We start from the raw sequence: 57,671 nt of genomic DNA on the forward strand, positions 1-57,671 counted from the left end.
TGGCTGGGCAAATTCAGAAAGCTTGAAATCCGCTACGACTATCGCTGGCAGAATTGGGAGGCCTTCTGGCAATTGGGCTGCGCCATGCTCTGCCTTCAGAAAGTTACCGTATGAGTTCTACCTAACCCTGGATGTTCGTCATTATAGAGGGGATATTCACGCGCCGTCTATAACTACCTTTATTATTAATATTTAAGGGGAAATTAACTTGGGTCCTTGCTTTTCCCGGTTTTTTCATTCCTTCTGTCGAGGTTTTTTTGTTATTTTCTAGCCAACTGGAGAGGCCCGGTTGGGCAATGGTTTGGCCTTGTGTTTGTCAGCTTGCCTAGCCAGAAATGATTACGGCGTAATGCTTTTTATTCTCCGATTCGGTTAATGGGGTGAATTACAGATGGGTTTGGGGTAAGGGGAACCCTGAAAATTATTTTTATTGCTGAGTTTTGGACGATTGCTCTAATTGGTAACATCGTTTAATATTTTTACAGGGAAACGATGGAAAAGTGAGCTATACAGAGTGAGCTATAGGGAGACCCCTACATGTATCCAAAACTGCTGCCTTTGCTGAAAAGGTTCATCTTTGTGCGTCAGGGCGCCTTTAATCGCTACTATGAGGGAAAGCTGGTATCCGTGGACGCTGACGCCCTGCAAATCCAGTCCTACAGGAAGGATGGAAGCCCGGAAGAACTATGGACCATTGCCCTGGATACCATTACCGAATTTTCGGTCGGCGGAAGGCATCTGGCCGAGCTGGCCTTGAAGGTTTCTTTTATATCCTCGGATGAGATGACCATGAATTACGATGGGGAAGTGTTGATGCTGGAGGGGAGCGCGACCGATACCGTGGTGCAACCGGCTGCCGATGAGGTGTCCGAATAGGCGCTTCCAACTGAACTTGCGGCTGCCGTGCTTACAGGCGTTTACAATTGTGTATTCTGAAATTTAAGAAGGGCTTCGGCCCTTTTTAAATGCCAAAAACGGAAAGTCCCGCACATCAGACCCAACTTTTGTCCGGGTCGATTTTCTGCTAGAGTTGACGGACTATGATTAAACAAAAACTTCTCAATCACCTGTCTTCAGCGCTTCAACAAGCGGCTCCCCAACTCAACGGCCTGATGGTGGATGACGCCATGACCGCCGCCTTTCGCCTGGAGCGCCCCCGCAATCCCGAGCATGGCGATTACGCCGTCAACGTTTCCTTTTTGGCCCGTCATACCAAAATGGCCCCCCCTAAAATTGCCGAAGTGCTGCAAGGGGTACTGTCCGATGAACGGATGACGGTGACCGTGGTGGGTGGGTACCTCAACTTTCAACTCTCCACGGCGTTTTTGGCCGAAGCGCTGGTGGGAATTATTCATTCTCCTGCCCCCGGACGGAATCAGGAGCTGGCGGGCGAACGGGTCTTGCTGGAATACGTTTCCGCCAACCCCACCGGGCCTTTACATATTGGGCATGGCCGCTGGGCCGCGTTGGGCGATGCCATCATTCGCCTGATGCGCCACTGTGGCGCCGAGGTGACCGCCGAATTTTACATCAACGACGCCGGGGTGCAGATGGGCAATATCACCACCTCGGTGTACTGGCGCTGCGTGGAACTTCTGAAGGCCGAAGGGCTGCTTTCGGTGCCGGTTGAACTACCCGAAACCCTGCCCTATCCCGGCGAGTACGTGCTGGACGTGGCCCGGGCTTATCTGGCTGATTCTCAGCGTCAAGGGCAATTGCTCAGCGCCATTAGCGCTTCTCCCGGTGAGCCTGAGGCCGAAGCCCGGCAAGGCATTCAGGATTTTTCCCGTGAGTTTTTACTGAGCGATCAGCGGGCCCTGCTGGATCGCATGCGTGTGCCTTTTGAAAGCTGGATTTCCGAAAAGGCGTACCTGTACGATCGGGGCGTCATCCCGGAAACGCTGACTGCTTTAACTGCCAAGGGCTTTACCTACGAGGCCGAAGATGCCCTGTGGTTCAAGTCCACCGAGTTTGGCGACGAGAAAGATCGGGTGCTGCGCAAGTCCGATGGCAGCTTCACCTACTTAATGCCCGATATCGCCTATCACCACGATAAGTTCAGCCGTCAGGACGCCCGGGGGCAAGTCCGCTACAACCGGATTATGAACATCTGGGGGGCCGATCACCATGGTTACATTCCCCGCATGCGAGGGGCCATTCAGGCATTGGGCCACTCTCCAGAGCAGTTTGAAGTGCTGCTGGGTCAGTTGGTCAACCTGATTGTGGATGGTGAGCGTACCCGCATGGGCAAGCGCCGCAAGATGCTGACCCTGCAGGACGTGGTGGACGAAGTGGGCGTGGATGCCACCCGCTTCTGGATGGTGTCCAAGTCCGCCGATACCTCGCTGGATTTTGATGTGGATCTGGCCGCTTCCGCCACCAGTGAAAACCCGGTGTTTTATGTGCAATACGCCCACGCCCGGTGTTGCAGTATTTTGCGTAATGCCGTGGAAGCTCCGGTTAATGTCGATTCCGGCGCAGTGGCCCAGCCCTTTGTCACGGAAAAAGATTTGCGGGCTTTTGAGCATGCCTTGAACGTACAGACGCTGGCCCCCTTGTTTGACAGTCTGCCTGACCCCAAGGAACAGCAGGTGTTAAAGACCTTGTTGCTGTTGTTGGACGGGTTTGAGGACGTGGTTCGGGATGCCGCCCGATTCCGTTCCCCGCATTTTGTGACCCAGTACGCTCAGGATGTCTCGGCTCAGTTCCACTCCTTTTACGGGGTCTGCCGGATTCTCACCCCGGAGCCCTCTCTGACGCAGGCCCGCCTGATGCTGATTCGGGCCATTCAGAAGACGCTGGCCCAGGCCCTGGACTTGCTGGGTGTGTCCGCCCCGGAGCGCATGTAGAAGTTCTTCGGCTGTGAAACGTTCGCGGCGGATTGCCAAACGCTGATTTTGAGCGGCTTTGGCCTGCTTTGTAAAAAAAACTTCATAAACTGGCATCAATCGTACTTCACTCGCTTTTCTCTCTCAGAACAAGTATGAACTGGGCCGTGCTGGCTGGCAGTTCAAGTGGGTACCAATCGAAACGCTTGTGCGTTTGCGATGCGACAAACAGTTGAAGAGATGAGAAAAGCATTGAAAGCCATATCCCGGCTGGTATTTGGAGTTGCATTGCCGATTGCTGGCAGTGGATTTCCTGTACCCGTGGCCCGGCCACAACCCCGACGACGTCCAGTGTTTGAGGACTGCTCGGTGAATCGGCCTGGGTTCGATTTTGGGGCAAGTTTCGGGATCAGCCGGTGGCTTTGGGATGAGACGGGATTATTGGGTGTGAGATTGGGAGTGAAGAGAGGGGATAAGGACACATTTCGTGAAGGGGGAAAAGAAAGTGCCTGGCAACAGGTACTGTGTCATACCGAGTAAGTGCCGCCTTGCTCTTTAGCCGGAGTGAGAGAGCCTTACAACCAACCACCGGGAGAGCCATATCTCCCGGTTTTATTTTTTTGCGGAGTCTAAAAAAGCGACCCGGTTTTCCATAAAGGATCACCGGGCCGGGTGTTCAAGGTTGTACTGGTTTACGGCAATGCGATGCGTGAAATGACATTGGCCGGGTCCTGCTCGGAGACAAACACGGCGTTGTTCACGGTGTCCATAAACAGGTTGTAGGGCTTGTTCAATCCGCCAATGAGGACGCTGGTCTTGCCGTTGGCGTTAATACGGGCCACGTTGTTCAGCAGGTAGTTGGCCACGTACAATTCATTGGTTTTGGGGTTGTAGGTCAGGCCGATGGGGCCTTTAATGCCTTCGCCGGAGCTGAACACGGTCTTTTCGCCGCTGGCCCCCACCCGGTAGATGATGTTTTTGGAGTAGTTGGCCACGTACATAAAGCCGCCCGGGCCGATGGTAATCCCGGTGGGGCCTTCATACCCCTTGGAAAACACCTTGACCGTGGCTTTGGCCGCTGCCGCTGGTTTGGTAGCGCTGGGCGGGGCGGCGGCTGGCTTGTTCACGGTCGGTGTGGTCGTGGTGGGCTTATTGGCCGTGGCCGGAGCGCTGGCAGGCTTAGTGGCCGTGGCTGGCGCGTTTTGCGGCTTCAACTCCGGGCGCAGTTCATTCAGTTTGACCCGGGCCTGGGTGTACTTGGCATCGCTGGCCGGAATTTGAGAGAGGATGTTGATGGCCTCTTCATTGCGATTCAGCCTTTCCAGACACAGGGCCAGGTTGTATTTGGCGTTGCCATCCGCCGGGGCCAGGTTCACGGATTTCTGGAACATGTCGGCGGCATCGGGGAAGCGCTTGAGCTGGTAATAGATGGAGCCCATGTTGTAGTAGGCATCGCCATAGGCCGGATCGATCTGGGTGGCCCGGGTAAATTTGCCCAGGGCGTCATTCACCCGGCCCTGATTGTAGGCTTCAATGCCCTGATTGTAATTCTGGATGGCCTCCAGATTGTTGGAGGTCTGAGCCATTCCGGCAGGGGGGAGCCACAGGCTGCCCGCCATGAGGCTACTGAGCAGGGCTAACCGTAAATGACGGGAATGAAACCGATTGCGCATGGATTTACTACCTCTTACTTTAAAACCGTTTAATGCTGGCTTGGGGCCAATAAGCCGCCTGACTGACTGGTTGCCAGCTTGTCTCTTCGTTGAACCTGAACACTGTTTTCATTAAAAATGTGATTCTTTGCCGATTCAAAAAGTTCTCTCTATCCCTCTTGTTTGTGGCCTGGTGTGGCTGTGGTGATTTCTGGGCGGGCCATTCTTGCTGCTCGCTTGCTAGCAAGCTCGACCCAACTTGGCGTGGGCCTGACTCAGGGTGTAATCAAGCCAGGCGTCTGTTAACGGATGACGTAATAATCGCACACTGGTTCAGTTCTTGAAAAGGGGCCGTCTACAAAACCGATGGCGCTCCCAGCCTCTGGGGGGATTGGAAGGGTCTGTACTATAATACGAAGGAGCTTGTTCCGGCTGGAACCCACTATCTGACAAGCCCACAAGAATCCGGCAGAGAAGATCCCGGTTGCGGCTGAACCCGTTTTGAGAGAGGCCACGCCTTTGTTATCCCTGGAAGAAGTGCAGTTAAAACTGAAGGACTTGCGGCAGGCGGTGTCCATCGAGAAGGATCACCGTTACATTGACGTGCAGGGACGTAAAAAAACGTTTTCCCGCTTTGTGTTCGACACCCTGAAAGAAATGCCCCCGCTGACGCTGGACGATGGCAGTGGCGCGGACAACCCGGTGGATACCCTGCGCCGCAAGTTCGAGAATTACCCCTTCATGGATTTGGGGGGGCGCATGCGCACGCTGGAGAGCATGGAGCAGTTTTTAATCGCCCTGTCCCGGCAAGGCGCGGCCCAGCGCAAGGCTCCTAAACTGTCCACGGAGCCCCCCAAGGCCGGTGGAAAATCCATCCACGAACTGGAGGTGAAGTACCTGAAAGGGGTGGGCCCCAAGTTGGCCCAATTGCTGGGGCTGGTGGGCATTCAGACCGTGGAGAATCTCCTCTACTACTTCCCCCGGCGTTATCTGGATTACAACAACCGGGTCAAAATTCTGGATCTCAATCAGGGCGATGAGGTTACCGTGATTGGAAGCATCCGCTCGGTGAACGCCTACAAAACCAAGAACGGGCTGGCCATTCTCAGCCTGGTGATTACCGATGATACCGGCATGATGGCCGCCAACTGGTTTCTGGGCAAGCTCAGTCAGGCCTCGCTGGAAGCGCAGAAGGACCGCTACCCCAAGGGGGCCGATGTCATGCTCTCTGGCAAGGTGAAGTGGGATACCTATAAAAAAATCCCGGCCATGGATCGCCCCCAACTGGAGATTTTGAGCTATCAGGACGCCACCGGCGTTCAAGAGAACGACTCCTTGCATGCGGGCCGATTGGTGCCCATTTATGCCCTGACCGAAGGGCTGAACCTGCGCTTTTTGCGTAAGGCCATCCATCAGGCCTTGCAGGATTACCTGGACAGCATCATCGATCCTGTGCCTCAGTCGGTACTGCAGCAGTACGGCCTGATGCCCTTAAAACAGGCCCTGCGGCAGATTCACTTCCCGGAAACCCGGGAGCTGGCCACCGCCGCCCGGGAGCGTCTGGTGTTTGACGAGCTGTTTTACGTGCAGTTGCGCTTGTCCCTGATTCGTCAGCAGTACAAGCGAACCGTGAAGGGGCTGAATCTGGTCTATCATCCCGATGGCTATGCCGAGCAGCTCAAGCAGGCCTTGCCTTTTGCCTTGACCGGGGCTCAGCAGCGGGTGTTAAATGAGATCTCGCAAGATATCGCTTCCGATGAGCCCATGTACCGCATGTTGCAAGGGGACGTGGGTAGCGGGAAAACCGTGGTAGCCATTCTGACCCTGTTAGCCGCCGTGGAAAACGGGTATCAGGGGGCCTTGATGGCTCCCACCGAAATTCTGGCCGAGCAGCATTACCGCAAATGCGTGGAGTGGCTGACCCCGCTGGGCTTGCGGGCGGGCCTGTTCGTGGGGAAATCCGGGGCACGGGAGCGCCGGGAATTGCGCCAAGCCTTGCTGAACGGACAAATTCACGTGGCCGTGGGCACCCATGCACTGATTCAGGACGATGTAGAGTTTGCCAAGCTGGGCATCGTGGTGGTGGATGAGCAGCATCGTTTCGGGGTGCGTCAGCGGACTTTGCTCAAAAGCAAGGGGCAACACCCGGAGATGCTGACCATGACCGCTACCCCCATTCCTCGCTCTCTGGCTATGACCTTGCACGGCGATTTGGACGTGTCCATTCTGGATGAATTGCCCCCGGGGCGGACTCCCATTAAAACCACGCTGCTCACGCATTCTCAATTAGGGCAGGGCTACCAGCTCATTCGGCAGGAAATTTTGAAGGGGCGGCAAGCCTACATTGTGTTTCCCCTGATTGAGGAGTCGGAGACTTTGTCGGCCAAGGCGGCCACCTCCGAGGCGGAGCGCTTGCAGCAGGAGGTGTTTCAGGATTTACGCATTGGCCTGCTGCACGGTAAAATGCGCCCCGATGAGAAAGACGCCGTGATGAGTCGCTTTGCGGCGGGTGATTTGCACATTCTGGTCAGTACCACGGTGGTGGAAGTGGGCGTGGATGTGCCCAACGCCACGGTCATGATCATTGAGAACGCCGATCGCTTTGGCCTGTCCCAGTTGCACCAGTTGCGGGGCCGGGTGGGACGTTCCAGCCATCAATCCTACTGTGTGCTGGTGTCCGATAACAAAACGGAAACCACCTTGACCCGCCTGAGCATTTTGACCGAAAGCGAGGATGGCTTTTATATCTCTGAGCGGGATTTGGAGCTGCGGGGGCCGGGTGAGTTTTTGGGTACCCGCCAGAGCGGTTTGCCGGATTTTGTGCTGGCCGATTTGATTGAGGACAAGGACACCCTGGAAAAGGCTCGAAAGGCGGCCTTTGCCATTGCCGCCGATGGGGAGTATCTCAACCAGCATCCCCAGTTGCGGGATATGGTTTATCAAAAAACGGATGACACCTTTAGCACCCTGGGTTCGGGTTAGCGATACTGATTTGCCGGTTTCAGCGTGCGGAAGAGCTTGTCCGCAAGATTTTTTGCCGGGCATCTTCTTTGTGTCTGCGTTGCTAAGGCCTTGGCGTTACACCGGACTAAAAACTTCCCGGATACTCTCCAAGTCTTGTCATTCCCGGATCGGTGTGTGGTTTTGCGTGATTGGGTAGAGCAAGCCGGTTAACTACAGCAATTTGCCAAAGTCATAGCGTTGCGTCAGGGGCTGCCAGTCTGAGATGGTTCGTGCTAATATTCCCCCGTCAGGATTTCCCCAACCCACCGAATATGGACAAAATGCGAAAACCCGGACTGGAAACATTATGCGCTTAATTTTTTCCGCCCGGGATGCCGCTGCCGCCCTGTATGTGGCGCCACTGGCGGAACTGGCCGCACACGATCCCCGGAACAAGGTCATGGTCTTGGCCCAGGCTCCAGCCTTTGGCATTTTATCCCAGGCAGGTATTAATCCTGTTTTTATCGAGGCCCCTGCGGTCAATCATCCTGATGATCCGGCGGCAGCGGTGTTGCTGAAAGAGGCGGCCCACTGGGTCAGTGATCATCAGCCTGATGCAGTGATTGCCGGGCTTTCCTCGCCGGGACAGGGGGGCATTGATGAAGCCCTGTTGAAGGTGGCCGCTTGTCCCACGTTTTTGCTTCAGGATTTTTGGGGCGAATGGAATCCCTTTTTTAATGCTGTTCCCTCGGTATTTTTGGTGCTGGATGCCGCCGCCCGTGAATTAAACCGGCAGCGTCACGGCGCTGATAGCTTTATCATGGGCTCGCCGCGGCATGCCTGCTATAGCAGGTTGGATATTCCGGCCATTCGGCGAACCAGTCGAGCAAAACTGAACGTGGAGACAACCCAGGTGATTGGCTGGTTTGGGCAGTCCTTGCATCATGTTCCTGGTTATACGGCGGTGATTGAGCATTGGGTGGCTGCCGTTGAAAGCCTTGGTGAAAAGCCCACTGTTATTTACAAGCCGCACCCGCGCGAGAGTGAGGCGCAACGGCAGCAAACACTGGCTTTACTGACGGCGAACGAGGCGGTTCCGGTTCGCTTTCTGGAAAACTGGCCGGTTGAGGAGGCCTTGATTGCTTGCGATTGCGTGTGCAGCATTATGTCCAATTGTCTTTATGATGCGGCCTACCTGAACTTTTATTCGCAAATGCCCCTTTCAAGCCCCGTGTCGGTGCTGACCTCCCAAGCGCTGCTGGATACCCTGAGCCCTCAAATCGCTTTTGAGGCCTTGCCCTATACCCGCTTAAATCTGGCGGATACGATTTTACCCACCGATTCACTGGCAGAAAAACTGGCTCTTGCTTTGAGTTCAGCAGGGCTTGAAAAGGCCTGGCTGAATGCCGGACAGCATTTGGTTTCGCCCACCGCCGCCGCTGCCGAAACGTTGATATTTATCCAGAATTTTACAGAACAAAACGTCAGGCGAAAACAGTCAGTTTGTTTGATGGAGCAGAATTGACCACCTCTGTTTTCGTTGTTTTACCGAATCCGTCTCCTCAATAAACACTGTCCTGGATGGACAACCGCAAAACCGCTTCAGTATAATTTTTCTTTTTGGGAATGATACGCATGATCAGTGCTGACTACAAACGAACCAGCGTCTACAGTGGGACTGAAAAAACAGAGCCAAAGTTTATGTTTGTATGGCTCTGTGATCAGCTGGAAGCCTTGGGTGTGCTTCCTACACGCCTGCTGGATGTGGGGTGTGCCTCTGGGGATTTTCTTCAGTACGCCCAGCAACGGTATCCGGCGGCCCACTGTGAAGGCCTTGAGTATGACGTGGAACTGGTGCAATTGGCTCGGCAACGGACGGCGAATCTGGCTGTCCATCAGGGGGACGCCAACCACATGACCAGTGTGCCGGATAACACCTTTGACGCAGTATTTTTAACCGGGGTACACAGCATTTTTGATGATTTTCGCCCTTCATTCAGTGAGTGTGTGCGGGTGGCCAAAAGTGGCGGGGTGGTGCTAATAACGGGCTTGTTTAATGACTACCCGCTGGATGCCCGGATTCAATGGCGCTATGCTGAACACTTTGAAGCCCCCTGGCATCCCGGCTATAATTTATTTTCCAAGCAAAGCGTGGGCGCATTTTTGCAAGGAGTGCAAGGCGTCAAACACTTTTCATTTGAAAAATTTGCGCTGCCTTTCGATTTGCCGCCCCAGACGGATCCGGTGCGTTCCTGGACGGAGCCGGGAGCGGATGGCCAACGGACGCTACGAAACGGAATTATGCCCCTGCCACTGGAACTGTTGATGATTCAGGTAGCGAAGAAAGAGGATGCGCACGGTGAGTAACAAGCCTGCCAGTCTGATTGGCAAAAAGCGTATTGGTCAGGGGGAAGCGCCTCTTTTTCTGCCGGATATCGATGTTTATTTCAAGCACGACATTCAGGGTGCCTACCGGTTGGTGAACGCGCTGATTAGCGCCGGCATTACAACCCTCAAGGGGGCGTTGTTGCACAACCCGGATATGTGCTTGCCCGAAGGCGAAGTTGGTTATTTTGTCCCCGGTACGGGCATGCGTCGGGAGCGTTACAGGGATGTGATTGAGCGCCATGTGGTGCCTTTGGATACCTTGCGCAGAATTTACAGTGACGCCAGAGATCAGGGGCTGGAACTGGTTTTAAGCGTTTACGATGAAGAGGGCTTGCAACTGGCCCTGGAATTGGAAGCAGTGGCCCTGAAAATTCCCAGCAGCAATATCGTGCATGCTCCCCTGATTCGTAGTGTGGCCGCCACGGGGCGGGTACTCATGCTGGATACGGGGCGATCAACCATGGATGAAATTGATCGGGCGGTGGAATGGGCCAAAGCCAGCGGGGCGCAGACCCTGATCGTGCAACATAGCCCACCGGGGCCGCCAGCGCCGCCCACTGATTTTAACCTGAATATGATGATTGATATGGGCCGAAAATATCAGTGCCACGACAGTTTGTCCGATCATTTCCGGGGCATTGAGATGCTGTTGGCTGCCACCGCCTTGGGGGTGGATGTGCTTGAGAAAGGGGTGTGTCTGGATGAGTCCAAACCCGATATTGATATCGCCCACGCCTTGCCCATTTCCCAAATCGGGGAAACGCTGGAAAAAATAGCGCTGATTGACCAAGCGATGGGCAGTACCACCCGAACCTTGCCCGTGGACAGGCCTGTTCCACCGGATAGAATGTGTCTGGTGGCCAAAAGTGATCTGGAGCCCGGGGCCAGAATTTCTCCCGAGACCATCCGGTTTGCGTTTCCCCAGCAGGGAATTCCGGTGGAGCGTTGGGATGACTTTGTGGGGAAACCCTTGGCCCACGCCGTGAAAGCGGGAGCGCCCATTACAGAGCAGGATGTCTAGTTCCGCTTTTGTGCCCCCGGCCCATGGCAATTTGCTGCCGGGGCACATGCGTTTTGTGCAGGATGTTACCCCCTTGTGGCGTGACTTGATGCCGGAGTTGAGGATTGAGCAGGTCCATCGGGCGGAACGAAATGAGCAAAGCGGGTTGTGTGGTTACTATCAAATTCAAACCAGTGGCGGAGAGCGGCTCTTTGCCAAGATCAAACCACCCCGGCGAGCCACACGGGAAGGACGGGCCGCTGAGATTTCAACCTGGCTCTCTCAGCAGGGAGCATCCACCTTGCCTTTGCGGTATCCGCCCCAACAAGGACCCGCAGGAGAGTGGATTTTTTTGTACCCATGGCTGGAGAGTCGGTTTTTTGATGAAAGCCCAACGCAGGTTCAAAATCTGGGACGTGCTTTGGCCCTGCTGCACAACCAGTTGGCTGCTTTCCCCTTGGAAGAGAAGGACTGGACGCTCCTTGTTGATAGTTGGAAAGCACAGTTGAAGTCGGTGCCTTCGGCGACATTTGCTTTGGAGTACCAAGCCAGCCTGAGTGTTGTGGAACCCCTTTTCCGTGGCCGGGGTACGTGTTTGGCCCATAATGATCTGCACCGGGCCAATGTGTTGTTTGGCATCCAAAATGACCTGCCCACTTTTTTGGATTTTGAAGATATGGTGGGGGTTCGCTCCTCCGTCCTGGTGGATGTGGCGGCGGTGATCGAGCGGTTCTGCTTTTGGCCCGAAGTTGATGTGCCCAAGGCCCGTTTATTTTTGACCCACTATTTGGCTTGCATAGAAAATTCTGTGGTATTCAACCCCGTCGAGCTGGTGCAAGTCGGTTTGTGTCGTTGTTTTCATTCCTTGGCCATTTTGCATGCGGTGGCTGAGCCTGAGAATCCGGGGTGGTGTTTGGAGGTGGCCAAGTTTGAAAATCTGATTCAATGCTGGAAGCGCTGGGAAGGGGCTTTGGGTAGGGCGTTGGCGACTGTTGAAAAGAGGTAATTATCTTCTTTGAAAGGGGGCCCGCCCCCTTTACATCCCCCGCTGGGGGTGCCTGCACCCCCAGACCCCGCAGAATTTCTGTGAAAAATTTTTGCATGGTTTAAAAAAAGAATGTTTTCTTATTTGTTTCGATTTCGAATGGGGCAGGCCCCATTCGGAGACCGCACCTTTAGTCTGTTACAGCTTACAGTTACGAATTTACACAGTTACGAGCTACTTGCAGTTTCTCTCTGGAGGGGGCTGGGGGCGCAGGCGACCCCAGCGGGGGATGTAAAGGGGACGGAGTCCCCTTAGGGAAAGGGGAGCTTGAGAAAAAGAGATAGTAAAGAAAGCATCTTTCACAAAAAAACACCTCTGCAAGACAATCTCCAGCAGGGGATGTAAAGGGGACGGCGTCCCCTTTGGAGAGAAAAAAGTGTTTAGGAAGAATGTTTGTCAAAAAGAAAGCCACTATTTTTTAAAAAGTCACTATCCAAACCGTCAAAAAAGGAAACCAAAACCCTTTGGGGCAAGTTTACACTAAATGGTTTTTGTCAAATAAACACCAAGAAATAATTAAGTTTTGTAAACTAGCGCATCTCAACACCCTGACCGAGCTTTCGGTGAGACTCTTTAGTTTGTTTTTATTTTTATTTCTCTAAATGAGGAAACTCAGATAGAATAATTTCATCGATTGGAAACACACTTCTCCAAACGGATTCAGTGAAAGATTTAGCAGAGGGATGGGACCCGCGCCATGATGGACGCTATGAATCAGCTTAAGCTGCCGAAATATCAGGCATTGAAAAATCAAACGCTGGCGAAATCTGCCGCCCAGCCAGCGTCCACCCCCATCGCCTTTGGGCAGAAAACACAGCCCATCCACCGGCAAAACGGCCACCAGGGCGATGTGTTCATCAAATCCACACCTGCGGTCAGTAACGCCAGCAAACCCGCCTCCCTGCCGCCCAGACAAGGAAATCCGGTGGTTGGCGCCTTGCAAACCTTTGTCAAGCAGGCAGTCACGGGAAATAATCCCTGGCTGAACGCCCTGCAGAAGTTGAGTCCCTTGATGGAAGCCATTCCTTCGGCGAGCAAAATGCCCAACCCGCAAGCGTTGGGGCCCGCCAATTCTCCGGTGAATACCCGGAACAAAGCAACCTTGTTCGCTGGTGCCGCCTTGACGGGTGCCGGTCTGGGCGCACTCAGCGGACTGGTTCTGGGGCCTGCCGCCCTGGCCGCCAACCCGGCCCTGCTGAACAAAGCGGTGGCCCTGTTGCCGACCCAGCTGCCCTGAGCCATGCTCTGAAATTTCTCTCTCCTTCAATGTAACGTGACTGATAACTAACTGCGACTGATAAGGTGATAATTGCCTGCCCTAACCCGGAAGCCTCTGGTTTCTGGGTTTTACCCTGTCTAGGGCGTTTATTTAGCCGAAAAACCACCCAAATGAGCATTTGAGCGGTTCTTGGCGCTAAATTGACTGAAACTCAGGCGCTAGACGGACAGTAGTTGGGCGCTGATGGGCTGCTGGGACACGGGATCCACCTGCAGTTGCCGCAGTTTGGCAGGACCGCTAACAAAGCCCGACAACTGGAAGTGCTGGCTGCCGTGCATGATCAATTGGCTCAACTCGTGGGTTTTGGCCTGAATTTGCACGGATTCCCGGTTCTTTCCGTACAAGGTGACCGGGATAAATCCGGCGGCTCTGAGCTGACGGGGATTCAGAGTATTGTCTCGCTCGGTCACCTTCAAATCGCTTTGCTTTGCCTGATTCTGCTTGGCCATGGTCGCTCTCCCTCTCTTTAAATACTTGTTTAATTGCGAATACTTGTTTAATTGCGGTCCATGGGCCATGACAAACCCGATGGTCTTTTCACCATAGGGGATGACACTATGGAGGGTCAAGTAACAATAGAGCCGTGGTAGAGGCGATGCTCACCTGAAGCGTCCAAAATGAAGCGGGCACAAGCAGAGTGGGGTGGACGCCACACGTTACGGACTCTCAACATTTGCGCCTGGCCCGTGTTCCGGCCACAATCAGTGGTACCGTCTATTTTTTCGCAGAGCGTTTTTTATTTATGTCTCATTCAGAAACCATTTATATCCTGTGCGCCCCGGAAACCTTCCGACAAGCCAACCTTCAGGGCCAGTTCACCACCGACAGTCTGGCCACGGAGGGCTTTATTCACGCCTCCCCGGGCCATCAGCTGAACCGGGTGGCCAACGCCTACTTCCCCGAACAGTCGGAATTACTGCTGCTGAGCGTGGCCGTGGAGGCCCTACAGGCGGAGCTGCGCTGGGAGCCCTCCACACACGGGGAGCTTTACCCGCACCTGTACGGGCCACTCAATCTGGAGGCCATCGTCCAGACGGATTTATTTAGACGGCAAGCCCACGGCGGGTTTGAGATAAGGATTCCCTGACTATACCTGTTTTGGGGCAAACAAACCGGCCGAAAACGGACTTCGATATCAGGGCGAAGGTCGGCCTCAGGGTGCAGGTCGGAAGGGGCCTTCCAGCAAGGCTTCCTCGTACGGGGCGCTCAGGCGGGCCCCGTCAAACAGCACCACGCCGCCCAGTCCAGCCTGCCTGACCGTGTCGATCTCTTCTACCAGACTGAGGGGGCCCGTGCGGTTGTACAGGGAGAAAATGCCCACGTATACCGGGATTTTTCCTTGCACCTGCTCCCTGAGTTGATCGCACTGCAAGCGCATGCGGCCCAAATCGGTAGAGAGCCCAATGGGGGTGAGGGCCTGAATGTCCCCCTCCTTGGCCCAACGGGGATAATCCTGTAATTTTAGGGCATAGGTGGGATCATGGCTGGGAAACACCACGGCCGATACCAGTAAATTGGGCTTCAGGGCACGAGCCTGTTGGGAAATGCTTTTCACAAAGCTGGAAACCTGCTCCTTGCGCCAGCTGACCCACCGGTTCCACAGGGGGTTGCTCGGTGTTAAGCCAATGGGGTCCGCCGATGACAGGGCGGGATTCACCGTGCTTTTGGGAACGGGCTTGCCCGCCTGTTTCAGGGCGTCCACCCGCTGAGCCTCGCTGGCGGTGCGCTCGGCCTCAATCATGGCCTGAAAACGCTGGCGGGCCACTGTCGTATATCCCCAGGTGGTGCCCAGATAGTTGGGCTTATTGACCGCCGCGCTGGCCGGGTAGCGGATGTAATCCAGATTCAGCCCGTCGGCGTCATATTCGCTGACCATCTCCATCAGCAGCTTGTTCAAAAACTGGCGTACGTCCGGGTTGGCCGGGTCCAGAAAGTAGTGTCCGGGCTCGATATTGGAAATAACCGGCGTGGGCGTCTGCCAGTGGGGGCGCTGGATGTTGCGCCACTCCGGGTAGCGGCTCAGGATGGGGCCGAACTGCTCGCTGTTTTCCTTTTGGTTCCCTGCGAAAAAGACCTGGGCCCACACATGCACCTTCAGCCCCTGTTGGTGGGCTTCCTCAATCCATAACTTCAGCGGATCACCTCCCCGGTAGCGAGGGTGCTGCTCGGCCAGCCCGTAAGCGGCCATGACCTTGCTGGGGTAAATGGTTTTGCCCTGATAATAAGTTTCCACAAACACCTGCTGGATGTTGGCCCGCTTCAGGGCGGCCACGGCCTGCCGGATTTGCTGGGGATCGTTTCCCTCCGGGCGAATCCAGGTGCCCCGGAAAGCGTTGGGCTCGGCGGGAATGGTGTTGTAATAGGCCAGGTTGGCCGCATGCACGCAGCGCTGGGCCGTATCGGCCATGGCTTCCGAAACGGGGCTGCTTTGCAGGGCCAGCAGTTCCGCCCGGCAGCGTTGGGCCTCGGTCAGATGCTCCGGGTAATCGGCGGAGGCTCCCGGTTTGGCCGTGGCCGCTTTTAAAGCGGCGTCCACTTCGTTTAAATAGGTGGCCGGGGTGAATTGCAGGGTGAGTTTTCCAGTCTCAATACTCCAGCCAGCCAGAGAGCCCACCTTGCCAAAGCGGGTCAACCATTGGGCCGCCGAACCGTGCCCGCTGATCACAAAGCCGTTGGCCGGAATGGCACTATTCCCGGCGTTGAGCCGAACAATGACCCCATTTTCCACCACCGCTTCCCATCCGGCCTGATTGGTGCCAGTTTGGGCCCCGAAGGCCGGGGTGTAAATCATCAGCTGATTTTCGCCCCGAAAGCCGGGAATATCTTTGTTCGTAGGCTGCTTGAGGGGGTCGGGATCGACGGCGGTATAGGGAAAACGGTATGTATACTGTGTTTTGGGGCGGGCCGGGTTGAGAAAACTGGGCGCTTCCGACTGGGCCATGGCCTGACTGGAGACGCCCTGCATCAGGAGGGGGAGCCCAGTGAGGTTGAACAGGCTGATCAGGAACAGGGTCAGGGCCAAAGGGCCTGTCCGGCGGGTGATGATGGGCATGGGCAAAGCGTTTTCCTGAACCTCTCTATCGGTAACCGTATCTAGCGACAGACTTCTATTGTAACCAAAGGATTCCAATCCGCCAAAGCGTGGAATAATAACAATAGAAGTGTTTAAGCAAGTCCAGCCTTTTAAACCCTGCCTGTTAAACAAGGAGTGAGTTCGGTCGTGTCTCCCAGTGCCTTTTCCCATGATCCTGCGGGCCTCTTTGTGCCGGAGTTTCAGTCTTTTTTGGCACAGGCGCTGCCTCAATGCCGGTACAGCAAGGATCTGGAGAGCCTGCTATCCCCGGACAGCGATTTTTCCATAAGCTGGAACGATCAGGAAGTGCGTCTGGAGAATTACTACCAGCCCCCCCACCCCGAACGGCCCTACACCGGCGTGTGCTACGAGTTGACCTATCAGTTGGGCACTGCCTTGCAACGGCAGTTTGGGCAAACCTATCTGTTGATGGCCGCCGATGGCCACTGTGAGCCCTTTTATCAGGCGGATACGACCAATCACACCTTTATTCTGGCCACCCCATGGGGATACCTGAACGCAGTGATTCAGCATTTTCAGGCGGGAAACACTTCCATTCCCCCCACGGCCTGCCTGATCGATCCCTCCTTCCAGCGGTGGGGCCTGCCCGAAGGCGCTTTGGCCAGTCCGGCTCTGGCCAGTTACCAGATTAAGACCGTGTACGACTTTGAAGCCATCAGCCCACAGGGAGATCGCTGTGAGATACTGCCGTTCCAGTGCTTTGAGGATGGCTTGGTGTCCACCCATACTCTACCCCTGGGCTTGCTGTCTTTTGTGGCCCCCGACTTAATGCCGTTTGCGGGAAAGGACGCCCTGGATCCCTTGGTTGTGTTTGGCTTTCAATGGCCCCCCGAACAGGCGGATCGGCCCGTGGTGTTTTTGGGGAGTCGGGACCCTGCCGAGCTTTACCCGGTGATTCGGCGGGATTGGGAAGCACGCTTGGAGCCTTCCCATCCGTTGCGCCGGTTTTTGCAACGGCTCAGACAGGATTTGGGCGCTTGATTTCCTAGTCAATTGGCTCAGGGCTATGCTGGATGACCACTGCGAATGGGGTGGGCCCTATGGCTCAGGGGTTCGGTAAAAATTGAGCCCGTCAGGCAATGGAATGACCATAGCCCAGGGTTTATACTACTCCCTGTGAATGGCCACCAACGTGGACTTCACAGCCCCTCTTCGGATCAATCCGGGAGGGGCACTCATTTGGGGGCTTTTTTGAGCGTGGGTTTACGCCGGATGGTGGGCGCTCCACTGGCTGGCTGGTATAGTCTTGAGTTGCAGGGCGTGCAAGTGCCGCTCCCGGGCCTCCTGAAGCACGGCATGCACCAGGCGGTGCTGATCCATGATGCCCAGGCCCTCAAATTGGGGGGATACCACCACCATGTTCAGGTGGGTGGCTTCCACACCGGGGGTGGCCCCTGCGTGACCGGCGTGTTTCCAGCTCTCGTCCTCAATCGCCACGTGGATGGCCTCTAATTCACGAATCAGCTTGGCTTTTAAGTCATCAATGACGGACATGGGCGGTTTCTCCTTGATATTGGGCAAATGGTTCGGGATAATTTTTTTTGAGTGCTTTGAGGGCAATGCGTGAGCGGCTGATGGTCTGCTTAATAGCACTACAACAGGCTCTGGGCGTCAATGTCCAGAATAAAGTTCAGGTCTTCCGGCAGGCGATTTTCCGTGGCCCGACGGTAAAACTCGGTAATCAACCGATGCCCGGCCGCTCCAGCGAAGTTTTTAATCAGTAAGTGCAGCCGGAATTTGTTCTGGATGCGGGGCAGAACGCACGGGGCCGGGCCCATCAGGGTCATGTGCTTGCCCAGTTCACCATCGGCGGCCTGAATTTGCTCCCGCAGGTGCAGGGTGGCCGCCTGAATGAACTGCTGGGCCTTTTTTTCGTTCTCGCAACTGACGATAAAGCGAAAAATCTGGGAGTAGGGCGGAAAGCCGCACAGCTCCCGCTGCACAATCTCTTCCGTGTAAAAGTTGGGGTAATCCTGATTTTTGGCGTGGGTCAGTACCATATGCTGGGTTTGCACCGACTGAATGATCACCCGGCCCGGCTTCTGGCCCCGCCCGGCCCGGCCCGCTACCTGAGTCAGCAACTGAAAGCCCCGCTCGGCGGATTTGTAATCCGGCAGGCAAAAGGCGGAATCGGCGCTGACCACGCCCACCAGCGTCACGTTGGCCACGTCCAGCCCCTTGGCCACAATCTGGGTGCCAATCAAAATGTCGGCTTCTCCGGCGGCAAAGGTCTCAAAAATTTCTACATAAGCGTTCTTGCGCTGCAACACATCGCTGTCCAGCCGCAGCACCCGGGCCTCCGGGAATTTTTGGATGACTTCATCCTCGATGCGCTGGGTGCCCACTCCGCTGTGGCTGAGTTCCATACTGGCGCACACCGGACAATAGGCGGGCCGTTCGCTTTCATAGCCGCAGTAGTGGCAGCACACCTGATTGCGGGTACGATGAAAGGTCACCGCCACATCGCAATTGGGGCACTGAAAGACGTGATCGCAGACGGTGCATTGAATGGTGGTGTAAAAGCCCCGCCGGTTCAGCAGGATAATGGACTGCTCGCCCGCTTCCAGATTGACTTTTAACTCCTCAATAAGCGATCGGGACAACTGCCCCTGATGGCCCTGCCCCCGCTCCTGCTTCATGTCCACCACCCGCACCTCGGCCAACTGGCTGTTGCCAAAGCGTTCCGGCAAATGCAGAATACGCCCGTCTCGCTGGGCTTGATAAAAGGTGCTGATCTCCGGGGTGGCGCTGCCCAGAACCACTTTGGCCCCGGTGCGGCGGGCCAGTTCCAGGGCCAGGGTTTTGGCGTTGTAGCGGGGGGCCGGGGAATCCTGCTTGAAGCTGCCCTCATGCTCCTCGTCGATCAGAATCAGTTCCAGATCCTTGATGGGCGCCCAAATGGCCGAGCGGGCCCCAATCAGGATCTTGAGTTCCCCGGTGCGCAACTTGTGCCAGGTATCGGCCTTTTCCCCATCGGAGAGGTTACTGTGCCACAGGGCAATGTTTTCCGAGCCAAAGTGGTTGATAAAGCGCCGGGCAATCTGGGAGGTCAGGGCGATTTCCGGCACCATCATTAGCACGGCCTTGCCCCGTTCCAGGGCGTGGCGGGTCATGCTCATATACACTTCTGTTTTGCCGGAGCCGGTAATGCCATACAGCAGGTAGGGCTGCTCACTGTCCCCGTTGACCACCGTATCCATGGCCTGCTGCTGATACCGTGACAGGGTAAAGTGGGTGCGGGCGGCCAGCTTTTGAAACAGGGCCAATGGGTCCCGATGCTCAGCCACCTCGGTGATGGTAATCACCCCAGCCGCCTCCAGCTTTTTGACCGTGGGCGGGGTGGTGCCCAGCACGTCTAGCAGTTCCTTCAGGGGCAAGCCTTCCGGGCGATCCTTAAGTTGGGTCACAATCTCCTGCTGACGGGTGGACAGGGCGGCGTTTTCCAGCTTGTCGGCATTCAGCGTCACCCGCTTGACGGTTTTAGCCCGGGTCTTGGCGCTGAGTTCGGTTTCCACCACCACGATGTCCAGCTTGCGCAGGCGGGCCAGCAGCTGATTCATGGCTTTCACGGGCATGCGCAAGTGCCCGGCCAGGTACTTGGGCGAGTAACCCTTGGCGTTCTTGCCGCCGCACAGTTCTTCGTAAGTGGCGGCGTTCTTGTAGAGAAAATCAATGAGCTGCAACGCCTTGCGGGCCACCTCGTTGGGAATGCGGGCTATCATCAGGGGTTCTTTAAAATTGGGCCCCTGATACACCAGCTTTTTGGGGCGCTGTACCAGATTGGCGGGCAGGGCGCAGGCCAGCACCTGCGGTAGCGGGGTGGCGTAGTAATCGGCCACCCACTGGATAAAGTCATAGTACTCAGCGTCGAAGAGGGGTGTCTCATCCAGAATGTCGGAGAGTTCCTTGAGCTTGTAGTGCCCCGTGTAATCGGCGCTTAGGCCCACGATAAAGCCGGTCAAATCCTGCTGAGCCCCGAAGGAGACCAACACCGGCTGACCCACCCTGGCCACCTCCCGGAATTCCTCGGGCACCTGATAGGTGAACACCTGACTTTGCAAGCCCTTGGCGGTCATGTTAACCAACACTTCGGCGTAGCGAGGCAAAGTCTCCGGGGGGGCGTCCGGGGTTTCTGGTTGTAAAATGGTTTCCCAAAGCGGCAGATTCATGATTTTATTATGCGCAAGCCCCGCCCCGTTTGTCACTCTTCTGATAGCGCCACGTAACGGGCTTCTTCTTCCGCAGTGCTGCCTCAGGGATTCCATACGGTTGCCGTTGCCAAAGTTCCCTGGAACAGGCCGGTTCCGCCATCCGCTGCTTTTTTGATGTAAGAACTGACTTGCAAATTGGATTAAAATGACTTATTTTTTTAAACCAGTTTATATTGCCATGACTGTAAAAGTTTCAAACTTTTCAAAGATTTCAGATTTCAGTACACCAGTGGGTATCTTTGGGGGAGGCGTTCAGGCCGAGATCGGCACTGAGCTTGCAAGGACAGTCAGCAAGGACATCCGACTGATCAGGAAAGTCAGAGGGAGTGAATGGTTGTAATGACGAGAATTTCAGACGGTTTTGCCCGTGGCGCTGTGGGGAACCCGTTTGGCCCGGGGACAAAGTCCACATCGCCGGCAGGGCTTTTGGGCAACGGACAACCCGCAAAAGGCGCTGTTCCCGCCGGGCCTCAGCCCTTGAAGGATCAGTTTGAATGGAGTCGCTTTGAACGGGATCGGGTTGAATTTCGGGGGCTCCGCTTTGGCATGCAGTCTGCCAAGCGCATGACCCGGGTGCTATCGACCATTCAGGAAGTAGACTCAGATGAGGAGAGGGGCAGAGAGCAGGAAAATTCTGTTGTCTCGGATAGTTCCGCGCAAGCATTGGCCCGGCAGGTGGATGCCGTGCATTCACCGGAGGCTTTTCGGGCCTGGCAGATCATCGCGGATAATTCCAATGCCTTGCACGAAGCCCTCAAGCGGGCCGGGCCGGGCAAACCCGACCGTCATCTGTTCAATTTTCTCAGCGCCAGTATGCTGAAGGCGGGCGCCAGCCCGGCCCGGCAGGACGAATCCGGCCTGTCCCCCATCGCTCAGGCCGCCAACACCGGCAATCTGGTTGGGCTGGAACTCCTGGAACGGCAGGGCGCTACCCTGAATGAAACCGAGGCCCGCCAGGCGCTGTTTGAAGCCGCCCGACAGGGACATTCCGGGATGTTGCGGCAATTGCTCTCCAGAATTCCCACTGGGCTGATCCCCCGGGATCCGGTGACCTTGCGCACGCCCTTGCACGCGGCGGCGGAGGCTTGCCAAAACCGGGCCATCGATATTTTGACCCGTCGACCCGACCTGCACATTGGGGCCTGGGATCGGCAGATGCGTCAAGCCCTGGGTTTGGCCGTGGAGTACGGGAACGCGGACACCGTAAAACTGCTCTTGCGACACCCGGAGTCCAATGTGGGGGCTCAAAACTGGCTGGGAGAAGGGTTGTTACACGTGGCTGCCCGCTGTGGAAACGCGGACACGGCGCTTGCCTTGCTCCAACATTCCCTGCTTTCGGTGAACCATCCTAATATACTGGGCATCACCCCGTTGATGATGGCCGCCCTTAAAGGACATCAATCCTTCGTGGACGCGCTGGTTCAGCTGCCCGACCTGGATTTGAACAGTCAGGACATTACGGGCTGCACGGCTCTCTCTCTGGCCTTGGAAAATAACCGGCAAGGCGTGGTGGATACCTTGTTGCGTCACCCCTCCACCGATGTGAATCTGGCCAATTACGCCAAAGAGACGCCCCTGTACCGACTCATCCGGCGCTCTTCGGATGAAAGTCTGATTCAGCGCTTGCTGGCACACCCGGCTGTTGATGTGAATCGGTCGGACTATACGCAGGCGACGCCCCTGATGCAGGCCGTAAGCCGGAACAAGGCATCAATTGCCCGCCTGCTGCTGGCGCATCCTCGTATCAACGTCAACCAGCGGGATGAGGACGGGGACACGGCCCTGCATTATGCCACCTTCATTGGGGCGCTGGACGCCTTGAAAGTCTTGCTGGCGGCACCGGATCTGGAGGTCAATGCCGAGAATTTGCATCAGCAAACGCCCCTGATTCTGGCGGCCAAAAAGAAAAATCTTCCCGTTCTACAGGCTTTGCTGGAACACCCGGCGATTGCTGTCAACCGATACGATTTGGGTGGGGATACCGCCTTGCACGAGGCGGTGGGAGTGGACAACCCGGCTGCGGTGAAGCGGTTGTTGAGCCATCCGGATATTGATGTAAACGTTCGCAATGTGATGGGCGCTACACCATTGTCGCTGGCCACCCTGGTGGGTTCTCGGGAAATGGTGCAAGCCCTGTTGGGCCATCCCCGCATCCAGCCTAACATTGCCGATATGTGGGGGCAAACCCCTCTGTTTTACGCCACGGAAACCGGGAATCAGGCGATTGCTCAGGCCATTCGCAGCCATCTGGGCAAGCGGCGTCTAGATTGAGCGATACCGCTTCCAGAGGGCGTAGACCGGCCAACCCAGAGCGGTCAGGGCCAAGCCTGCCAGGCTGGTGAAAAACTTGGTGTGCCACAAATCGGTCTGGAAACGACTCCGGTAATCCGGGGTGAAAAAATCACCAAATAGCAGGAAAAACGCCATAAACGAGGCACCGGCGATATAAGCCACCGGTAAGGCGAAATCCCGCTTGCGGGTCATCCTCACCTCGTCTGGCAACCGACGGGCCAGACGCAGCAGGCCCAGCATTGTCACGATGTAGAAAATCAGGGCGGAGAAAACAATATAATCCAGCAACTGGCCGTAGGTGCCCGATAAGGCCAGGCCGGAGGCCCAGGCAAACTGCACCCACAGGCAAAAGTTGGGAGAATGGGTTTTGGGATGCACCTGCCCGAATTGCGCAAACAGCAAGCCGTCTTTGGCCATGGCGTAAAACACCCGGGCCCCGGCCAGCAGCATGCCATTCAGGCAGCCAAAGGTGGAAATCAGGATGATCACGGCCATCAGCAGGACGCCCGCGCCCGGAAACACCACGTTCATGGCTGCGGTGGCCACCCGATCCTCGGAGGCGCTCTGGATTAGGGAGAGGGGCAGCAGGTTGAGATACGCCAGATTGGCCAGCAGGTAGAGGACAACCACGGTTACCGTACCCAAAATCAGGGCTTTGGGCAGGGTCTTGGAGGGTTCTTTGACCTCGCCGCCAATGAAGGTGACGTAATTCCAGGCATCGGCGGAAAAGAGCGCTCCCACCGAGGCAAAGGCAAACAGGGTCAGCCAGTGGCCCTGCGTCGATTGGGCGGCGGGCAGGGTTAGCGACCAGTCGACCTGGGTCAGGTTTTTACCGAAGGCCAGCCCCACAGCAATCAGCAGGATGAGGGCCAACACTTTCAGGCTGGTGAACACGTTTTGCAGGATGGCGCCGTTGCGAATGCCCGTGCTGTTGAAGGCGGTCAGTAAAAACAGCACCAGCACGGCCAGCAGGCTTTGGGCGCTAAAGGGCAGGCCGGGCAATACGGGCACGGAGGACACCGCGGGAATCAGCACCCCCAGAAACTTGGTGAAGGCCACGGCCACGGCGGCCAAAAAGCCGGTTTGAATGACCGTCAGCAACACCCAGCCGTATAAAAAGGCGGGTAATTCACCCCAGGCTTCTTTCAGAAAGACGTATTGCCCACCGGCTTTTGGCATATAGGCGGCCAGCTTCCCGTAAGAGGCCGCCCCCAGAAGGGTCAGGATACCAGCGAACAGCCAAACGGCCATCAGCCAACCGCCGGTGCCCAGCGTTCGGGCGATATCGGCGGAGACAATGAAAATACCGGAGCCCACCATGGAACCTGCCACGATACAGGCTGCCGAGAACCAGCCCAGGGTTGGAATCAGTGTCGATGACTGCCGCTCCGGGGTTTCCTGGCTCACCGATCAGGATTCCTGCCCGGTGCGCTTGGCCTGTGCGAGTTCCTGCTGGGCCAATTTCCGCTGATCCTGGCGGATGTGTTTGACGTGCTTCCAGATGTACAGGACGCCCAGCACCACCAGCAGGCCGATGATGGCGTAATCGAACTTGTGCCAGATGGCCCGGAAGGCCTCCAGGTTCTCCCCGAAGTAGACGCCCACGTAAACCAGACCGTAGCACCAGATCAGGGAGCCGATAAAGGTATAGAGGACAAACGGGTAAAAGTGGGCCTGCAAAATCCCGGCGGGGAGGGAGATAAAGGTGCGCACCACCGGCAGCATCCGGCAGATGAAAAAGGCCAGATCCCCGTATTTGTCCACCCAACGCTCCGCTTCATCCAGATCATGTTCGCTGAGCAGCAGCCACTTGCCGTATTTCAGCAAGAAGGAGCGTCCCCCGAACAGGCCAATAAAGTAGGAGGGAATGGAACCAATGACACAGCCCACCGCGCCAGCAAGAGCCGCCAGGTGAAAGTTCAGCTTACCCTGCTGCACCAGAAACCCGGCGTAGGGCATGATGAATTCGCTGGGCAGGGGCACGTTGGCCGATTCGATGGCCATCAGCAAGGCCACGCCCACATAGCCCAGGGAGGCGATGACGTTGTGAATGAAAGCCATTACCAGCTCGATCAGGGTATGAAAAAACTCCATGTGCCACTCCTCATTGAATCTTCTGGTGTGCTATCGCCCAAAGGTCTGCAGCCAGTTGATTCCGATCATTAGGGCCCCGGAAAACAGGAACGTCAGGGGAATCGTAAGAATCCAGGCCCATAAAATATTACCGACGATGCCCCATTTTACCGCAGAAAGTCGTTTGGTGGCACCCACGCCCATAATGGATGAGGTGATGACATGGGTGGTGCTGAGTGGGACTCCAAAGTGGCTGGCGGCCAGAATGATGCTGGAAGCGGTGGTTTCGGCGGCAAACCCGTGGATGGGTTGCAGCTTCAGCATTTTGTTGCCAAGGGTGTGGATGATCTTCCAGCCGCCGCTGAGGGTGCCCAGAGCAATCATGCTGGCGCAGGACACGATGACCCACAGGGGCACATGAAAATCCGAGCCTGACTCAAAAAACCAGTCGGGGAAATGCACGCCGGGCATTTTACTATACGTTAGCAGGGCCAGAGCGATGATGCCCATGGACTTCTGAGCATCGTTGTTGCCGTGAGAGAGGGCCATAAACATGGCCGAAACCACCTGCAACTTGCCAAAGGTCCAGTTAATGCGGTGCAGGTGGACCCGAAAGACCAGCCAGGTCAGCCCAGCCATAATCAGTAAGCCCAGAACAAAGCCCGCCAGCGGGGAGGTGAACATGGGCAGAACGATTTTTTGCAGCACGGTTTCCCAGGAAATGTGTTCATACCCGTGACGGCTGCCGAAAAAGGTGGCTCCCAGCAAGGAGCCAATCAGGGCGTGAGAAGAACTGCTGGGCAAGCCCCACCACCAGGTCAGCAGATTCCATGTAATGCCGCCGATGAGGGCGCACAGCACAATGGGCATGGTGATGGATGGGGCGTCCACAATGCCTTTGCCGATGGTTGCCGCCACTTCCGTACTCATCAGGGCGCCTGCAAAGTTAAAGATGGCTCCAAACATCACGGCCACCCGAGGGGTCATGACCTTGGTGGCTACCAGCGTAGCGATGGCGTTGGCCGCGTCGTGAAAGCCGTTGATATAGTCGAAAATCAGGGCCAGCCCAATAATGGCCACCAGCATCAGCAGTTCGGGTCCGAAATCCATCGCTTACAAGAACTCCTTGCCCGTTCTAGGTGTGCTTCAGAATGATTTGCATGGCCACGTTGGCCGCGTCCCGGTACTGATCGGTGACGTCTTCCAGCATTTCGTAAATATCCTTGCGCAAAATCAGCTCGCGGACGTCTTCAATATCGTGAAAGGAGCTGGCAATCAGTTGACCCAGAACCACATCGCCCTGATCTTCCAGTTCATGCAGAATGGCAGCCTTGGCGTTGACCGTGCGGGAGTTCAGTTTGCCGGACAGTTCCCGGATCAGGGCGGACATGGCCTCGGCCTGCCGGTCAATCAGCTCCACAAACTTGTTGAAGTCCCCGTTGTAGGGGTACATGTGGTGGGTGTTCAGGCGGTCGGTGATTTTGGTGACCAGCTTGGGAATGTTGTACAGGGCCACGGCGAATTCCTGAAGATCTTCCCGATCGAAGGGCGTGATCAGGGTGCGGCAGATTTCCTGGGTGAGGGTTTCCTGTATCTTCTTGGCTTCCCGCTTGTGCCGGTAAATTTCTTCGGCGGCTTCCTTGACGATGGCCTCATCATCACGGTGTTCCACCAGCTTTTTCAACAATCTGGAACAACGGTTGGAGGCCATTTCCAGATCCTGAAGCATTTTAAGAAATTTATCTTCCCGGGGAAGCAGATTAAACATTGAAAATCGCGCTCTTGATCATCGGGGGGACACAGTTTAGAGAAATTTTACGGGGAGCAATTTTACTCAGGGAATTTTTCACTGGGACATGGGGAAGTGTGCGTGTTGCCGCATTTTATGATCAAATCCCTGCCGGAAAGCAAGCCAAAATTCCGAAAGCCTTTCAAAAACCAGTTTCTCAAGATTTGTACTCGGGCTCCACGGATTCCAGTTGGCGTTCCTGTTGGGGCATGAGCTGCTTCAGGATCATGTGGCCCAGGTAAAGCAGGGGGGTAATGCCCACGGCGATGATGAACTTCCAGGTGTAATTGCCCATGGCCAGCCGCAGCATGTCATTCAGCGACATCTGGCCCCAAAAGGCGATGGTGGTCACAATCAGCGAGTCAAACATCTGGGAAATGACCGTGGAGCCGGTGGCCCGCAGCCAGATGAAGCGGTGCTTGGTAATGGCCCGAATGGTGTGAAACACCTGAATGTCCAGCATTTGTCCAATGAGATAAGCGAGCAGTGAGGCCACAAACATGCCCGTGTACTGCTTGTAAATGGTTAAATACACCGGCTTGGGAATGAAGGTACCGGCATCCACCGGCAGCCAGCTGCCCACCGTCAGGTAAGCGTAGGCCAGCAGGCACATGCCAAAGCCCACCCAGGTCACAAAGCGGGCTCCCTGCTTGCCGTAGAACTCGTTCAGCAAATCGGTGAGGATGAAGGTGACCGGAAAGGGAATAATCCCGGCGGAGAGCAGCACCGGGTCCTTTAAAAACGGCAGGCGGAAGGAAAACAACATGGCCCCCACCTCATCGGCGATAAAGAGCGAAATGACAAAAATGGCGGTCAGCCACACAAATATTTTTTGCGAACGGTCGAAACGATTCCAGGTGGTCACGGTAAATCCTTTGGGGCTGTTGCACTATCCGGATGTGCGCTATCCGGGAGAAAAAATAGGATCAGGGCAGCAGGTCAGACTTGATTATCTCACAAGCCAGACAGTAAGCTATCAGGGAAAGCGTTGAGCGCAAGGATTTTTTGATGGTGTGTCGCATTGCCCTCACCGGGGGGATCGCCAGTGGCAAGTCCCTGGCCGGGGAGTATCTGAAAAGCCAGGGGATTCCGGTGATTGACGCCGATGATGTGGTGCATGCCCTGCTGCGAGAGGATGCGGAACTGAATGCCCGTATTCGGGAAGCCTTTGGCCCGGCGGTTTTTGACGAGAGCGGCGCGGTGAATCGTCCGGCTCTGGGGGGGCAGGTCTTTCAGCACCCGGAGCGGCGCAAGCTGCTGGAAAGCTGGATTCATCCCAAAACCCGACAAAGGATTGAAGCGTTCTTTGCGGAGAACGCGGATCGACCCGCTGCGGTGGCCATTATCCCCCTGCTGTTTGAATCCGGTCTGGCCGAGCGCTACGATCAGGTGTGGCTGCTGGATACCGAGCCTGCCGTGCAACTGGCCCGCCTGATTCAGAAGCGAAGGATGAGCGAAGCGGACGCCCTGGCCCGCATTCGCAGTCAGCTTGGCCGGGAGGAGAAGCAGGCTTTGACCCGGCAACACCCGGGCGGGGTGATTTTACCCAATACCGGCTCACCGGAGGCCCTGCAGGAGGGGTTGGCCCACTTGCTATCGGCACTGGCTTCCCCCTGAAACCGGTGGAACGGATGTGGCATTCTGGCTCCCTTTGGGCCGGGTGGGTAGGCAATTGTCGCCAATCAGTTGTTTTTATTTTAATGAAATCACCTTCGGGGTGAGCGATTTGTCTGAAGTGTTTGTAAAGCGCAAGTGAATTCTGGTTCAGTATCGGCCTCTTTCCATCCAAAGAGCTTGCCGGACCGTGTTTGAACGTACAATTTGTCGGATTTGGATCGGGTAGGTCCCTGGCTTGCCTGAAGGAGAGTTTGCCCCATGAGTTTTAAGCCGCCTGGAAAAACACAGGGTCCCCATTGGGTGTGGACTTGCCATGGGCGTTCTATCCGTCGTCGCCTGCCTGCACTGCATTGGCGACGCCTGACCCGGGCGCTGGCCGAACTGTTTGGGTTTGGGCCGCCGGAATTGTCGCTGGCCGTATTGAGGGGAAGGGACGCTTCCCCGCTGGTTTTAAGAGAGGAGAGAGCCGTGAGGGGTGCGATTCAATCGGCTTGTGGCCTGTTGCGTCGCTTTATGTGAGGAAAAAAGGCCTGTGGCCTTTGTGTTGCACGACTGGATGCAAGCGAGGATTCATTCCTCGCTTTTATTTTGCCGGTGGCGCTGGCCTCAGGCCGCTAGGGCATATTCCTATTCCATACCCCCGGCTTGAGAGCGCTTGAAGGGGCGCACGTTGGACGCGGAATCTTCCGCCTCCTTTTCCGCTTGCGGGCTTAGAGGCTGGGCGGGCTGTGTTCGGATAACCGGCTTCCAGGGCCCTTGCTCCAGCCACCGGATCAGTTCCTCCTGAGGGATGGGCTTACAGACATAAAAGCCCTGGGCCAAATCACAGCCCCAATCGTTCAGGCGCTGCAGGGTCAGCTCGTCTTCCACGCCTTCCGCCACCACCGATAGCCCCAGGCTCTTGCTCAGGATGATGGTGGTTTTGACGATGGCCGCGTCATCGGGGCTGCGGTTCATTTCCCGAATAAAGGAGAGATCGATTTTCAGGGTGTTGATGGGCAGTTTTTTCAGGTACGAAATGGAGGAGTTCCCGGTGCCAAAGTCGTCAATGGAAATCTGGACGCCCAGGTTTTTCAGTTTCTCGGTGACCCGGGCGGCGTTTTTCACGTTGTCAATAATCACGTCTTCCGTGATTTCCAACTCCAGACAGTGCGGCGGAAAATTGTGCCGCAACAAAATTTCGGCCACCGTCTCCGGAAAGTCCATATCGCCCAGGTTTTGCTCCGTAATGTTCACGGATAGCAGGATGTCCACGCCCTGATGGTAAAGCTGGCTGATTTGCTGAATCGACTTTTCCAGCATCATCAGGGTCAGCCCGCCAATCAGGTTGTTCTTCTTGGCGATGGGGATAAATTCCGCCGGAGAGATCATGCCTCGCTCCGGGTGACTCCAGCGGGCCAGCGCCTCCAGCCCCTTGACCTGATGGGTGTTACAATCCACCTTGGGCTGGTAGTAGGCTTCCAGATCCTGATTTTTAATGGCCTCCCGCAGGTCGTTTTGCAATTGCATATGTTTGCGGTTGTACTCATCCATGTCCGCGTCGTAAAAGGTAAAGCAATCCCGGCGCTCCTTGGCCCGGTACAGGGCAATGTCCACGTGCCGCATCAGCGTTTCCAGATCCTCGCCGTCGTCCGGGTACAGCACAATGCCCATGCTAATGCCCGCCTTGATGGCCATGCCATCCAGCAGAATGGGTTCATCCAGCGTTTTTTGAATGCGCTGGGCCAGCTGATTGACGAACCCGTCATGATCCAGCGAATCCAGGATGATGGCGAACTCATCCCCGCCCAGTCGGGCCACAAAGTCGGTGCTGCGTAAAATGTTTTTCAGCCGGAAAGCCACCTGTTTCAGCAAATTGTCCCCGGCCTGATGGCCCAGCGTGTCATTTACCTGCTGAAAGCGATCCAGATCGCCGAGCATCAGGGCAAACTTTTTGCCATTGTCTTTGCTGGCCCTGATTTTCTCTTGAACCGTTTCCTCCAGCAGGGCACGGTTGTGCAGCCCGGTCAGGGGATCAAACATGGCCATCTTGCGCATTTCTCGTTGCATGCGCAACCACTGTTCCTTGTTCAGCGCATAGACCAGCATGGCGCAAAAGAAGAGCAACCAGCCCAGGGCGTGGAAATCAATGAGCCCGGCCAGATGAGATTGGGAAAACTGCTGGGCCAATGGCCCCATCCAGCCGGAAAAAAATGGCCCAGCCGAAGATTCGCCCAGGGGAGGCGCGGCTTGTGTCTGGTTTAGCCACGGGCTCGCCAGCGGCATGACCCCTGCCAGTGGGCCATGGCTTTGCCAAACCAGCTTGGAAAAAGCAGTGGGGAAACCCATCTCCGTGCTACCTGTAGAAATGCATTACATTGTGCTTCGGCTGAACGTCCGGGATCTTTAATTTTTATGAATATTTCTTAATTAAAACAGATATGGGCCAAAGATGCCGGATTGAAATCAGGTTGGGGCCTTCTGCGGAAGTTTACATTTTGTATTACTCGGACAGGCTGTCATCAAAATGTCACAGGACTTCCCTAGGATGACCACAGAATCCAGGACATCAGCGTTTAGGAAAGCCTGTCGCCACAATGGCCATCAACCCTGTTACAACCAGTATTGCCCGGGAAGTATTCCACACCGCTTTGGCTGGCGTGGCTACCAAGGGGGTGGGCAGCGGTTACCGGGTTTGGGATGATCGCAACGCCCCATGGCGTGTGAAAAAGAACACCATCCAGCGGGAAGCCGCCACCCTGGGCATGGTTTCCGCTTTTACGGCCGCTCTGGACTGGCTGGGCCATCAGTTCAACCTGAAGCACATTCCTTTTCAGGGACTGAAAAACTTGCTGCAAAAGGCCGCCGGTCATCAAGTCCTGCTCAAGGCCGTTCCCATTACCCTGGGCATTTTCGCCGCTGAGGCCATTAGCCGGAAAGTGGCCCCCCGCAACCTCTGGAAGCCCGGTGGCGCGCTGGATGAAAGCGTGATTGAAGGGGATGAGGATCACGACGAGGAGGACGGTGACAAAGCGGCCATTCGGGACAAAGCGTCTGAAAAAAAAATGAGTGGCGGCCATCACTCAATCAAGCAGCAGCCGTTGACGTTCGCCCAGTCGGGCCCCGATACGCACAGCCGCCCTTCCCCTTTGGGTACCCCGGTTTTCCCGCCGCTTGTCCCCCAATTAATGCCGCAATTTACGCCTCAGGCCTTGACCAGCCCATCGGCGTACAATCCGTTTCTGCTCCCGGCGCTGGGTCCCGTTTTTACGGCCACCCTGGCCTAAGCGCTCCGGTTTCGGTTATCATGCAGCTGGCTCGGGGCCTGCCCCAACCGCAGTTTTAGTCCCTGTCACAGTCACACTTGCCAAACGGATCCCACCGCCATGACATCCCGCATTCTGGTTGTAGATGATGAAAAAGACCTGGTGAATCTGGTTCGTTACAACCTGGAAAAAAATGGCCTGCAAGTGGAATCGGCTTACAACGGTTCTTCTGTGTTGCCCTTGGTGGAAAGTTTCCAGCCCAACCTGATTATTCTGGATTTAATGCTGCCCGATCGCTCCGGGTACGACATTTGCCGTGATCTGAAAGGCAATGCGGAAACCCGCCATATTCCCATCATCATGCTTACGGCCCGCTCGTCCGAGTACAACCGGGTGACCGGTTTTGAGTGCGGAGTGGAGGATTATGTGATCAAGCCCTTTAGCCCCAAGGAGCTGGTGCTGCGGGTCAAGGCCATGCTGGCCCGGACTTCCGGGTTTCGTCCCGCCGAGGTGGAAGGCAAGCGCATTGTGTTGGGTCGTCTTAAAATTTTCCCGGAGGAGTTTCGGGTGCTGGTCAACGATCAGGACGTGCCGCTGACCCATACGGAGTTCAAGATTTTAATGGCCCTGGCCAGCCAGCCCAACCGGGTCAAGACCCGGGAGCAGATGCTGGAAACCGTTTGGCAGGAAGAGGCTGAGTCCGTCATGGATCGCACCGTGGATGCCCAGGTCAAGCGCCTGCGGGCCAAGCTGGGCCCGGCTCGCGACATGGTGGAGACGGTCCGGGGGCTGGGGTATCGCATCACCTTGCAGTCGCCAGCCAGCGAAGCGGCTCCGGCCAGCCAGCAGGCCCCGGAAGGCGTCCAGCCTGAAGCCGTCTCGGCCCCTGTCACCAGCTCCAGCTAAGCGTCCGTTCCTGAAAAAGGCCCCTATGACCAGCCATCCAGCGCCCTCCTCCAAAAGTTTCAGCCAGCTCAAGCACTTATTCCGGGAGCAGCATATTTTGATGATGTTACTGAAGGAGTTTCGGGATGGCATCCTGATCTGCGACCGACATGGGCAAATTTTGCAGGTAAATCGCTCCCTAAGGCAGTTTTTGCAGCTGAAGGACGAGGTGGTGGGTCTGCAAGTGGAGGCGGTCATCCAGAATCCGGTGTTTTTAAACGCCATGCACACGGTGCTTGCCACCGCCAATACCTGCGTGGAGGAGATCACTCTGGAGCAGGGCTACCCGCAGCCTTTGTTTTTTGAGGCCCATATTGTGCCCATTAACATTCCGGGGTTTCTGGGTTCCGGCGAGCCGCAGGTGCGGCCCATCTTGCCTTTGGAAGCGCCCAGTCCGCAACCCGTAGATGGCTGTGTGATCATCTGTCACGACATTACCGACATTCGCCAGACCGAACGCATGCGCCGGGACTTTGTGGCGAATGTATCTCACGAGCTGCGCACTCCGCTCAGCGCCATTGAGGGCTATTCCGAAACCTTGCTGGACGGGGCGGTGGACGATCCGGCGGTGTGCCTGGACTTTATCAAGGTCATTCATCGGCATTCCCTTCGCCTGACCCAATTGGTGGAAGACCTGCTGGATTTGTCCAAGCTGGAATCCCCCGATTACAAGCCGGAGTTTCTGCCCACCTCCATTGAGGGGCTGATTCAGCAGGTACTGACGCTGGTTCAGGATAAGGCCGATGAAAAGAAGATACAGATCTCGGTGGAAATCAGCCCGTGTTTGCCCAGGGCCCTGGCTGACCTGAGCAGTTTACAGCAGGTGCTGACCAATTTGCTGGATAACGCCATTAAGTACACCCCCACCGAAGGGCAGGTGATGATTAAGGCCCGCCTGAACGAGCGGGGTAAAATTCAGGTGGATGTTATTGATAACGGCATGGGCATTGATCCCAAGTATCACTCCCGCATATTCGAGCGGTTTTACCGGGTGGATAAAGCCCGCTCCCGGGAGATGGGCGGTACCGGGCTGGGTTTGTCCATCGTCAAGCACATTGTGCAGTTGCATAACGGGGAAATCTGGGTGGAAAGCAATGACAGCAAGGGTTCTACCTTCAGCTTTACCCTGGACCCGGCCATTCCCACATGCTTACCCGTGGCTTGAAGCGGCCCCTGTTGAGTCTGGCTTGGGCTTTTCCTCGGAGCGGGGGGCATGGATTTTCTGCCAAATACTGTCTAGAAAACCGGGTTTAGCCTCTGAGCCGGGTGCCAGGGTAATATTTGATTTTTTAATGTAATTTTCCAGCAATTCCGTAATGTCTGGGTCGAAGGACTCTCTGGCGAACTCCAGGGCGGATTCCAGCGCGTTTTTGTTGGAACGACCGCAGCGAGTGGTGACATCAAGGTCTGGATGAGCCAAAAGGGCTTGCACCACTTCGGGGTTTCCACTCAGAACCGCCGAGGCAAGGATGTTGTCTCCATTGGGCTCGTCGACTCTGGCGTTTACGTTCACATCCGGCATTTTGAGCAAGGCCTTCACAATGGGCAGATATCCATATTCCACGGCTACATGAAGGGGCGTATACCCATTAATGGTCACGGTCTGGGTCAGGTTCCGGTATCTTTGGGCTTGCAGGGATCGGTTTCTGTCCAGGCCGGGTGTTGTTTCAATCAAATTGGCCAGCGCTTGCTGTTCATCGGCGCTCAAGCGATCATAGCCCTCTGGCTTCGGCGGAATTTGTTCCGCTTGCTCCCCGGCCATTATGGCCAGGAGGTTTTGGCCTGCCAGGTGATCAAAGGCGGTCAGTTCGGGGCTTTTACAGGGCAATATCCGGGTAAATTGATCCAGTCGGTTCTGGGCGCGTTCACGGGCTTGCGCATCCGGAACGGTGATCTGGAACGCTTTGCCCAACTTTGCGGCCAACTGTTTCTGATTCGGACTGCCAGCGCACAGGGAATCCAGCAGCGGAAAACTCTCAGAGAGAGAGAGCTTGGCCTGACTGGTTTTCAGCAGGTTGTGAAAGGTATTGAGCAGCGCCTGTTTGTGCTGTGGGGACTGACTACTTTCCGGTTGGTCATTGCCCTGCGGCTGGGTAATGGCCTCCAACAAGCCTTGCAGGAATGGGGCACCCCCACCGGAACACAGAAAAAATGGCTGGCTCAGGACTTGATCCATCCAGGGCAATACCGTGCCCTTTTGGCTTTCTTTCCCGGTTTCGGCCTCTTTCCCGGTTTGGACGCCTTTCCCGGTGTCGGGCTCCTTGCCCGTTTTTGTGTCTTGTCTGGCAAAACGGGGAGAGCTTTCCGGCGGGGTGGCCGTTTGCCTGGACTGGCGCAAGTTGTAAACGGAAGTCGGTATTTGCATGCGTGAACCCTCGGAAATTTGATTGGCGTCTCGGAAGGGAAGCGGTTTTCTATTTTAAAAATAGAGGCGCGTGGCGGTTTGTGATGAACGGTGTGTTTCTGAGATGTGGGATTGCTGGATGGTCCAGTGCTGTATTAAAGCACCACAAGATAGAGTTGTGCCATGCCAGATCTGCTCATGCCAGATCTGCGCGGCGTCGGAATGAGGGCTTGTGCCCGGCTGGGCTTCGCCAATCGGCAAGGGAAAGGCGTGCCAACAAAAAGACCCGCCTGATAAAAACCGGGCGAGTCGGGGATTGCTATATGTTAGGGGGTATCTTCATCCTGAATCGCAATTGCTTGCGTTTCACTGTCTATGGGTGCCATTATGCGCCAGTTTTAAGACAACTTGATGACAGTTTGGTGACGGTTTTGTAAAGATTGAACCGGCCAAACCCATGCTGGCCTGCCCTAAAGCGGCTTTTTCTCGGTGTTTGTGGTACTGTCATGAGGCGATAAAACCACCCATAAAAAAACCAAAAATAAATTTATCGCCATTCATCACAACTAAGCCCTTCTGTAAAAATCAAGACTGGACTTCTACCATGCGTATTCAATCCTTCGGTAGCCATTACCCAGTTCAGCAAGCCAGCCGCTTGCCAGCGCAACAGCCCGCTCAGGCCACCCAGACGTCTCCGGCTTTTGGGGCCAAAACCATTTCTTTCGGTCAAACAGCCCCTGTCCAGGCGTCGAATAAACCCAGTCCACCCCTCAATCCAAACCTGGGCCGCAAGCTGGATTTTTACGCCTAGCTCAAGACCAGTTAGAAAAGGGCGGCAGAGCGCTGGTTGAAACGGCGCTCATAAAACCGGTCCCCGGCAAGCTGGTCCCCGATACGCTGGCCCATGGCGTTGTGGACAAGCGCACGTGCGGCAGGGGATTGGCGCAGTGCCGGGCAAAGGAAAAGGCCTGGGCAATGCTTTCTGTGTGCGACAAGTCGGTTTGGGTGCGGGCATGTTGGCCTTCCCGCTGGGCGGTGGGGTCGCTTTCCAGGGCGTAGCTGGTGTACATGGACACTTCTTTCAGGTTGAGATCCGGGCGGCCCATAAATTCCACCAGATACTTGGTGTACAGGCCTTCATTGCCCTTCTGGATGGCGGGCATTTTGGGCCGGGAGGCGTATTCAATCCAGGTGTTGGCCAGACCGGGGCCGGGTTCCGTTTCCCATTGTTTGAGGGCCGTTTTGCCGGAGCGAAACAGGGGGCCGTTCATCAGGGGGGTGCGGCAGGCATCCAGAAAAATCATGTTGAAGTAGCTATTGGCGTGTTTCAGTTCTTTTAGCAGGTAATCCACGGAGACGGCGCTTTGCTCGAAATTAGGAGGGAGAGAACCGGTAAACTCGGTGGGAATGAGGTAGTTGTTGCCATTGATCGACCCGCCGTGCCCGGAATAATAAACCATGGACACGGCCCCCGGGTTCTCTCGCAGCTTGTTGGTGAATTGGCGCACCTGCGATTTCATGGCCGGACCGCTTTGGTTGTAGCAGGTCATCACGTAAAAGCCCTGACGCCGGAGTACACTGGCCACCCGCTCGGCATCCCGGATGGGGCCGCCCTGCAAATCATTGTCGAAACCCACGTAGTCATCGTTGCCCATCACCAGGGCCACTCGGGGCGGGCAAGCCGGTAAACCCAGCGAGGTGGGGGCCTTCATCTTTTGCAACTGGATGACCCGGCCTTTGTCCTGCAGGGCCAGGTGGTGCAGCCCCAGATCCGAGTAGAGTTCGGCCCGGTTTTCGTAGGCGGCGCTGTTCATGGGGTTGAGGCGGACGGCTTGTCCGTAGTCGTTCAGTGCCAGTTGGTAGTCCCGCTGGGCGGTTTCCGGTTGTCCCACTTTCTGGGCGAAATCTCCCAGATAGACCCACAGGTTACCCCGGTTTAGGTAGGCGTTATAAAACTGGGGATTAATGGCAATGGCCATGCTGTAGTCGGCAATGGCCCCCACGTAATCTTTTTTGGCGGCCTTGGCCACGCCTCGCTTGTTCAGGACCTGCACATCGCTGGGCTTCAGGGCCAGATACTGATCGTAAGCCTGAATGGCGTGCCCGAAGCGGCTGGCTTTATAGTAGGCTTCTCCCAAGTCGTAGTAATGAAAGGCCAAACCCTCTGGGGTGAGCGCCTGCCGCCAGGGGGTGAACTGATCGCCCGGAATGGGTGGGCCAAACAGGGGGGCGGAAAACGCCTTGCCCGAGACCGCCTGATGCGCACCGGTGGGCGCAATCAGTTGGGACCCATTGGGTCTGGGCCATGGGGGCACAGGGCGCCCCGGGGCTACAGTGGCAGAAGGAGGAGAACTCAGAGAGAACCGGGCCTTTCAGAAGGAAAACGATTCGGATTTGAAACTGTACGAGAAAAAACGAAATCTGAGTTTATTTTGCCTAAAACCGGGGCCGCTGTTAAGTTCATTTTTAGGCGAGGCTGTCTGGCCTATTTTTAACGGAATGATCCCCTACCGTGCTATTTGTCATTCCCGCGGAGGCGGGAATCCAGATTAATGCGCTTGCATCAGTGGGGAAATGCCTTTCTGGCAGTTTTTTCCTGGATTCCCGCCTCCGCGGGAATGACAGGGTGGTGCGGGAATGACAGACCATAGCGTGGAAAACAAAGCAAAAGAAGTGTATCTAGCCTGAACGTTCTGTCCTAAACAGTCTGCCTTGAGAAGATTTCGATTTTTAATGCGTGCGTAGGGGGCCCTGCAGGAGCGGCCGGTGGGAGGCCTTGGCGATTCCCCGTAACATGCCGTTGAACACCAGGTTGTGCAAAGGGGCCACGGCATACCAGTACAGCAGGCCGCCCAGCCCACGGGGGGCGAACCAGGCGGTCTGGGCCAATTCCAGTTGGCCGTTTTCTAGCGGGGTGATTAAAAACTCCAGTACGGCCAGCCCCGGTACTTTCATTTCCGCCAGCAGGCGCAGCCGTTTGGGCTCATCCACATTCAGCACCCGCCAGAAGTCCAGGGCATCCCCCGGATAGACTCGTTCCGGATCCCGACGTCCCCGGTAGCTGCCCACCCCGCCGAAGAGTTTATCCAGCAATCCCCGGATGCTCCAAAGCCAGTTGCCGTAATACCAGCCGTTTTCCCCGCCAATGCGCACAATGGCGTGCCATAAATCGTCAATGCAGCCTTCCACCCGAATGACCCGCCGGTCCTTGAACAACGTGCCGCCCGACCAGTCCGGATCCCCGGGGTAGCGGGTTTCCACCGGCGGTAGATAGCCAGCGTCCGTCCAGTGGCTTTCCACGCTTTGGCGCACAATATTGTCCAGGGCCAGATGAATGGCTTCTCGCACACTGAGCAGGTCTTGGGGGATGATCTCCCGAATGCGGCTTTCTCCGCACACCACCGGGTTGCGCAGGCCTTCCGCCAGGGGACGGGCAATGCTGGCCGAGACCGGGGTGACCAGATGAATCCAGTAGGAGCTAAGGGTGGGGGTAAAAAAGGGAATGGGAATGATCCAGCGATGCCCCAGTCGGGCCTCTTCCGAATAAATTTCCATGAGCTGCCGGTAGGTTAGAATATCTTCCCCGCCGATGTCATAGGTTTGTCCGGTGGTCTCCGGGTGCTGCAAGCAGCCCAGCAGGTAATTGAGGACATTGCGGATGGCGATGGGCTGACAGGGGGTGGACAACCACTTGGGGGTAATCATGACTGGCAGGCGATCCACCAGATAGCGCAAAATCTCGAAGGAGGCGCTGCCGGAGCCGATGATCATGGCCGCTCGCAAGACGGTGACGGGTATCGGGCCTTCGCTGAGAATATGGGCCACTTCCGTGCGGGATTTGAGGTGCTTGCTGAGGTCCCCGTCATCGTGCCCCAGCCCGCTGAGGTAAATAATGCGGCTGAGTCCCCCGTCCCGGGCGGCTTGAACCATGTTGGCCGCAGCCTGCCGATCGGCTTCTGAAAAGTCCTGATTGGATGGGTCCATGGAATGCACCAGATAATAGGCCACCGTGCAGCCTTGCACCGCCCCGGTCAGGGAGGCCAAATCGGTGACATCCACGGCCGCCAGTTCCACCAGTGGATGATGCCCCCAACTGCGGCTTTCCAGTTTTCGGATGGAGCGACTGGCCGCCCGCACCCGGTAGCCAGCCTCCAGCAAACGGGGCACCAGACGGCCCCCCACATAGCCGGTGGCTCCCAGGACCAGAATGGTTTGCTCGTTCGGTTGCATGGCCTTCCCCCTTGCCGGGAACGGGTGAGATACGGGTTGCCGTTCCGGACTATTCTATTTTACTGGATGATCGTAACCAATGTTTGCCCGGCGTGGGGATTAGGAGATGGGGCAGTTGCTCTGGGCGCTTTGGGTAATGACAGACAAGAAGGCCGCAATGACGGTGTCATGCTCGCCCACCGGGGGCAGGATGTCCACTTCCAGACCGTCAAAGGCCATCATGACCTGTTCAGCCAGCATGGGCAGATCTTTGCTGACGTGGCCGCCTGCGGACATAAACAGGGGCAGTACCTTGATCTGGCGAACCCCTTGCTGGTAGGCCGGTTCGGCAATATCCAGCAGGGAAGGGGCGCACATTTCCATGTAGGCCAAATCCACCGCCGATTCCCCCAGTTGCTGGCGGGCCTTGTTTAACAAGTCCACAAAAGGCGCTTGCCAACGGGGATCTCGGCTGCCATGGGCCAGTAATACTAAACGGGTGGCGGCGGTATGGGTGGAAGTCATGGGCATGCTCCTTGTGGGTTCTTGATTCAGGGGGTGGAAACGGTGGTTTTAAGCGAGGCCAATATGGCCTGGGCGGCTCGGCGGCCGGTGGCCATGGCCCCGTTAATGGACGGGGTGTCCAGATAATCGCCGCAGTGAAAGATCCCCTCAGTCAAGCGGGCCGGGGCCTGGCTCAGGGAGCTTTCCGGTAGGGTCAGCCGGGGCAGGGCCTTGCGGATGGTGTAGGCTTTCAGGAAGCGCCAGTCCTTGACCGCCTCTCCGAACCAGCCATGCAGTTCCTGTCTCACGGCGGCTGCCAGCGCCTCGTCGCTCAACTCCGAACGCAATACCGACACGGAGATGAGGTGCTGCCCGGCCGGGGCGTAAGCGGGCGATACCAGACTGGGCACGCACAGGTTATTCACCAGAGTGCCGGGTTGGGCGTTCAGGGCCAGAATGGGCAAGTCCAGCGGAGCGGTGGGGGCGGCGAAATACAGGCAATGCACCCGGTTAAAGGCTTGTTGGGGCAGGGTGGGATATAGCTCGGCGGCGTCAGCGGCATCGGTGGCTATTAAAATGGCCTTGGCGCTCAGCGTTTCCCCGGAGGCCAGGGTCACTTGTCCGCCTTGCTGACCTGCTGACTGAACCGGTTCAATGCGGGCGACTTTGTTGTTCAGGCGCACAACGCCGGGTGGCAAACCGTCGGCCAACTGCTGGGGGATGGCCTGCATGCCGTGGGCGGGCAGCACCACATCGCCCAGAGCGAACATGCGAAACACAAACTCAAAAAAGCGGCTGGAGGTGGCCAGTTCGGACTCCAGGAAAATACCGCCCAGAAAAGGCCGGAAAAAGCGCTCAATCATGCCCTCGGAAAAGCCGAAGTTTTGTAAATAGGCCAGCGTGGTGGTTTCCGGCGACTGAAAGCAGGCGGTGTCTGAGCCGGAGAGAACCTGTTGCCGCAATTTGGCCACTTTTAACTTGTCCATCAGCGTGCCGATGGAATTGCCCACGCTTTGCACGGCGTCCCAGGGGTGCCGCCAGGGGTCGGCTACTTTCTCAAAACCTTGCCCCGTCCAGATTAGGGAACCATTGTAGAAGGGCTTGAGTTGCAGCCGGTCATAATCCAGTAAGGCCTGACATTCCGGGTAAGCGGACAGCAGCACCTGAAAGCCCCGATCCAGCAGAAACCCTTCAAATTCATCGGTTTTGACCCGCCCGCCCACGGAGTCCGTGGCTTCCAAAACCTGACAGGATAAGCCCTGCTGGGTCAGCAAGCGGGCGGCGGTTAATCCGGCCAAACCGGCACCAACAATGAGCGCGTCAATCCGGGGGTGAGACATGCCTGAAACCTTTCTGGGACTTTACTGGTCAAGACTTCACGAGTTCAAAACTTCACTGAAAAAGAAAAGACCACACAAGACTGTGTGATCAAAGAGTTCTCGTCGTATTATCCAGGATTTTATATAAAGAGTCAGTTGGAAAGTTGTGAAACAACGGAAGCACCAAATGTAGAGCGATTTAACTTCGTTAAAGTCGTATACCGAAAGGTATACTAGAATGATAGATCCAATCTGAAGAATGTCAACCCTGCTCCCTCATTTATAGGAGGGGTCCGATTCCGAAGGCTGAAATCGGGACTACCGTGTGGTATACTTCAAAGCAAATCCACCGCCCGGGAGCATAGCCTTTCCAAGCCCGCTGGGCCCTAAGTTCGGGCCTCCAATCATTCATCCGGATTAACCGGTAAACACCGGTTTTACCAAAATCTGACAGCAATCTATTAACAAAAAATTAACAATCAATCGCAAGCGAGTATCAGCCCATGACGCCGCAACAATCCAGGCCCTCTGTGGCCAACGCATCCGGTAAAAGCAAGCCGACCGATGCCCGTGCCGAAATTTTACAGCACGCCAAGCTATTATTCCGCCAAAAGGGCTTCAGTGCCGTTTCCATGAACGATCTGGTCAGTTCGGTGGGGCTTACCAAGCCCACCATTTACTACCACTTTACGGACAAGGAAACCCTGTTCACGGAAGTGGTGGTGGAAATGATGCGCCATGGCAACGAGATGCTGGTGGCCGGGATGAAGCGCTGCAAGGATTTTCGGGAGAAGTTGTACCGACTGTCGGAAGGCTATTTCCGTTTTTCACCCACTTCGCTCAGCACCATGGTCCGCGATGCCAGCGAGCATCTGGATGAGGCCCACATGAAGCGGGTGATGGAGGCGCATCGGTTTTACCTAATCAACCCCATTATTGGCATTTTTGAAGAGGCCCGACAGGCTGGAGAAATTGCCCGGTCCGAGAATCCCGACACGCTGGCCTTGTACTTTATCAGCTGGATTGATGCCATGACCACCCTGAGAACGGCCCATGAAGGCCGGGACTTTGACCCCCGGGAGTGTGCCAGCAAGATGGTGGATATTTTTGTGGAGGGCATTCGGCTGCGCCCGGATAGCTTGACTGAGAGCCACCCGCAGGCGGGTGACAGCCAATGAGCCCCAAGGCCAGCTTGCTCTGGTTGCGGCAGGATCTTCGTTTGGCCGATAACCCGGCCCTGACGGCGGCCTTGAAAACCGGTCTGCCGGTTGTGCCGGTCTATGTGTGGGATGTGCCGGGCGAAGGGGCTTGGCCGCTGGGGGCCGCCGATCGGGTATGGCTGCATGGCTCCCTAACAGCACTGTCCGGCGATTTACAAGCCCTGCAATCCCGGCTGGTTTTGCGCCGGGGAGACAGCCTGACTCAACTGCTCCAATTGGCCCAGCAGACCGGGGCCACACAAATTCACTGTAACGCCCGCTACGAGCCGGAGGCCCTGCGCCAGCAAGACGCCTTGCAGACGGCCTTGGCTGCCCAGGGCATTGAACTGGTCATTCACAAGGGGGCCACCCTGATTTGGGAGCCGGATTCTCTGCAAACCGGCAGCGGCAATCCTTATCAGGTATACACGCCCTTTTTCAAGCGCTGTCTGGAAAAATTACCCGCCATCCACCCCTTGCCAGCGCCCACCCATCTCAACGCTCCTGCCCAGTGGCCGGACAGCCTGACGGTGGATGATCTGGCCCTGCTGCCTAACATCCCGTGGGACAAAGAAATGCGGGCCTTCTGGCAGCCCGGAGAGCGCCCCGCTCAAGCGCTCTTGCAAGCGTTTATCGCCGAGAAGCAGGACGGCTACGGCACCCAGCGGGACATTCCCGCCGTGGATGGTACCTCCCGGCTGTCGGCTTATCTCAAGCACGGGGAAATTTCTCCCCGGCAAATCTGGCAGGCCGTGGCCGATACCGAGCGGGCCAGCGGCAAGCACTTCCTGCGGGAAATCGCCTGGCGAGAATTTGCCTATCACGTGCTGTTTCACTTTCCGCACACCCCCGAAAAACCCCTCAAGCCCAAGTTCAACGAACTGCCCTGGACGCTGGATGAATCGTTGTTTTCGGCCTGGTGCAAGGGAGAAACGGGCTATCCCATCGTGGATGCCGGGATGCGTCAACTGTGGCGACTGGGCTGGATGCACAACCGGGTGCGCATGATTGTGGGTTCTTTCCTGACCAAAGACCTGATGATCTCCTGGTATGACGGGGCCCGCTGGTTTTGGGACACCCTGGTGGACGCCGATTTGGCCCAGAACAGCCTGAACTGGCAGTGGGTGGGTGGCTGCGGTGCCGATGCCCAGCCGTTCTTCCGCATTTTTAACCCCATCACCCAAAGTCAGAAGTTTGACCCCGATGGCACCTACATTCGCCGTTGGGTGCCGGAGCTGGCCAAGCTGCCCGCCAAATACATTCACGCCCCCTGGGATGCCCCGCCGCTGACCCTGCTGGATGCGGGCGTTCAGTTGGGCAAAACCTATCCGCATCCCATTGTGGACCATGCCGAAGCCCGCAACAAGGCCTTGGCCCTGTACAAAGGCATGGGTCAGCCCGTCAGCTAAAGCAGTTGGCGTTCTTGTTTTTTGCAGTCCTCTTCCCTGTTCTGGGCGCAGGCAAAGATAGCGCCACAACCTGCTTGTAAAACTGCGTGCCGCCCAAACAATCCCAGAAGAGATGCTTCTGGAAAAATTCCGAGCAGTCCTTTTTAACTCGCAGCCCTCAAACAGTTACAAACAGGTTGTGGCCCTATCCTTGCCTAAATTAGCGGCGGCTGAAAGCAGGTTTTAAATAGCCTCTTGCTCCCACTGCCAGGCCTCTTCAGCCTCGTCCAGGGCGGCGGCCAGTTCTAGCTGCTCCTGCGTTTCCGGGCTGACCGCCAGCAGTAACTGATGGAAGACCGTCTGCAGGGGTAGGGGGGCGGTAGGCTGACCCAGTGGGATCACCGCGTCCACCGCATCGGCGCGATGCCGCAACCACTGATCAATCAGGCGGGCTTCCTCATACAGTCGTTTGGGCAGTGCCTTGGGGATGACATGGCCATCAGGGCCGCTAGGCGCCAGGTGGCTCAGGGTGGATAGAATGCCCCCAATCCAGCGTTGCAGGGCCTCCCAGTCCAGATGGTTGGCATCCAGCGTTTGCCAGTCATGGGGCTGCCCCTGCAGTACGCTCAACACCCGGAATTGGCCGGGCCGTCCACCGGGTAACACCAGCAGGCAGTGGCGCTGTTCCACGGCCTCAATCAGGCGTTCGCTGGCCTTGCTTAACAGGGTCAACTGCTCCAGTTGCGCTTGCACCAGAGCGGCCTTCTCAAAACGCAGGGCCTCGGTGTAGGCGTCTCGTTTGGCGATTAACCCCTCCACGGCGTGGCAAGGCTTCTGTCGCAAGAAGCGCAGGAAATCCGCCACCCGGGCCTGATAGTCGGTCTCGCTGATTTTTTCGGCGCAAGGGCCACTACACAGGCCCAGTTGGTACTGCATGCAGGGCGCTTGCCGATGGGCCTGAAAGGTCTGATCGTTGCAGTCTCGCAAGCCAAAGATACGGTTGAGGCTAATCACCCGCTCCTTGAGGGCGCTGATGGCGTGGAAGGGGCCCACATAAGCCATGGCCGGATCCAGGGCGTCTTCCACGATGCGCAGGCGGGGAAAAGCCTCCTGCACGGTGATGGCCAGAAACACCATGCGCTGGTAGTTTTTGACCTTTTGGTTGAAAAAGGGCTGATGCGCTTTAATCAGCTGCGATTCCAGCAACAGGGCCTCTAGTTCTGAACCCACCACGGTGACCTCAATATCAGTCATTTGTCGCATCATCACGGCGATTTTGGGGGACAGCCGGGATTGCTTCTGGAAGTAGCTCTTCAGCCGTTTTTTCAGGTTTTTGGCCTTGCCGATGTACAGAATTTCGCCGGTGCGATTTTTCATAAAATACACACCGGGCCGGGAGGGATAGTCTTTTAACTGCTGGCGATCAAAAGCCAGATCGTCCCGGGTTCGGCGCACCCGTTGAGGCAATGGGGTGCAGCGGCTCAGCAGCTGATCAAAGTGCAGCACGCCTTGCTGGTTCAGCAGGGAGAGCAGTCGGGCAAAGACCTTGGCCCCAATAATGGCGGCGTTGCCGGTGCGTTCCAGTCCGTTGGTGTCCAGGTTGAAGTGGGTGGCCAGTCGCTTGAGCTGGTAGGACGGCAAACCCGGCAAGGTCTTTTGGGCCACCTGCCGCAGGGAAAACTGGCGGTCTCGTGGCTGGGTCAGCCTGAAGTGACGATAGGCCTTATTGGCCTTGAAACTGGCTTTGGTGCCCGGATTGGCCCAGATGATCACATCCCGACTTACAAAGTGGGCGATGGCCTGCAGGGTGTCTGAGGTCCAGGCGTTGTCTGGCACGCTGAGGTGCAGGGTTTCGCTGATTTCCCCGTTGCGCAGCTGCACGCAGCTAATCTCGGTGAGAACAGTCGAAGGCGCTTCGCCCGACTTCTGATTCGTACCGTGGGTGCGGGCTTTTGGAGCCGTCACGGTTTTCACGTCAATGGTTTTTACGTCTATCAGCGTAAAGCGAACATCAAGCAATAAAGGGCTGGCTGCCATGACTCTCTCTGCTTTCGGGCTGGCTTTTGGGCGGGTTTGCCGGGCTAAAATCGGCACCGTGTGTCAGGCGGGTTGGGCATCTGTTCGCCAGTGAGCGAACTGTTGAACGGGGTATGGAAGGGTACGGAGGGGGCTGACACAGCGTGGTTTTATTTTAGCATTGCGGGGCACACCGTTGGTGGCCAACTTTTGGGAAACTACCCGGCGAAGCAGGCGGAGAGTCGCTTGCCAATCCCTTGTCCAAGCAGTTGAAAGCCCAGCTTGACCCAGCGCAAGACCAAGCGGCTGCCCGATTTTTTGACTTGAGCGGCGGTGCGGGCTTGCCCCAACGATTGCACGGACTGAACCACGCCTTGGGCCGCCCGCTCCACGCCGGGGCTGATGGCCTTGGGACGGGAACCAAACCGCAAATTGACATTCATAAGAGAGGCCTGCCTTTTTTATCTGAATGACCTGGGCATAGAAAAAACAAAAGCATCATTTTTGTGCCCGCCACCACCGGCTTCGAGTCTGGGGCAATCGGGTCCCAACTGGAGTACAATAAGGCATCCGCATACGCCGGGTTGAAAATATTCTGAGTCTAAAAAATTCTGACTCTGAAAAATTTTGAGTCTAAAACCCTTTAGCCTTTAGGAGGACGCTGCTTATGTCAGAATTGGCTACCTTTGCCGCCGGTTGTTTCTGGGGCGTGGAAGACGCCTTTATGCAACAGCCCGGGGTGCTGTCCACCACGGTGGGATATACCGGCGGCCACACCCAAAATCCCACGTATAAAGAAGTCTGCACGGACACCACGGGCCATGCCGAAGCGGTGCTGGTGGCATTTGATCCGACCAAAATTACTTACGAGACTTTACTCGATCTGTTCTGGCGTTTGCACGATCCCACCACCCTGAACCGGCAAGGCCCGGACATTGGCAGTCAGTATCGCTCGGCCATTTACTACCACAGCCCCCAGCAACAGGCGGCAGCCCGGGCCGCAAAAGAAGCGCTGGAACAAAGCGGGCGGTTCCCCCGGCCGGTGGTCACCGAAATTACAGCGGCCAGCCAGTTTTATCCTGCTGAGGAGTACCATCAGAAGTACAACCAGAAACACGGGCGGCATTGCCACCTGTCGCTTTAGCCCCGCTTCTGCTCTGTCAGTGACAGCGCAAAACCCCTGATCTCCAATGCCGTCAACGGAGATCAGGGGTTTTGTTTGATGCGTTCAGGGGGCCTAAGCGGATTGCTGCTTGCTCAGGACTCCGGAAATCCATCCCTTGGCCTTGCCAATCCAGCTTTCGGAATGAGTGAGAATGGTGTTGCCATAACCGGTCACTTTTTGGGCAATACCGGTACCGGCCAGCTGGTTGAAAGGATTTTTGATGAAGCCGGGAATGACGGCGCCCACTTTGCTGGCCATTGCGGGAAAGTAGCGGTTGAGGGCCAATCCGCCTAAAATCAGTCCACCCAGCTTGAGGGAGGCATTGAAGGCACGCTTGATGAATCCCGGCTTCTTTTGGGAAGACCTGTCATAGCGATCCTGTCTGTTGCCACTGTGCAGGCTGCCAGAGCGGCCCTGCTGCCGCCCTGCGCTCGTGGACGAATAAACAGAAGGGCTACCGTAAATGGGTGTAGTATACATGCGGATTTACCTCAAGTGTCTCGATTGCCTGTGAACTGAAGTTATCTGCATAAAAACAATTTTACGATTTCTTGTGCTGGGAGATTCTGCCTATCTTTTGAAAATACGGTCTATACCACTTCAGCCAAGCGGAAAAATGCAGTTCCTCTGGGCGTAATCCTAAGCGCCCTCAGTCAAGGTTTCCAGGGCGTCATGAAATACTTCATCAGTCGGTGGGGTGGCTTTCTTTGAGCCACGGCCAAACCAACTCAAAGGGTTTGTCACCGCATTGGCTCTTGCTGAAAGATCCCGAACGTGATTTGCCGCTTCTACTATTGCTGGCAGGGCTTCTTGAGCAGATGCTGTTAATTGTTGCACATCATTGATAGCGCCTTCACCTTTTTTCATGACGGCTTGCGCTTGCGTGGCGGTTTGCCCGATGTGGTCTGTGGCATCGGCGATGGCTTTGTCAGCATTTTGCATAACGACTTGGGCTTGCGTGGCGGTCTGTCCGATGTGTTCGGTGGCATCGGCGATGGCTTTGTCGGCTTTTTGCATAACGGCTTGCGCTTGCGTGGCGGTCTGTCCGATGTGGTCTGTGGCATCGGCGATGGCTTGGTCGGCATTTTGCATGACGACTTGCGCTTGCTGAGCAGCCTTGTCCATCTGTCCAGTGGCTTTTTTCATGACGACTTGCGCTTGCTTGGCGGTCTGTCCGATGTGTCCTGTGGCGTCTGCAATGGCTTTGTCAGCATTTTTGATGACGACTTGGGCGTCACTGGTTACAGCGATGGCCGCTTGGGATGCCGTTTGCATATTGGAAACCGTTTCTTGGATTTGAGGTTTCAAGCCAGTCAGCAAGGAATCCAATGTTGCAGAAGCGTTCGCCGTGTTTGAGAAAGTGCTATTGAATTGCTCTATACCAGGCTGGACGCTAGTTAGTATACTTTGAGTTTGTTGAACGGCATCTTTTAAATCAGGGGTAATGGTTTTCAAGTCATTTGCAACCTGTATAAATCCATTACTGGCTTCAGTGATATTATTCATTGCGGAAGTGACTTGTTCTTGTAGCGCTGCTACTTGTGGAAATTTGGATAATAAACTGGTTTCCACAGTCTCCTCAGCCGTAGAGGCTACTTGTTGGACTACGGGTTCTTGCTTATTCAAAAAGGCGTTCCATAAACGTCCGATGTAACCAGCGGGTTTATCCACTTTTTGAGGCCGCTTTTTATAGGCTGCCATAAATGCCTCAAACCCCTTGATTCCTTTACTGATTGGGTTTTTAGAGTTGGTTTTATTCCAGGCGCTGATGCCTGAATTAAAACACTTCACCACTTCTTCATCGAGTAATTTAAAGGCCTTGAATTTTTGAGGGTAAGCGATTCGCAGGCCTAAAAAGCCCAAAGCGACGGTTGCCACCATCCCGGTCATCACCGCGCCGGTGGTCAGCAGAAACTTTTTGATATTTTTCTTTTTACTGGCCGGTTCTTTACCGGTGTTTACGGTGTAGTAATGGTTTTGAATCTGGGGCTTTTGCAAGGCGGGGGCCCCGCTGGTAGAAAAAGCGGGCGGCGGGGCGGCGCTTGGGAAGGTCGGGCCTGACAGTTGGCTGGGAGTGGGTAAACCGGGCAGTGGCGCTAAAAAACCATTACCCGGAGCCGTAGGATTGAAGCGGGGGGCTGCCAGGCCATTCAAGGCAGCGGGTGTCGCGGGCCGACCGTATAACGGCAAGGCAGGGCTGGCGGGACGACCATAGGAAGCCATCCCGGGAGCGCCCATGGCCACGGGCCGCTGATAAGGAGCGTTTGGGTTGAAATTGTAGGAATAACCCATGACCCGGAATGCCTCGCTGGTTGGCCTGCATCAAGGTGACTTCAAAGGGGGGATTCGGTGAGGTTGCCTATATAAACGAGGAACATCGTTTTTTGTGCTATCACCGTGATAGGGAAATTTCCCTATTTAAAAATCAAGCCCTTCCGGTTTAAGTTAGGCATGAACACATTGTTTTCTTTCATGAATTGGCAAACCTTGCGCAAAGGCGGCTTTGGCATGAGCGCCCCCTCCGTCCCCTTACCGGAAAAACACGTGATGCTGCCGGTGCTGCTGTTTTTTATGTTCGGTGGATTACTGGCCTACACGGACAGCCAATTGGGCCTGAATACCCTGCTGCTGGAAGGCGTTCACGCGGGGGTAGTGACCACCATTTTTATCTTCTGCCTGTACTACGGCAAAAAGTATCCGCACATCCGCCATTTTGGCTGGAACAGCATTTTGTGGGGCATGGGCCTGCTCATGTTCGGCACCTGGATGGATATTCTGGATGATCCGCCGCAGGTGTGCGCCCTGGGGCAGGTCAGCTTTCCCTTTGGCCCCAGTTGGCAGCGGGCCTTTATCAAAAAAACCATTGGCTACACCACGGGCATTGGCCTGTTTGCCTACGGCTTTTTTCAGTGGATTCCCTGGATGGTCAAAACGCGGGGCAATATTCAATCGCTCAACCAAAGGCTCAGCGCCACCAACCAAAAGCTCAATCAGGCCCTCATGAGTTTGGATGAGCATGTGGAATCGGAGCGGGTCAATATTTCTCGGGAGCTACACGATGATGTGGCCCAGCAACTGAGCTTCCTGAATATTCAGGTGCAACTGTGTCGTAAGGCCTTGCAGGCCGGTCAGCCGGAGAGCCTGCAACAGGCCCAGTCCCAACTCACCGAGATGGGCGGCAGCGTTTCGGATGCCCTGAAAAGCGTGCGGCAAATCAGTGGGAATCTCCGCCCGGAGTCGCTATTTTCTTTGGGACTCATTCCGGCGCTGGAACAGTTTATGGAAAAACTGCAGACTCAGGCCCCCCACACCCGGCTGATCTTCCAGTTTGCGCCCTTGCCCGGTTATCAAAACGCCACCCGGTTGGAAAAGTTGTTGAACGACCAGCAACTGTTGCACCTGCTGCGGGTCATTCAGGAAGGCACCCGGAACGCCCTGAAACACGCCCGGGCCAGTGAAATTCAGGTGACTGTCAGCGAGGAAGTCATGTCGGATATTCACGGCGTGCGCTTGCGCATTGCCATTCAAGACAACGGGCAAGGCCTGCCCTGGCCGCACATTCCTACCGATGAGCAATTGATTCAGGAAGGACATTTGGGGATTGTGGGCCTGAAGGAGCGGGTGAAAGCTCTGGGCGGAACCTTCAGCCTCAGTAACAAAACCGGCCAGCCCGGGGCCATTTTGGAGATTCAGATTCAATCATGAGTACACTGTGTATGAACCAGCCCATGCCCCCCCGACGTGTCGAGCCTACCCCCATTCACGTTTTACTGGTGGATGACCATCCCATTTTGCGGCAAGGCATGCGCCAGTTGCTGGAACTGCACGGGGGCCTGCAAGTCTGTGGGGAGGCCGGAGACGGGGAGGCCGCCGTGGTACAGGCGCTGGCTCACAAGCCCGATATTATTTTAATGGATATTAACTTGCCCAAGCTCAGTGGCTACGAATCCAGCCGGGCCATTTTAACCGCCTGGCCGCAAGCCAAAATCATCATCCTCAGCAATCAGGACGATCCGCATGTTATGAAGAAGTGCCTGGATCTGCCGGTGAAGGGCTTTCTGCTCAAGGACATCCAGATTGAGGATCTGGTGGAGGCCCTGCGCAAGGTGCAAGCCGGAGAACCTCTGGCCCTGCCCGTGGAACTGGCTGGCAAACTGCAAAAGCATCAGGCCAGTGCCGCCGGGCAATCGTTGGACAGTCTGACCGAACGGGAGCGGGAAGTGTTGCGGGCCTTGAGCAAGGGCTACACCAATCAAAAACTGGCGGAATTGTTGGTAGTCAGCCCCAAGACCGTGCAGAATCACCTCTACAGCATTTACCAGAAAATCGGGGTCAACAACCGGGCGGAAGCCATTGTGTGGGCCCTGGAGGCCAATCTATAGGCAGTAGTATTCTTGGCAAAAGAAAAACCGACGCCTTCATTCACAGGTCGTCGGTCGCTCAATTTCCCCTCTCGTTTCAAATGGATGGTGTTGCACTTCCTTAATTTTGAGTGGATCTGCAATGTTAATTTTTGAACCGGGATCCGGCATCGGTATGAGCATCAACATCGGGCGGCGGGCAACCTGCTCTGGGTCATTGCGCAGCCTCGATACGACACCCGGCGCCTTCACCCCATGGAGAGCGCCTGGCGCTTGCCTCGTCCTCAAACCGTTTACTCTGTAAAACCACTTGAATTGCGTTTACTATACAACGCTGAATGTGAAAAACAGATGACAGCGTGTGCTTTTTAGTGCAATAAATTGATCTGTCATTCCCACGAAAGTGGGAATCCAGAGCAGGATTGCCTTGTAGGCGCTTTAGAGTGATTGTGATTTTTGCAAACTGGATTCCCACTTTCGTGGGAATGACAAAGGGGGCCGGGAATAACAAAGAGGGACGGAAATGGAAAAGAGAGGGGGAACAAAAAACGCCGAACCCCTGATGGATTCGGCGTTTCTTTCCAAGAATGCTCTGTCAGTTTTTCGGCACGAAATGACTACAGAACGATTCTTTATAATGATTTTTATAACGTTTTCACCAGCAAATCGCTCATCAGTTTGCTGAACTTGGCGGGCTCTGGCAGGGGGCTGCCTTCGGCCAACAGGGCTTGTCCATACAGCAAGTAGCTGTAATCGGCCAAGGCGGCATCCTGCGGGTTTTGGGCAAACAAGGCTTGCAATTTCTGGTTGAAGGGATGGTTGGGGTTGATCTCCAGAATGCGCTTGTTTTCCGGCACCGGCTGATTCATGGACTTCAGCAGTTGTTCCATCTGTGGGGATAAATCGGATGCGTTGCCCACCAGACAGGACGGTGAATTGGTCAAGCGGCTGGACAAGCGCACTTCCTTCACGTACTCACCCAACTGGGATTTCATAGCCCCCAGCAAATCGCCGAAGGTTTTGCCTTTCTCTTCCAGCGCTTGTTCGGCCTGCTTTTTCTCTTCCTCGGTGCCCAGTTCCACGGTGCCTTTACCCACGGATTGCAGATCAAACTCACCAAATTTGTAGACCGATTGCGTCCAGATTTCATCCACCGCATCGGTCAGCAATAATACCTCGTAGCCCTTGTCCCGGAAGGCTTCCAGGTGCGGGGAGTTTTCGATGGTTTTGCGATCTTCACCAGTGGCAAAGTAAATTTTGTCCTGTCCGGGCTTCATGCGCGACACGTAATCCTTCAGGGTGGTTAGCTCGGTAGCGCTGTGGGTGGACCCCAGTTTCAGCAGGCCCAGCAGGGTTTCCTGATTCTCTCGATCCTCGTACAGGCCTTCCTTGATCACCCGACCAAATTCGCCCCAGAATTGCAGGTATTGTTCGGCATTGGAGGTGGCCATGTCTTCCAAAGTGCCCAGCACCTTTTTGACCAACCGGTTGCGAATGGCCCGAATCTGACGGTTTTGCTGCAAAATTTCCCGGGAAATATTCAGGCTGAGATCCTCGGAATCCACCACGCCCTTGATAAAGCGCAGGTAATCGGGCATCAGCTCCTTGCAGTCATCCATGATGAAAACCCGTTTGACATAGAGTTGCACGCCTCGTTTGCCTTCCCGGTAATACAGGTCGTGCGGGGCTTTTTCCGGGATGTACAGCAACGCTCGGGCCTCAAACGTGCCTTCCATTTTCATGCGGAACCAGCGCATGGGCTCATGCCAATCGTGGGAAATATGCTTATAAAACTCCTTGTACTCGTCCTCGGTGACCTGATCTTCGGGACGGGTCCAAATGGCCTGCATGGAGTTCAGCGTTTCCCGCTTCACGCTGTTTTTGGCGGAACCCTCAATGACCTTACCCTCGGCGTCCCGGTCGTACTCGGTGTGGGTCACATCCATCTGGATGGGGTAGTTCACAAAATCGGAATACTTTTTGACAATGGACTTAATGGGCCATTCACTGGTGTAGTTGTTCAGGCCATCTTCCGCGTCTTCGGCCTTCAGGTGCAGGGTGATGCGGGTGCCGTGACTGGCCCGGGCCACCGGCTCAATGGTGTAGGTGCCATCGCCAGCGGATTCCCAGCGGGTGCCTTGCTCCTCTCCGGCCTTGCGGGTTTCCAGGGTGACCTTGTCGGCCACCATAAACGTGGAGTAAAACCCGACCCCGAACTGGCCAATCAACTCCGGAGAAACCTCGCCGTGTTGCTGCTTGCGCTCCTTTAAAGCGCTCATAAATTCTCGGGTGCCGGATTTGGCGATGGTGCCAATCAGGCTTACCACGTCCTCTCGGGACATGCCAATGCCGTTGTCCTCAATGGTCAGGGTGTTGGCCTCCGCATTGGGGATCAGCAAAATGCGGGGCTCATCCACCTTGGGTAAATCCGGGTTGGTCAGCGACTCAAACTTCAGTTTGTCAATGGCGTCGGAGGCGTTGGAAATCAGCTCTCTCAGGAAAATATCCTTGTTGGAGTAGATGGCGTGGATCATTAAATCCAGCAGTTCCTTGGTCTCTGCCTGAAATGTGTGACGTTCCACGGAGGCGGTGGTCATGGGCGATTAAACTCCTTCAATTCAACACGGAATTTGCTGCCAGTATTATAAGATGAGTTGCCACTCTGGCTGGCTGAACTTAAGTCTTTTTTAAGAATTGCGGTTTTGTCTCAAGGGGGCTTTGCCCCCTGTAACCCCCCTCCAGGCCTTCCCACGCAGTTAATGGCAAAACATTGAACTCCGGTTATTGCACCGATGTGGCTGTGCGGGTTCAGGCCTTGATTTCCGGGTGCAAATTGGCCGGGTCAAGGTGGCGATCCCGAATTTCCGAGAGCAGCCCAGCTGCGGCGGCCTCAATGTAATCCAGCACCCGATCAAAGCCTTCCGCACCCCCGTAATAGGGATCGGGCACTTCCCGCAGATTGAGTTGGGGCGCAAAATCAAGGAAGTAATGCACTTTCTCCTGGTGCCCGTGGGGACACATGCGCATGACATGATCGTGGTTGAGTCGGTCCATCACCAAAATGTAGTCGTACTCGTCAAAATGATGCTTTTTAAACTGCTGGGCCCGGTGATTGCTCAGGTCAATACCCCGGTTCAGGGCGGCGGCGTGAGAGCGTCCATCGGCAGGGGCGCCCACGTGGTAATTATCCGTGCCGGAGGAGGCCACTTCGATGTGATCCCGAAAGCCGCTGGTCTGCACCATATAGTGAAAGACCCCTTCCGCGGAGGGAGAGCGGCAAATATTGCCCATACACACAAACATGATTTTAACCTTCCGGGGTGGTTGGCTGCTGGCTTGCGACATGGCGTTGGTGTCTCCCCTGGCTGAGAAATGCCCTCAAAATCAACGCCTCCTATCATACGCCCAAAGCGCCGAAACTGTCATCGCGCCGACGGGTGGTTAAGGACGGCTGGTTAAGGATGAGTAATTACGGATGAGTGGCGACGCAGGGCGGGTGACGGATGGGTAATGGGCTTCGGTCAGACCCGTGCCGCCCGCGCGCAGAGAAAATGGTACGAATGGCCGCGCCGTGTTATATGATAGAACCAATATAAAGGCAATTGTTATTACGGAGAGTTTTGGCATGAAAGTTTTGGTATCGGGCGCGTCCGGCCTGGTGGGTTCGGAGCTGATTCACGAACTCAAGCGCAAAGGGTATCAGCCGATTCGACTGGTTCGTCGCAAGGGCTTAACCAGCGATCCTGAAATCACTTGGGACATCAAGGCCGGTCAACTGGACCCCAAGGCCCTGGAAGGCATTGACGCGGTCATTCACCTGGCGGGTGAAAACATTGCCGGGGGACGCTGGAGTGATGAGCGCAAGCAAAAAATCGTGCAAAGCCGGGTGCAAGGCACCAAATTGCTGGCGGAAACGCTGGCCAAGCTGGCACATCCGCCCAAGGTGTTTATCTGCGCTTCTGCCATTGGGTTTTACGGCAACCGGGGCGATGAGATCCTGAACGATGTCAGCGCCAAGGGGCAAGGCTTTTTGGCTGACACCTGCAAACAGTGGGAGGACGCCTGCCAACCGGCCCGGGATAAAGGCATTCGGGTTGTGAATAGCCGCTTTGGTATTATCCTCAGTCCCAAAGGCGGTGCCCTGAAGGCTATGTACTGGCCTTTCAAGCTGGGTCTGGCCGGTGATTTGGATAACGGTAAGCAGTACATGAGCTGGATCGCGCTGGATGACGTGGTGGGCGCTTTGGCCCACATGCTGAGCCATGAGGACTTGCAGGGCCCGGTGAACGTGGTGGCCCCCCACCCGGTGACCAATCACCAGTTTACCGATGTCATGCGCAAGGTGCTGATTTGCCCCATGTTGCCCATGCACTACTGGACGCCCCCTGCTCCGGCCTTTGCCGTGAAAGCCCTGCTGGGGGAAATGGCTGATGCGCTGTTGCTTTCCAGTCAGCGGGTACAGCCGGTGGCCTTGCTGGGCAGCGGTTACGAGTTCCGCTACCCCGAGCTGAAGCCCGCTCTGGAGCATTTGCTGTAAGCTCAGTCAAAAAATCATTATAAAGAGAGAGAAGGCTGTTGTGGCCTCTCTCTTTTTTTGCGGAGGCTTAATCGGCCCTTCAAAAAGTGATTATCTTCTTCAAAAAAGGTTTTCGATCATTGTCCCCTGTCACACTATTTGTTGTCGTAATATTTATCATTCCCGCCTCCGCGGGAATGACAAAGGCAGGCAGAGAGGAGAAACTGAAGCGGGAATGATAAAGGGCACGTGATAAAAGTGAGCGTGGCTTCTCAAGAGGTCGATGTCACCGGATTTGAGCGGGCTGCATGGGGAGGTCTGGAGGGGGGACAGCGCTGGCAGTGGACTCTGGTCCCCCTCCAGTGGGGGTGTGCAGGGGGCAAAGCCCCCTTGAATAGAAGGAAAGAATCATAAGACAATAGATTCCCTCCTGCAGATTCCCACCTGCGTGGGAGTGACCGTGGTGCCGGATGCCAATGCTGACTAAAAAAGCCTGACCGCAAGGATCAGGCTTTTAAATCTGAGGAGGAGGCGCTCAAGCGGCCGGTTTACTTGCTGCTTTTGCTCTCTTTGTAGGCAACGTGGCGACGCAGGGTGGGATCGTATTTTTTGATTTCCATCCGCTCCGGGTTGCTGCGCTTGTTTTTAATGGTGTGGTATTCGTGGTCGCTCTCGGTGCTTTTCAGCGTGATGTGAGCGCAACCTTCGCCTTTTTTTGCCATGAGAAGAGTTTCCTTTGAATCTGAGGGGATTGCGTGGATTCTATATTAAATCAAGCAGAAGGGGAGTCAAGGGGCGGCCCCCCTTTCAAGTTGGCAGGGACTCTCGTACAATGGAGGCAAAGACGATCAACAGACACAATCGGTAAGGCGGGTTTGAATCATGGGTAAAGAACAGGCCAGACAGCAAGCCGGTGCTGGCAAAGCCAATTTTAACAAGCTGGGCGTCATCGGGGCCGGGGTGATGGGACAGGCCCTCATTCAGGGACTCCTGCGCAAGGCCATGGTCACCCCCCGAACCCTGTGGGCGGCGGCCAAGACGGAAGCCTCCTGCCAAAAAATCCGGGAGACGTTGCAAATTCCCGCCTTCTCCAATTACAGCGACCAGTTGGCCGATACCGACGTGCTGTTGCTGTGCGTCAAGCCCACTGGCATTAAAGGCGTTCTGGAAAAGCTGAAAGCCGGTGGCCTGAAGCCGGATACCCTGATTATCTCCATTGTGGCCGGGGCCGCCATTGAAACCATGGAAAGCGCCTTGGGCACTCAAAACCCGGTGATTCGGGCCATGACTAACACCCCCTGTACGGTGGGGCAGGCCATGACCACCATTTGCGGCGGCACCCATGCCACGGAAGCCCATTTGGCCATAGCCCAGCAGATTTTTGAAGCGGTGGGCGTCTGTATGCCCCTGGATGAAACCCACTTCAACGCCGTGACCAGCCTGGCCGGGAGTGGCCCCGCTTATGTTTTTCTCATTATGGAAGCCCTGGCCGATGGCGGGGTGCGGGTAGGACTCCCTCGGGATGCCGCCCTGCGCATTGTGGCCCAAACTCTGTTGGGCGCTGCCACCATGGTGCAGCAATCCGGTCGGCACCCGGCGGCCCTGCGGGATGACGTGACCACCCCAGCCGGTTGCACCATTGGGGCCTTGTTGACCATGGAAGACGGTAAAATTCGCTCTGTACTGGCCCGTGCCGTGGAAGAGGCCACCAAAATCGCCGGCAATCTGGGCAAAGAAAAGAAATAGCACGAACCAGAAACCAGAAAGCCTTGTAAGAACTATCAGCATCCGATTCAATTGTTTGGGAGAGATGAACATGACCGTGAACGCCACCCGCCCCCTCAGCACTCAGGACTACATTCAACTGGAAGACCAGTACGGTGCGCATAACTATCATCCGCTGGATCTGGTTATTGAGCATGCCGAAGGCAGTTGGGTGTACGACGTGGAAGGCAAGAAATACCTGGATTGCCTCAGTTCGTATTCGGCGCTGAATCAGGGGCATTGCCACCCCCGCATCCTGAACACCCTGAAAGAGCAGGCCGAGAAAGTCACCCTGACCTCCCGGGCCTTTCGCAACAACCAATTGCCCTTGTTGTATCAGGCCCTGCACGAAATTTCCGGCCTCAGCCGGGCCTTGCCCATGAACTCCGGGGCGGAAGCCTGCGAGACGGCCATTAAAATGGCCCGCAAGTGGGGCTACAAGGTCAAAGGCATCCCGGAGAATCAGGCCGAGATCATCGTGTTCG

Annotated in this window: 48 protein-coding genes (1 of these 48 running past the window's edge); 25 read left to right on the forward strand and 23 right to left on the reverse strand. The window is 55.9% G+C overall.

What is annotated here, in order from left to right:
* The first annotated feature begins 537 nt into the window (after positions 1-537).
* Positions 538-876 carry a hypothetical protein gene (locus DF283_RS04585; RefSeq protein WP_303673544.1) on the forward strand — a complete coding sequence of 113 codons (339 nt, stop codon included), beginning with the start codon at positions 538-540 and terminating at the stop codon, positions 874-876.
* A gap of 164 nt (positions 877-1,040) precedes the next feature.
* A complete protein-coding gene (argS, locus tag DF283_RS04590) occupies positions 1,041-2,849 on the forward strand; it encodes an arginine--tRNA ligase (protein ID WP_303673545.1) in 1,809 nt (602 codons plus the stop codon).
* A gap of 671 nt (positions 2,850-3,520) precedes the next feature.
* On the opposite strand, the gene DF283_RS04595 is transcribed toward argS, so the two are convergent.
* Positions 3,521-4,501 carry a tetratricopeptide repeat protein gene (locus tag DF283_RS04595; protein ID WP_303673546.1) on the reverse strand — a complete coding sequence of 327 codons (981 nt, stop codon included), beginning with the start codon at positions 4,499-4,501 and terminating at the stop codon, positions 3,521-3,523.
* A 498-nt stretch (positions 4,502-4,999) separates the two neighbouring features.
* Between DF283_RS04595 and recG the strand changes: the two genes are divergently transcribed.
* The 6 genes from recG (at position 5,000) to DF283_RS04625 (ending at position 13,093) form a co-directional block, all read left to right on the forward strand.
* Positions 5,000-7,462: an ATP-dependent DNA helicase RecG gene (recG, locus tag DF283_RS04600; protein ID WP_303673547.1), complete on the forward strand. Its 2,463-nt coding sequence runs from the start codon at positions 5,000-5,002 to the stop codon at positions 7,460-7,462.
* A 328-nt stretch (positions 7,463-7,790) separates the two neighbouring features.
* Positions 7,791-8,948 carry a hypothetical protein gene (locus DF283_RS04605; RefSeq protein WP_303673548.1) on the forward strand — a complete coding sequence of 386 codons (1,158 nt, stop codon included), beginning with the start codon at positions 7,791-7,793 and terminating at the stop codon, positions 8,946-8,948.
* 110 nt (positions 8,949-9,058) lie between these two features.
* Positions 9,059-9,790 (forward strand): class I SAM-dependent methyltransferase, encoded by a 732-nt coding sequence (locus tag DF283_RS04610; RefSeq protein WP_303673549.1) that lies wholly within the window; start codon positions 9,059-9,061, stop codon positions 9,788-9,790.
* On the forward strand, positions 9,783-10,832 hold the full coding sequence (locus DF283_RS04615) for an N-acetylneuraminate synthase family protein (protein ID WP_303673550.1): 1,050 nt from the start codon (positions 9,783-9,785) through the stop codon (positions 10,830-10,832). The genes DF283_RS04610 and DF283_RS04615 overlap by 8 nt, the downstream gene beginning before the upstream one ends.
* Positions 10,825-11,817: a phosphotransferase enzyme family protein gene (locus DF283_RS04620; protein WP_303673551.1), complete on the forward strand. Its 993-nt coding sequence runs from the start codon at positions 10,825-10,827 to the stop codon at positions 11,815-11,817. Before DF283_RS04615 ends, DF283_RS04620 begins: the two co-directional genes overlap by 8 nt.
* A gap of 736 nt (positions 11,818-12,553) precedes the next feature.
* Positions 12,554-13,093, forward strand: a complete 540-nt coding sequence (locus DF283_RS04625; protein ID WP_303673552.1) for a hypothetical protein — start codon at positions 12,554-12,556, stop codon at positions 13,091-13,093.
* A 200-nt stretch (positions 13,094-13,293) separates the two neighbouring features.
* Here the strand turns inward: DF283_RS04625 and DF283_RS04630 are convergent, their stop codons facing one another.
* Complete coding sequence (locus DF283_RS04630) at positions 13,294-13,584, reverse strand: hypothetical protein (protein ID WP_303673553.1); 291 nt, start codon at positions 13,582-13,584, stop codon at positions 13,294-13,296.
* A gap of 293 nt (positions 13,585-13,877) precedes the next feature.
* On the opposite strand from DF283_RS04630, the gene DF283_RS04635 reads away from it, so the two are divergent.
* Complete coding sequence (locus tag DF283_RS04635) at positions 13,878-14,222, forward strand: DUF952 domain-containing protein (protein ID WP_303673554.1); 345 nt, start codon at positions 13,878-13,880, stop codon at positions 14,220-14,222.
* 66 nt (positions 14,223-14,288) lie between these two features.
* Here the strand turns inward: DF283_RS04635 and DF283_RS04640 are convergent, their stop codons facing one another.
* Positions 14,289-16,187, reverse strand: a complete 1,899-nt coding sequence (locus DF283_RS04640) for a glycoside hydrolase family 10-like protein (protein WP_303673555.1) — start codon at positions 16,185-16,187, stop codon at positions 14,289-14,291.
* A 168-nt stretch (positions 16,188-16,355) separates the two neighbouring features.
* Between DF283_RS04640 and DF283_RS04645 the strand changes: the two genes are divergently transcribed.
* On the forward strand, positions 16,356-17,210 hold the full coding sequence (locus DF283_RS04645; protein WP_303673556.1) for a hypothetical protein: 855 nt from the start codon (positions 16,356-16,358) through the stop codon (positions 17,208-17,210).
* Between the two features lie 222 nt (positions 17,211-17,432).
* Here the strand turns inward: DF283_RS04645 and DF283_RS04650 are convergent, their stop codons facing one another.
* Positions 17,433-17,723: a BolA family protein gene (locus DF283_RS04650; protein WP_303673557.1), complete on the reverse strand. Its 291-nt coding sequence runs from the start codon at positions 17,721-17,723 to the stop codon at positions 17,433-17,435.
* A 98-nt stretch (positions 17,724-17,821) separates the two neighbouring features.
* Positions 17,822-20,398 carry a replication restart helicase PriA gene (gene priA / locus DF283_RS04655; RefSeq protein WP_303673558.1) on the reverse strand — a complete coding sequence of 859 codons (2,577 nt, stop codon included), beginning with the start codon at positions 20,396-20,398 and terminating at the stop codon, positions 17,822-17,824.
* 381 nt (positions 20,399-20,779) lie between these two features.
* Here priA and DF283_RS04660 point away from each other — a divergent pair, with 381 nt between their 5' ends.
* Positions 20,780-22,711 carry an ankyrin repeat domain-containing protein gene (locus DF283_RS04660; RefSeq protein WP_303673559.1) on the forward strand — a complete coding sequence of 644 codons (1,932 nt, stop codon included), beginning with the start codon at positions 20,780-20,782 and terminating at the stop codon, positions 22,709-22,711.
* On the opposite strand, the gene DF283_RS04665 is transcribed toward DF283_RS04660, so the two are convergent.
* The 5 genes from DF283_RS04665 to DF283_RS04685 all read right to left on the reverse strand — a co-directional run bounded on the left by DF283_RS04665 (position 22,703) and on the right by DF283_RS04685 (position 27,459).
* Entirely contained in the window at positions 22,703-24,139 is a 1,437-nt protein-coding gene (locus DF283_RS04665) for an APC family permease (RefSeq protein ID WP_303673560.1), read from the reverse strand. The genes DF283_RS04660 and DF283_RS04665 overlap by 9 nt on opposite strands.
* A gap of 3 nt (positions 24,140-24,142) precedes the next feature.
* Positions 24,143-24,826: a DedA family protein gene (locus DF283_RS04670; RefSeq protein WP_303673561.1), complete on the reverse strand. Its 684-nt coding sequence runs from the start codon at positions 24,824-24,826 to the stop codon at positions 24,143-24,145.
* A 30-nt stretch (positions 24,827-24,856) separates the two neighbouring features.
* Positions 24,857-25,915: an inorganic phosphate transporter gene (locus DF283_RS04675; RefSeq protein WP_303673562.1), complete on the reverse strand. Its 1,059-nt coding sequence runs from the start codon at positions 25,913-25,915 to the stop codon at positions 24,857-24,859.
* A 25-nt stretch (positions 25,916-25,940) separates the two neighbouring features.
* Positions 25,941-26,573, reverse strand: coding sequence for a DUF47 domain-containing protein (locus tag DF283_RS04680; RefSeq protein ID WP_303673563.1), 633 nt, complete (start codon positions 26,571-26,573; stop codon positions 25,941-25,943).
* A gap of 178 nt (positions 26,574-26,751) precedes the next feature.
* Positions 26,752-27,459 (reverse strand): queuosine precursor transporter, encoded by a 708-nt coding sequence (locus tag DF283_RS04685; RefSeq protein WP_303673564.1) that lies wholly within the window; start codon positions 27,457-27,459, stop codon positions 26,752-26,754.
* 143 nt (positions 27,460-27,602) lie between these two features.
* Between DF283_RS04685 and coaE the strand changes: the two genes are divergently transcribed.
* Both coaE and DF283_RS04695 read left to right on the forward strand, forming a co-directional pair.
* Positions 27,603-28,211: a dephospho-CoA kinase gene (gene coaE, locus DF283_RS04690; protein ID WP_303673565.1), complete on the forward strand. Its 609-nt coding sequence runs from the start codon at positions 27,603-27,605 to the stop codon at positions 28,209-28,211.
* A 258-nt stretch (positions 28,212-28,469) separates the two neighbouring features.
* Positions 28,470-28,730 (forward strand): hypothetical protein, encoded by a 261-nt coding sequence (locus DF283_RS04695; protein ID WP_303673566.1) that lies wholly within the window; start codon positions 28,470-28,472, stop codon positions 28,728-28,730.
* Positions 28,731-28,838: 108 nt separating this feature from the next.
* Here the strand turns inward: DF283_RS04695 and DF283_RS04700 are convergent, their stop codons facing one another.
* Positions 28,839-30,539, reverse strand: a complete 1,701-nt coding sequence (locus DF283_RS04700; protein WP_303673567.1) for a putative bifunctional diguanylate cyclase/phosphodiesterase — start codon at positions 30,537-30,539, stop codon at positions 28,839-28,841.
* Between the two features lie 248 nt (positions 30,540-30,787).
* On the opposite strand from DF283_RS04700, the gene DF283_RS04705 reads away from it, so the two are divergent.
* The 3 genes from DF283_RS04705 (at position 30,788) to DF283_RS04715 (ending at position 33,566) form a co-directional block, all read left to right on the forward strand.
* A complete protein-coding gene (locus tag DF283_RS04705; protein ID WP_303673568.1) occupies positions 30,788-31,477 on the forward strand; it encodes a hypothetical protein in 690 nt (229 codons plus the stop codon).
* Between the two features lie 99 nt (positions 31,478-31,576).
* Complete coding sequence (locus DF283_RS04710) at positions 31,577-32,362, forward strand: response regulator (protein ID WP_303673569.1); 786 nt, start codon at positions 31,577-31,579, stop codon at positions 32,360-32,362.
* A gap of 25 nt (positions 32,363-32,387) precedes the next feature.
* Positions 32,388-33,566 carry a sensor histidine kinase gene (locus DF283_RS04715; protein ID WP_303673570.1) on the forward strand — a complete coding sequence of 393 codons (1,179 nt, stop codon included), beginning with the start codon at positions 32,388-32,390 and terminating at the stop codon, positions 33,564-33,566.
* Here DF283_RS04715 and DF283_RS04720 read toward each other — a convergent pair.
* A complete protein-coding gene (locus DF283_RS04720) occupies positions 33,552-34,766 on the reverse strand; it encodes an ankyrin repeat domain-containing protein (protein WP_303673571.1) in 1,215 nt (404 codons plus the stop codon). The genes DF283_RS04715 and DF283_RS04720 overlap by 15 nt on opposite strands.
* 583 nt (positions 34,767-35,349) lie before the next feature.
* On the opposite strand from DF283_RS04720, the gene DF283_RS04725 reads away from it, so the two are divergent.
* Positions 35,350-35,556, forward strand: coding sequence for a hypothetical protein (locus DF283_RS04725; RefSeq protein ID WP_303673572.1), 207 nt, complete (start codon positions 35,350-35,352; stop codon positions 35,554-35,556).
* 1 nt (position 35,557) lies between these two features.
* Here DF283_RS04725 and DF283_RS04730 read toward each other — a convergent pair whose 3' ends face one another.
* From DF283_RS04730 to DF283_RS04745, 4 genes are all read right to left on the reverse strand, one after another.
* Complete coding sequence (locus DF283_RS04730) at positions 35,558-37,060, reverse strand: caspase family protein (RefSeq protein WP_303673573.1); 1,503 nt, start codon at positions 37,058-37,060, stop codon at positions 35,558-35,560.
* Positions 37,061-37,475: 415 nt separating this feature from the next.
* A complete protein-coding gene (locus tag DF283_RS04735; RefSeq protein ID WP_303673574.1) occupies positions 37,476-38,975 on the reverse strand; it encodes an SDR family oxidoreductase in 1,500 nt (499 codons plus the stop codon).
* A gap of 99 nt (positions 38,976-39,074) precedes the next feature.
* A complete protein-coding gene (locus DF283_RS04740) occupies positions 39,075-39,479 on the reverse strand; it encodes a sirohydrochlorin chelatase (protein ID WP_303673575.1) in 405 nt (134 codons plus the stop codon).
* A gap of 26 nt (positions 39,480-39,505) precedes the next feature.
* Entirely contained in the window at positions 39,506-40,798 is a 1,293-nt protein-coding gene (locus DF283_RS04745; protein WP_303673576.1) for an NAD(P)/FAD-dependent oxidoreductase, read from the reverse strand.
* A 482-nt stretch (positions 40,799-41,280) separates the two neighbouring features.
* Between DF283_RS04745 and DF283_RS04750 the strand changes: the two genes are divergently transcribed.
* Complete coding sequence (locus DF283_RS04750) at positions 41,281-41,955, forward strand: TetR/AcrR family transcriptional regulator (RefSeq protein WP_303673577.1); 675 nt, start codon at positions 41,281-41,283, stop codon at positions 41,953-41,955.
* Complete coding sequence (locus DF283_RS04755; protein ID WP_303673578.1) at positions 41,952-43,385, forward strand: cryptochrome/photolyase family protein; 1,434 nt, start codon at positions 41,952-41,954, stop codon at positions 43,383-43,385. The genes DF283_RS04750 and DF283_RS04755 overlap by 4 nt, the downstream gene beginning before the upstream one ends.
* A 222-nt stretch (positions 43,386-43,607) precedes the next feature.
* Here the strand turns inward: DF283_RS04755 and DF283_RS04760 are convergent, their stop codons facing one another.
* Positions 43,608-45,401 (reverse strand): GIY-YIG nuclease family protein, encoded by a 1,794-nt coding sequence (locus tag DF283_RS04760; protein WP_303673579.1) that lies wholly within the window; start codon positions 45,399-45,401, stop codon positions 43,608-43,610.
* A gap of 197 nt (positions 45,402-45,598) precedes the next feature.
* Entirely contained in the window at positions 45,599-45,823 is a 225-nt protein-coding gene (locus DF283_RS04765) for a hypothetical protein (RefSeq protein ID WP_303673580.1), read from the reverse strand.
* Between the two features lie 224 nt (positions 45,824-46,047).
* On the opposite strand from DF283_RS04765, the gene msrA reads away from it, so the two are divergent.
* Positions 46,048-46,524 carry a peptide-methionine (S)-S-oxide reductase MsrA gene (gene msrA, locus DF283_RS04770; RefSeq protein ID WP_303673581.1) on the forward strand — a complete coding sequence of 159 codons (477 nt, stop codon included), beginning with the start codon at positions 46,048-46,050 and terminating at the stop codon, positions 46,522-46,524.
* Positions 46,525-46,617: 93 nt separating this feature from the next.
* Here the strand turns inward: msrA and DF283_RS04775 are convergent, their stop codons facing one another.
* Both DF283_RS04775 and DF283_RS04780 read right to left on the reverse strand, forming a co-directional pair.
* The gene (locus DF283_RS04775) at positions 46,618-47,025 is read right to left on the reverse strand and encodes a hypothetical protein (RefSeq protein ID WP_303673582.1); all 408 of its coding nucleotides are present in this window, start codon (positions 47,023-47,025) and stop codon (positions 46,618-46,620) included.
* A 159-nt stretch (positions 47,026-47,184) separates the two neighbouring features.
* Positions 47,185-48,837, reverse strand: coding sequence for a methyl-accepting chemotaxis protein (locus tag DF283_RS04780; RefSeq protein ID WP_303673583.1), 1,653 nt, complete (start codon positions 48,835-48,837; stop codon positions 47,185-47,187).
* 216 nt (positions 48,838-49,053) lie between these two features.
* Between DF283_RS04780 and DF283_RS04785 the strand changes: the two genes are divergently transcribed.
* Both DF283_RS04785 and DF283_RS04790 read left to right on the forward strand, forming a co-directional pair.
* Positions 49,054-50,250 carry a sensor histidine kinase gene (locus DF283_RS04785; protein ID WP_303673584.1) on the forward strand — a complete coding sequence of 399 codons (1,197 nt, stop codon included), beginning with the start codon at positions 49,054-49,056 and terminating at the stop codon, positions 50,248-50,250.
* Positions 50,247-50,927, forward strand: a complete 681-nt coding sequence (locus DF283_RS04790; RefSeq protein ID WP_303673585.1) for a response regulator — start codon at positions 50,247-50,249, stop codon at positions 50,925-50,927. The genes DF283_RS04785 and DF283_RS04790 overlap by 4 nt, the downstream gene beginning before the upstream one ends.
* Before the next feature lie 623 nt (positions 50,928-51,550).
* Here DF283_RS04790 and htpG read toward each other — a convergent pair.
* Together htpG and DF283_RS04800 are read right to left on the reverse strand one after the other, a co-directional pair.
* Positions 51,551-53,503, reverse strand: coding sequence for a molecular chaperone HtpG (gene htpG, locus DF283_RS04795; protein ID WP_303673586.1), 1,953 nt, complete (start codon positions 53,501-53,503; stop codon positions 51,551-51,553).
* Positions 53,504-53,714: 211 nt separating this feature from the next.
* Positions 53,715-54,251, reverse strand: coding sequence for a low molecular weight protein-tyrosine-phosphatase (locus DF283_RS04800; protein ID WP_303673587.1), 537 nt, complete (start codon positions 54,249-54,251; stop codon positions 53,715-53,717).
* Between the two features lie 280 nt (positions 54,252-54,531).
* Between DF283_RS04800 and DF283_RS04805 the strand changes: the two genes are divergently transcribed.
* Positions 54,532-55,443, forward strand: coding sequence for a TIGR01777 family oxidoreductase (locus DF283_RS04805; RefSeq protein ID WP_303673588.1), 912 nt, complete (start codon positions 54,532-54,534; stop codon positions 55,441-55,443).
* A gap of 527 nt (positions 55,444-55,970) precedes the next feature.
* Here the strand turns inward: DF283_RS04805 and rpmG are convergent.
* Entirely contained in the window at positions 55,971-56,144 is a 174-nt protein-coding gene (gene rpmG / locus DF283_RS04810) for a 50S ribosomal protein L33 (RefSeq protein ID WP_303673589.1), read from the reverse strand.
* Positions 56,145-56,304: 160 nt separating this feature from the next.
* Between rpmG and proC the strand changes: the two genes are divergently transcribed.
* On the forward strand, positions 56,305-57,168 hold the full coding sequence (gene proC, locus DF283_RS04815) for a pyrroline-5-carboxylate reductase (protein WP_303673590.1): 864 nt from the start codon (positions 56,305-56,307) through the stop codon (positions 57,166-57,168).
* A 70-nt stretch (positions 57,169-57,238) separates the two neighbouring features.
* Positions 57,239-57,671 carry the 5' portion of an ornithine--oxo-acid transaminase gene (rocD, locus tag DF283_RS04820; RefSeq protein WP_303673592.1) on the forward strand. It continues 788 nt past the right edge of the window, so 433 of the gene's 1,221 nt are visible here — the first part of the coding sequence; the start codon lies at positions 57,239-57,241; its stop codon lies beyond the right edge, outside the window.

The sequence above is a fragment of the Vampirovibrio chlorellavorus genome, from assembly GCF_003149375.1.
GTDB classification, from domain to species: Bacteria; Cyanobacteriota; Vampirovibrionia; order Vampirovibrionales; family Vampirovibrionaceae; genus Vampirovibrio; species Vampirovibrio chlorellavorus_B.

Bases quoted from the DNA above. Each gene is read 5' to 3' on its own strand.
- DF283_RS04620 (WP_303673551.1), top strand. From the start codon at position 10,825: ATGTCTAGTTCCGCTTTTGTGCCCCCGGCCCATGGCAATTTGCTGCCG.
- DF283_RS04720 (WP_303673571.1), bottom strand. From the start codon at position 34,766: ATGCAAATACCGACTTCCGTTTACAACTTGCGCCAGTCCAGGCAAACG.
- coaE (WP_303673565.1), top strand. From the start codon at position 27,603: ATGGTGTGTCGCATTGCCCTCACCGGGGGGATCGCCAGTGGCAAGTCC.
- DF283_RS04725 (WP_303673572.1), top strand. From the start codon at position 35,350: ATGCGTATTCAATCCTTCGGTAGCCATTACCCAGTTCAGCAAGCCAGC.
- DF283_RS04670 (WP_303673561.1), bottom strand. From the start codon at position 24,826: ATGGAGTTTTTTCATACCCTGATCGAGCTGGTAATGGCTTTCATTCAC.
- DF283_RS04755 (WP_303673578.1), top strand. From the start codon at position 41,952: ATGAGCCCCAAGGCCAGCTTGCTCTGGTTGCGGCAGGATCTTCGTTTG.
- DF283_RS04780 (WP_303673583.1), bottom strand. From the start codon at position 48,837: ATGGGTTATTCCTACAATTTCAACCCAAACGCTCCTTATCAGCGGCCC.
- DF283_RS04630 (WP_303673553.1), bottom strand. From the start codon at position 13,584: ATGGCCAAGCAGAATCAGGCAAAGCAAAGCGATTTGAAGGTGACCGAG.
- DF283_RS04710 (WP_303673569.1), top strand. From the start codon at position 31,577: ATGACATCCCGCATTCTGGTTGTAGATGATGAAAAAGACCTGGTGAAT.
- DF283_RS04705 (WP_303673568.1), top strand. From the start codon at position 30,788: ATGGCCATCAACCCTGTTACAACCAGTATTGCCCGGGAAGTATTCCAC.
- DF283_RS04650 (WP_303673557.1), bottom strand. From the start codon at position 17,723: ATGTCCGTCATTGATGACTTAAAAGCCAAGCTGATTCGTGAATTAGAG.
- DF283_RS04660 (WP_303673559.1), top strand. From the start codon at position 20,780: ATGACGAGAATTTCAGACGGTTTTGCCCGTGGCGCTGTGGGGAACCCG.
- DF283_RS04790 (WP_303673585.1), top strand. From the start codon at position 50,247: ATGAGTACACTGTGTATGAACCAGCCCATGCCCCCCCGACGTGTCGAG.
- priA (WP_303673558.1), bottom strand. From the start codon at position 20,398: ATGAATCTGCCGCTTTGGGAAACCATTTTACAACCAGAAACCCCGGAC.
- DF283_RS04605 (WP_303673548.1), top strand. From the start codon at position 7,791: ATGCGCTTAATTTTTTCCGCCCGGGATGCCGCTGCCGCCCTGTATGTG.
- rpmG (WP_303673589.1), bottom strand. From the start codon at position 56,144: ATGGCAAAAAAAGGCGAAGGTTGCGCTCACATCACGCTGAAAAGCACC.
- proC (WP_303673590.1), top strand. From the start codon at position 56,305: ATGGGTAAAGAACAGGCCAGACAGCAAGCCGGTGCTGGCAAAGCCAAT.
- DF283_RS04675 (WP_303673562.1), bottom strand. From the start codon at position 25,915: ATGGATTTCGGACCCGAACTGCTGATGCTGGTGGCCATTATTGGGCTG.
- DF283_RS04585 (WP_303673544.1), top strand. From the start codon at position 538: ATGTATCCAAAACTGCTGCCTTTGCTGAAAAGGTTCATCTTTGTGCGT.
- DF283_RS04640 (WP_303673555.1), bottom strand. From the start codon at position 16,187: ATGCCCATCATCACCCGCCGGACAGGCCCTTTGGCCCTGACCCTGTTC.
- DF283_RS04595 (WP_303673546.1), bottom strand. From the start codon at position 4,501: ATGCGCAATCGGTTTCATTCCCGTCATTTACGGTTAGCCCTGCTCAGT.
- DF283_RS04610 (WP_303673549.1), top strand. From the start codon at position 9,059: ATGATCAGTGCTGACTACAAACGAACCAGCGTCTACAGTGGGACTGAA.
- DF283_RS04785 (WP_303673584.1), top strand. From the start codon at position 49,054: ATGAGCGCCCCCTCCGTCCCCTTACCGGAAAAACACGTGATGCTGCCG.
- DF283_RS04735 (WP_303673574.1), bottom strand. From the start codon at position 38,975: ATGCAACCGAACGAGCAAACCATTCTGGTCCTGGGAGCCACCGGCTAT.
- DF283_RS04680 (WP_303673563.1), bottom strand. From the start codon at position 26,573: ATGTTTAATCTGCTTCCCCGGGAAGATAAATTTCTTAAAATGCTTCAG.
- DF283_RS04750 (WP_303673577.1), top strand. From the start codon at position 41,281: ATGACGCCGCAACAATCCAGGCCCTCTGTGGCCAACGCATCCGGTAAA.
- DF283_RS04635 (WP_303673554.1), top strand. From the start codon at position 13,878: ATGTCTCATTCAGAAACCATTTATATCCTGTGCGCCCCGGAAACCTTC.
- argS (WP_303673545.1), top strand. From the start codon at position 1,041: ATGATTAAACAAAAACTTCTCAATCACCTGTCTTCAGCGCTTCAACAA.
- DF283_RS04715 (WP_303673570.1), top strand. From the start codon at position 32,388: ATGACCAGCCATCCAGCGCCCTCCTCCAAAAGTTTCAGCCAGCTCAAG.
- DF283_RS04740 (WP_303673575.1), bottom strand. From the start codon at position 39,479: ATGACTTCCACCCATACCGCCGCCACCCGTTTAGTATTACTGGCCCAT.
- DF283_RS04800 (WP_303673587.1), bottom strand. From the start codon at position 54,251: ATGTCGCAAGCCAGCAGCCAACCACCCCGGAAGGTTAAAATCATGTTT.
- DF283_RS04695 (WP_303673566.1), top strand. From the start codon at position 28,470: ATGAGTTTTAAGCCGCCTGGAAAAACACAGGGTCCCCATTGGGTGTGG.
- DF283_RS04700 (WP_303673567.1), bottom strand. From the start codon at position 30,539: ATGGGTTTCCCCACTGCTTTTTCCAAGCTGGTTTGGCAAAGCCATGGC.
- msrA (WP_303673581.1), top strand. From the start codon at position 46,048: ATGTCAGAATTGGCTACCTTTGCCGCCGGTTGTTTCTGGGGCGTGGAA.
- DF283_RS04765 (WP_303673580.1), bottom strand. From the start codon at position 45,823: ATGAATGTCAATTTGCGGTTTGGTTCCCGTCCCAAGGCCATCAGCCCC.
- DF283_RS04760 (WP_303673579.1), bottom strand. From the start codon at position 45,401: ATGGCAGCCAGCCCTTTATTGCTTGATGTTCGCTTTACGCTGATAGAC.
- DF283_RS04625 (WP_303673552.1), top strand. From the start codon at position 12,554: ATGATGGACGCTATGAATCAGCTTAAGCTGCCGAAATATCAGGCATTG.
- htpG (WP_303673586.1), bottom strand. From the start codon at position 53,503: ATGACCACCGCCTCCGTGGAACGTCACACATTTCAGGCAGAGACCAAG.
- DF283_RS04775 (WP_303673582.1), bottom strand. From the start codon at position 47,025: ATGTATACTACACCCATTTACGGTAGCCCTTCTGTTTATTCGTCCACG.
- DF283_RS04805 (WP_303673588.1), top strand. From the start codon at position 54,532: ATGAAAGTTTTGGTATCGGGCGCGTCCGGCCTGGTGGGTTCGGAGCTG.
- DF283_RS04745 (WP_303673576.1), bottom strand. From the start codon at position 40,798: ATGTCTCACCCCCGGATTGACGCGCTCATTGTTGGTGCCGGTTTGGCC.